The following is a 48,445-nucleotide window of genomic DNA, read 5'->3' as shown; positions in this document are numbered from 1 at the left end:
GCCCCATACGGCCTTGGCACACCTTGACGGCTCGCTTCGCATCGCGTTGGGGTGATTCCCGCCCTTCGTGCGGGAATCACGGCTACACCGAATCGATGCTCTGACTCTCCTGCCGGTTTTCTCCCCTCTCCCACACTTGTGGGAGAGCAACCGTGTCAAGCGGGCAGTTTGTTTTCCCACGGCTGACCGGTCTTCGCCATGGTATTGAGGACCGTCAGCAGCTTGCGCATGCAGGCAGTCACGGCGAGCTTGAATGGCTTGCCGGTAAGACTCAGGCGTTCATAGAAACTACGGATGGCAGGGTTATGACGAATCGCTGTTACCGTCGCCATGTACAGCACATTGCGCACCTCGGCTCGACCGCCGCGGATGTAGCGTTGTCCCCGGCGCTTGCCGCTGTCGTCGTTAAACGGCGCCACGCCGACCAGCGCTGCAATCTGCTGGCGGTTGAGCTTACCCAACTCGGGCAGTCGCCCCAGCAGGGTGAACACGCTGACTTTGCCAATGCCCGGCACACTGCTAGGCAATTCCACTTTGTGCTTCCATACGTCGCTGGTGCGCAGCTTGTGGGTCATATCGATATCGAGCGACTTGATGCGGGTGTCCAACCATTCGATATGCTCTTTCAGACTCTTGATGGCAAGCGGCGGCGCAGTGGCGACTCGAGCCTTCTCTTGAGCCCGCATGACCACCAGCTGGCTGCGCCGGTCCAACAGGTCAGCAAATTCGCGCTGCGCCTCGTCGGGCAGCGGACGCACTGGCGGCCGGATCTGCTGGGCAAAACGCGCCAGCACGCGCGCGTCGAGCCGGTCGGTCTTGGCCAGAATCCCGCAAGCTTTGGCGAAGTCGCGCACCTGCTTGGGGTTGACAACCGCGACCGGCAATCCGGCACCGGCCAGCGCGATACTGACGCTGGTTTCATAACCGCCTGTCGCCTCGAGCACGATGCGCTCGATTTGACCTTCGTCGTTATGCTCGGCCAGGTAGGCCAGCAGCGAAGCGATACCCGCTTCGTCATTGGTGAACTGCAAGCTCGCGCTGTCAGGCAAAGAGTCCAGATCCAGCGTGTTCTTGCTAACGTCGATTCCTACAACCTTGATATCCATTTGGCTTATCCCATCCTTGTGACCATTCGGCGTGCTGCCATCCAACCGTTCGGGCTTAGGCTAAACGCTATCAAAAAATGGAAGCCTCGATCCTCGCTCTCCCTCGAACTTGGGCTTTCGCCCAGGGCATGGGGCCATCGATCTGAGGCTTCCAGGACATATTTTCCGACATACAAGGGGCGGGGGAGAGGGCGGGTGCTCGCAAGAGCGAGAGATCTCACATTGACCGTGCCTCAATCCCCTTCTCCGGACGTCAGCACGCGCTGGCTCTTGCGTTCGGCTTGCGCGCTGCGCGCGTGCTCACGTGCTTCGCGCCGTGCCTGCCGCCGTTCCTTGCGCTTCATATGCCAATAGTGCGCGCGATCCAGGTAGAGATACACCACGGGCGTAGTAAACAGCGTCAGCGCTTGCGACAGCACCAGTCCCCCCACCATCGCAAAGCCCAGTGGCCGCCGCAGCTCCGAGCCGGCGCCATGCCCGAGCATCAACGGCAGTCCGGACAACAGCGCGCACATGGTGGTCATCATGATCGGCCTGAAGCGCAGCAGGCACGCCTGGTAGATGGCTTCCTCCGGTTTCATGCCGTGGTCGCGCTCGGCGGTGAGCGCGAAGTCGACCATCATGATGCCGTTCTTCTTGACGATGCCGATCAGCAGGATGATGCCGATCAGCGCGATCACGCTGAGGTCATAGCCACCGGCCAGCAGGATCAGCAACGCGCCCACGCCGGCGGAGGGCAGGGTGGAGAGGATGGTGAGCGGATGGATATAGCTTTCGTAGAGCAGCCCCAGCACGATATACACGGCGACCAGCGCGGCGGCGATCAGGTAAGGCTGCGAGGCAAGCGAGGCGCCAAAAGCCTGTGCCGTGCCCTGGAACGAGCCGGAGAGTGTCTGCGGGCGGCCCATGCCGGACAGCGTGCTGTTGATGGCCTTGACGGCATCGCCCAGCGCCACGCCCTTGGCCAGGTTGAATGAGATCGTGACGGCGGGGAACTGCCCCTGGTGGCTGATCGACAGGTAGGCGGTGCTGTCGGTGTCGATCTTGACGAACGTGGACAGCGGCACTTGCTCGCCGGTCAGCGGCGAGGTCACGTACAGCTTGCTGAACAAGCGCGGATCGTCCTGCAGCGCGGGCGTGGCTTCCAGGATCACGTGGTAGCTGTTGATCTGGGTGAAGTACTGCGCGACCTGGCGCTGCCCGATCGCGTCGTAGAGCGTGGAGTCGATCAGCGCGGGCGTGATGCCAAAGCTCGAGGCGCGCGCGCGGTCGATGGTCAGGCGCGCTGCTGCCGCGGCGTTCTGCTGGTCGGACGCCACGTCGGCGAGCTGGGGCAGGGCGCGCAGGCGCTCCAGGATGCGCGGCGCCCACTGGTTGAGCTCGTCCAGGTTGGAGTCCATCAGCGTGTACTGGTATTGCGTGCGCGACAGCCGCCCGCCCACGTTGATGTCCTGCCCGGCCTGCAGGAACAGGTTGGCGCCCTGCACCTGCGCCAGCTTGGGCCGCAGCCGGGCGATCACTTCGTCGGCACTGACGGTGCGGCCCTGGTCCTTGGGTTTCAGGCTGATGAAGAAGTTGCCTGTGTTGAGCGTATTCTGCCCGCCGGTCATGCCAACCGCGGCGACATCGGGGTCGGCGCGCACGATATCCGCGAGCTGCACCATGCGCGCGTTCATCGACTTGAACGACGCGTCCTGCGCGGACTCCGCGATGCCGAACATGAAGCCGGTGTCCTGCTGCGGGAAGAAGCCCTTGGGTATGTAGATGAACAACGCCACCGTGGTGGCGACCGTGGCGATAAACACGCACAGGGTGAAGAACTGGTGGCGCATCACCACGTCCAGCCAGCGCCTGTAGCCCGACAGCATGGCATCGAAGCCATGCTCGAACCACCGGTAGATGCGGCCGTGATGATGGCCGCGCGGCGGGGTCAGGTAGCGCGAACACAGCATCGGCGTGAGCGTCAGCGAGACCAGCACCGATACGACGATGGTGAGCGTCACGGTCACGGCGAACTCGCGGAACAGCCGCCCCACGATGCCGCCCATCAGCAGCAGCGGGATGAACACCGCCACCAGCGAGACCGAGATCGACACGATGGTGAAGCTGATTTCGGCGGCGCCCTTGAGCGCGGCTTCCATGGGCTCCATGCCGTCTTCCACGTGGCGGTAGATGTTCTCCAGCATCACGATGGCATCGTCCACCACGAACCCCACCGCAATGGTGAGCGCCATCAGCGACAGGTTGTCGCGGCTGTAGCCCAGCAGGTACATGCCGCCGGCGGTGCCCATCAGCGCCAGCGGCACGGTCACACTGGGAATCACCGTGGCGGCCACGTTGCGCAGGAACACGAAGATGATCATCACCACCAGCGCGATGGTGAGCACCAGCGTGAACTCCACATCGGCCACCGAGGCGCGGATGGTCTGGGTGCGGTCGGCCAGCGTGTTGACGTTGACGGTGGGCGGGATCGCGGCCTGCAGGCGCGGCAGCGCGGCGCGGATGCGGTCCACGGTCTCGATCACGTTGGCGCCCGGCTGCTTGGTGATGGCCAGGATGATGGCGCGCCCGTTGTGGAAGGTGTTGTCCGCCGGCGCGGCGGCGCCGGCAAAGCCCCAGCCCGCCAGCTTGGCGTTCTCGGGCCCGTCCACCGCCACGCCGACATCGCGCACGCGCACCGGCGCGCCGCTGCGGTAGGCCAGCACCATGTCGTTCCACGCCGCCGCCTTGGTGACCTGGTCGTTGGTGTAGACGTTGAAGGCCTTGGTGGCGCCATCGGTGCTGCCGGTGGGCTGGTTGACCGTGGTGGCGGCAATCACGCCGCGCAGGTCTTCCAGGCTCATGCCCATGGCCGAGAGCTTCTGCGGATCCACCTGGATGCGTACCGACGGCTTTTGCTGGCCGCCGATGTTGACCAGCCCGACGCCGGAGATCTGCGAGATCTGCTGCGCCAGCACATTGTCGGCGAAGTCGTTGACCTCGGTCAGCGGCAGTGTGTCGGACTGCACCGCCAGCACCAGGATCGGCGAGTCGGCCGGGTTGATCTTGCGGAAGGTGGGGGGCGTGGGCAGGTTGCTGGGCAACTGACCGCTGGCGGCATTGACGGCGGCCTGCACGTCCACGGCGGCGGCATCGATGCTGCGGTTGAGGTCGAACTGCAGCGTGATCTGGGCGTTGCCCTGCGCGCTGGTCGACGTCATCTGCGTGAGCCCGGCGATCAGCGAGAACTGCCGCTCCAGCGGCTGCGCCACGTTCGACGCCATGGTCTCCGGGCTGGCGCCGGGCAAGTTCGCCGACACCTGGATGGTGGGGAAATCCACCTGCGGCAGCGGCGCGATAGGCAGCAGCGGCCACGCGGCGACGCCGACCAGCAGCACGGCCAGCGCCAGCAGCGAGGTGCCGATCGGGCGCTTGATGAAGGTCGCGGAAATGCTCATGGCCGTGCGTTCCCGGCGCGGTTTGCCGGGGCACCGGCGGCCGGCGCTGAGGCGGGCGCTGCGCCGGCATCCGCGATGGTGGTGGCCGCGGTCGTCTCGTTCACGCGGGTGCCGGGCTTGAGCTTGTATTGCCCGTCCACCACGACCCGCTCGTCGACCGCCAGCCCCTTGGCCACGACGGCCTTGGCGTCCTGGGTCTCCGCCACCTCGATCGCGCGGGATGCAACCGTATGGTCTGCCTGCACCACATAGACATAGGTGCCGGTCTGGCCGCGTTGCACGGCGGCGGCCGGGATGGTCAGCGCCTGGTCGCGCTCTCCTAGCACCAGCCGCGCATTGACGTACTGGCCGGGCCACAGCGTGTGCGAGGGATTGGGGAAGCGCCCTTTCAGCTGGATGGTGCCGGAGGTGGTGTCGATGGTGTTGTTGAGCAGGATCAGCTTGCCTTGTCCGAGCAACTGGCCGCTGGCGCGCTCGCTGGCCTCCACCGCGAGCGGTGTGCCGCTGGCCTGCATGGCGCGGTTGATGCGCTGGAATTCGCCATCGGGCAGCGTGAATACCACGTCGATCGGGTCGATCTGGCGGATCACCACCAGGCCGTTGGCGTCGGCCGCGTGGACGATATTGCCCGGGTCGACCAGGCGCGCACCAACGCGCCCGGATAGCGGCGCGGTGATGGTGGTGTAGTCGAGCTGCACGCGGGCGACGTTGACCAGCGCTTCGTCGGTCTTCACCGCGGCGGCCAGCTGCGCCACCAGCGCGCGCTGGGTATCCAGCGTCTGCTGCGTGGTGGCGTTTTCCTTGATGAGGCCCTCGTAGCGCTGCAGGTCGAGGCGCGCATTGGCTAGCTGCGCCTCGTCACGCGACCTCTGCGCCATGGCTTGCTGCAGCTGCGCCTGGAACGTGCGCGGGTCGATCTGCGCCAGCAACTGCCCGGCCTTGACGTCCTCGCCCTCGACAAAGCCGACGCGGTCGAGCTGGCCGTCCACGCGCGGCTTGACCGTCACCGTGGCCATCGCCTGCACGGTGCCGACGCCCGCCACGCCAATCGGCACGTTCTCGCGCTTGACCTGTGCGCTGGTCACGGTTACCGCCGGCACTGGCGGCGCTGCCCCGCGTGGCGCCGCCATGCGCTTGAGCGGGCCGGCGGCGAACCACGCCACGGCTGCCAGCATGAGCACGGCCAGGCCGATCAGGACGGGGTTGCGGCGGGAGAACTGGGTCGCCATGGATTGCCTTGGAAGTGGTCTGCCGATGTGGGTCGGGGGATCAGGGGATCAAGAGATCAGGGTTGCGCCAGCGCATCGCTTTGCCAGCCGCCGCCGATCGCCTTGACCAGCGCCACGCTGGCTGCAAGCTCACGGCCACGCAACTGGATTGCGGTCCGTTCGTTAGACAAGGAAAGGGCCTGTGCCGTTACCACCGAGAGGTAGGACGCCGTGCCAGCGCGGTATTGCGCCAGGCTCACGCGCTCCGCCACGCGGGCAGCATCCACCGCATGGTCCTGCACCACCACCTCCTGGTCGAGCACGCGCAGTGCCGAGAGGTTGTCTTCCACCTCCTGCATGCCGCTGAGCACGGTTTGCCGGTACGCCGCCACCGCCCCGTCGTAGGCCGCCGCCGCCTGGTCGTTTTGCGCGTTGCGCCGCCCGCCGTCAAAGATGGTGCCGGCCAGCGCCGCGCCCAGCGACCACACCCGGCCGGGCGGCCCGAACCAGTTGGCCAGGCTGCCGCTGCTGGCGCCGCCCACTGCGGAGAGCACCAGCGACGGGAAGTACGCAGAGCGCGCCACGCCGATATTGGCATTGGCCGCCGCCATGCGGCGCTCGGCCGCCGAGATGTCTGGGCGGCGCTCCAGCAGCGCCGAAGGCAGCCCCGGCGGCACCGCCAGCGGGCGCATCGAAAACGCCTCTGGCGCCAGCGTGAACTCGGCTGGGGCGCGCCCCAGCAGCACAGCGATCGCATGCTCAAGCTGGTTGCGCTGCACGTCGAGGTCGATCGCCTGCGCTTGCGCCGCGTTCAGCGTGACCTGCGCCAGCGCCACGTCGCCCGCGGTGGCCACCCCCGCGCGGAACTGGCTCTGGGTCAGCTTGAGGGAGTCCTCGTAGGCGGCCAGCGTGCGCGCATAGAGCGTCTTGAGCACATCGGTGACGCGCAACTGGATATAGTCCTGCACCAGCTCGCCCTGGATCGTCAGGCGCGCGGCGGCGAGGTCGGCGGCGCTGGCCTGCGCGTTGTCGCGGGCCGCTTCGATGCTGCGCCGCACCTTGCCCCACAGGTCGATTTCCCAGCTGGCATCGAGGTTGGCCGAATGCGTGTTGGACACCGTCTGGATGCCCAGCGTGTTGGTGCGCGCGCGCCCCACGCCCACGCCCGCACCGAGCGTGGGATACAGGCTGGCCCGCGCCGCCTGCGCCAGCGCGCGGGATTGCCGGTACTGGGCCTCGGCCTGGCGCAGGCTCTGGTTGGCTGCGTTGGCTTGCCCGACCAACTCATTCAGGCGGGCATCGCCGAAGCCCGCCCACCACGCCTGTGTCAGGTCCACCGGACGGGGCTCGGCAACCTTCCATTGGTGATCGTCCGGCACGGCTTCGCGATACGCGGCGGGGGTCTCGACCGGGGGGCGCCGATAGTCCGGCCCGACCGCGCAGCCGCCCACCCAGGCAGACGCCAGGGCGATGCAGAGCAGGCGCGGCGAGAGCAAACGCGCGGCGCTCATGAAGGCGAGAAGCAAGCGATATTCATGACGGGCTTTCGTGAGGCGATGCCGTTGTTTGTCGTTTCCTGCTCGGGCTGGCGGATTGGTTTCCGCGCGCACGCACGCCGCCTGCGCGGCGTCGCGCAGGCGGGTCTTATGGCAAGCATAGTGCGGCGCGGGAATGTGTGAAACGCGCTGCGCATTACTGAATATTTCACTCGCGTACGCCGATGTGCCGGGCTGCGCCACGGCTTGCGCCGCCAAGTGAAGCGCGAAATACACCCACGGATGCGGCACGCGGCGGGCGCGCGTGCCTGTTACGGGATCTTGCAGTGGGTGGATGCCGGGTGGACGCCGGCTGGTGCAGCGCGGCAAAAGGCGATCCGGCACCAGCGCCGCGCAGGACGCCCCGGCGCCGCGCGAGCGGCCACGGGCGGGCCGCCGCAGCCTGTTGTAATCTTGTGTAATTGTGCGCCAGCGAGCCCCCGCGGGTTGCATTTGCTGCGCCTGCCGCGTAGAAAGTAGGTGTCAGGCGGTCGCGGCGGAAGGGCTGCGGCAATCCACACGGCCGGCCGACGCATATAACTACATGACATCTGGACGACGAGCGGGAAGGCGTGGCCATGGAGACCGATCAAGAAAGCACACTGACGTACGCGCTGCTGACAGTGCCAGCGCGTGCCGCCATCTGCCGCGCGCTGCTGGAGGCGGGCGAAGCTGGCATGCCGGCGTTCGAGCTGGCCGGCGTCGCCGGGCTGAGCCTGCCGCGCGCCAGCCACCATTTCAATGAACTGATGCAGGCCGATGTGCTGGGCCTGGTCGTGCGCGACCGGCAGGTGATCTATGTGCTCAAGGCCCGCCGCGCGGTGAGCCTGGCGCTGGAGTATCTCGACAGCAGCGGGTTGTAGCAGGCCCGCGGCCGGCATGGCTGCAGCCCGGGGCTGTTAAACTGCGCGCCTGCGCGCCAAGGGCCTCCCGTTGTCCAGGTGGCCCTTTTTGTCTTGATTCTTGACGTTTCCCCAGCACGAAATCTCCCGCCCATGTCAGCACTGGAACGCTTGTTTGTTGCCCTGGAAGAGCACGGCTGGGCCGTGTCCGACGACCTCGTCGACACCACGCTGGCGGCGCGGCTGCATGCCGAGAGCCGCGCGGCGTGGGAGGCCGGCCTGTTCCATCCGGCCCGCATCGGGCGGGGCGAAGCCACCGCGCGCGACGCGGGCATTCGCGGCGATTCGATCCTGTGGCTCGACGACGCGCCCGCCGGCGCGGGCAGGGCGGATTTCCAGGCCTGGGCTGCGGGTTTGCGCGAGGCCTTGAACGAGCGCTACTTCCTGGGCTTGAAGCGCGAGGAATTTCACTTCTCGCACTATCCGGTCGGCACCGCCTACAAGAAGCACGTGGACCAGCATCGCGCGACCCTGCATCGCAAGATCTCGCTGGTGCTCTACCTCAATCCTGAATGGAGCGAGCGCGATGGCGGCGAACTCGCGCTCTACGGGCAGGACGACGGCGCCACCGAGTTGCACCGCGTGCTGCCACAGCGCGCGCGGCTGGTCGTGTTTCGCAGCGACCTGGTCCCGCATGAAGTATTGCCTTGCCACAAGACGCGCTGGGCACTTACCGGCTGGTTCCGTACCGATCACGCCTGAACCGCCTGAATCACCTGAGCGGCATCAGCAGCGTAACCAGCAACCCGGGGCAAAGGCATGAACACACGACCGCAGCCGCACGAAGATGACACCGCCGCCGGACACTTTTCGGCCGAGCTCGAAGCACTGCTCCGCTCGCATGCCATGCGACGGCAACTGGTCAAGGGCGAGGTGCTGTTTACCTACGGCTCCAACCCGGACGCGCTCTTCTGCGTCGAGCGGGGCGCCATCAAGGTCAGCAGCACGGCGCAGAACGGGCGCGAGGCCGTGGTCAGCCTGCTGGAGCCCGGGCAGTGGTTCGGGGAGGTCTCGCTCTTCATCGATGCGCACCGCGTGTACGACACGCGCGCTGCGGAGGCTAGCGAGTTGTTGGTGATTCCCGCCGCCACCTTCCATACGCTCATTGCGCGCGAGCCGCGTTGGCTGATGGAGTTCACGCAACTGATCTGCCGGCGCTACCGCAGCGCACTGGAGTGGATTGACGAGGTGATCCTGATGCCGTTTCCGGTACGGCTGGCGCGGCGCCTGCTTGCCGTCGAGCATGCGCACGCGCTGTCCACCCTCGGCACGCCGGGCGTGCGGACATCCGGCGCCCCCGCCGCGCTCAGGCTCTCCCAGGAAGACCTGGGCCATATGCTTGGCGTGTCCCGCCAGAGCGTCAACCGGCAGCTCAAGGACTGGGAGAAGCAGGGCGTGCTGCGCCTGGAATACGGACGCCTGACGTTATCCGACAAGGCGGCGCTGCAGGCCATCGCCAGCGAGTCCGCGCCGGGCACGTAGCTTGGGCGGTTGCGCTTCGTCGCAAGAATGAAATAACCGGCGGCTAAGATCGTGGCGGGGCCGGTGGATACTTTTCCCTTCGCGGGGATGGCAGGTTTTTTGACGAAATCCGTGTCTGCACGGCCCCGTCCCGATTGACGGCGATGGCTGTTGCCTCCCTTTCCTCCTTTCCTCCCCTCCGCGCCGCTTGYGAAAATAAACGATATATACTGTTTTGATACCACTGCGATCAAAACAGGAGGATGCATGGCAACGGTTTCGAATGGGCGCCCGCGTGCGCCCGCGCCCGCCGCGGCGCAGAAAATGGCAGCCACCGCAGTGAAGCGGCCGGTCAAGCGCGCCAGTAAGGCGGAGACGGCAGGCAAGGCTGCCAAGGTTGAAACGGGTACGTCCGTGGCTGCCGCACCGAAGGCCGCGAAAGCAGAGAAGGTTGAGAAGGTTGAGAAGGTTGAGAAGGTTGAGAAGACACAGAAGCCCGTCAAGGCCAAGGTCGTGCGCGACAGCTTCACCATGCCGGAGTGGGACTATGCCAAGCTGGCGGAGCTCAAGCGGCGCTGCCTGAACGGCGGCGCGCACGTGAAGAAGAGCGAGTTGCTGCGGGCTGGGCTCAAGATGCTGGAGTCGCTGCCGGAGCGGCAATTGCTGGCCGTCGTGGCCCAGGTCGAGACCGTCAAGACGGGCCGGCCCGCCAAGCGCAAGGCGCGCGACGCGGCTTCCGGGCAATGAAGTCGCGGCGCGCATTGCGTGGCACCTGGATGTATTCCGTCCAGGTGCGCGTCGTATCTTGCGGGTTTCATGAATAGTTGATGACAGCCTCAACCATCTGCCGATTCGGTCGTTAAGATGGGCAGGGCTTACCAATCCTGAAGCCGGACCGGCTGGGCGCTGCCTTGCCGGTCCTTCGCTTTTCAGAGCCTTCACCGTTTCTTGCCGGCGCCATCGTCATCCGCAGAATGAGTCTCTTCAGGCCGTCTTTCTGGTGCCCGTTTTCCGTGTTCGCCGTCGTCACGGTGCCGCTGGCCGAGTCACCGCGGGAGCGGCCTCCGGGCGATGTGTCGGCACAAGCCGGATCGAACCCGGACGCGCGGCGAGACCTCCTCACGGCGCCCACGCTCCCTGCCCGCTAGCCTGGCAGCAGCGCTCCTGCCGTGGCATCGTTTCGTTGCGGCGCAAGGCGACGCATCGCTCTCTATATATCTGGAAAGGGGTCACAAAGCGCCTATAATTATGGTGCATTGCACCAATTCGCCCGCTGCCATCCGACTGTACAAGATGGAACCATGCTCCCTATCAACCTGAGGTAAATCCATGTTGCCGTGTGAGCGATGCAAGCGCCAGGCCGGCAGGCCAGGACACCTGCCGCCGCACGAGGACCTCGAGGCCGCGCGCGCCGATGCGCAGGCCCAGGACGGCGCCGCCTATGCCTACCGCTGCCGCCGGTGCGGCTACGCGCTGGTGCTGCGCAGTCCCAGCCGGGAGGTGCCTGACTACTGGGCCCTGGAAGGCCGGGCGCCCTCCACCTGAAGCTGACGGGATGCCGGCCCGAGCCCGGCGTGCCCGCCATTGTTCCCGCCACGCCGCCGTGCTCGCCCACGCGGAGCGTATCGAGGCAGAGGCGATGGCTTTCGAGCGTCAGCTGTCCGGCCAGGCACAGGAGCTGGACGGCATGCTGCGGATCTCGTCGTCCGACTGGTTTGGCGTGCATATGCTGACCCCGGTGATCGCGGACTTTATCCGCGCCCATCCGCGCGTCGCGGTGGAACTGGTCACCGATGCGCGCTTGCTCAGCCTGGCACGGCGCGAGGCGGACCTGGTCTTTCGCATCCGCGCCTTCGACGAGGCCGATATCGTGCAGCGCAAGCTGATGCACATGGACTACGCGCTTTACTCGGCGCCCGGCGTGGCACCGCCGTGCGCGGGCGATGGCGAGGGGCATGCCCTGCTGACGCTGGATGCGGGCTTCGCGGGCCTGCCCGACATGGCCTGGATGCGCAAGCAACTGCCGAACGCCCGGGTAGCATTCGGCAGCAACAGCCGCGAGGCGCAGGCCAAGCTGTGCGCGGCTGGCGCGGGGCTGGCTGTCCTGCCCTGCGCGCTGGCCGAGCGCATCGGCGGCCTGCAGGCCATCGAATTGGGCGAGGCGCCGCCGGGGCGCGACGTCTGGGTGGGCTATCACCGCGACCTGCGCCGCCTGGGGCGGCTGCGCGCCTTCCTGGATGCGACCATCGAGCGCCTGGGCAATAGCGCAGGCGCTTAGTCCCCGGCAATCTCCACCACCAGCTTGCCCTTGGCCGTGCCGGTCTCGATGGCGCGATGCGCATCGATGGCGCTGTCGAGCGTGAAGTGCCGCGCATCGAGCCGCACGGAAAGCTTGCCCGCATCGGCCAGCCGCGCCGCTTCGCGCAGGATCTCGCCGTGGTGCGCGCGGCCCTTGCCGGTGAGCATCGGCATCAGCGTGAACACGCCTGAATACGTGGCCGCGCGAAACGACAGCGGCGCCAGCGCGTGCGTGCCCCAGCCCAGGCAGCTCACCACATGACCGCCAAAGGTGCGCGCCGCCAGAAAAGAATTGTCCAGCACCGCGCCGCCCACGGTGTCGTAGACCACGTCGAAGCCCTCGCCCGCGGTGTATTGCTCGACATACTGCGCGACTGATGTCGCGGCGTGGTCGATCGCGGTGGCGCCATAGCCCTCGATGATCGCCTTCTGCGCGGCCGAGCCCGTGGCGTAGACCTGCGCCCCGAGCGCGCGGGCGATCTGCACCGCGATATGCCCCACGCCGCCGGCGCCGCCATGCACCAGCACCTTCTGGCCGGGCTGCACACGAGCCCGGTCGACCAGGCCTTCCCACGCGGTGATGAACACCAGCGGCAATGCGGCGGCTTCGCGCATCGACAGCGCGGCGGGCTTGCGCGCGAGCAGGTCGGCATCGGCCGCCGCGTACTGCGCGAGCGAGCCTTGCAGGCCGCCCACGCCACCGGTCATGCCATAGACCTTGTCGCCGGGCGCGAAAGCCGTCACGCCCGCGCCCACGGCTTCGGCCACGCCGGCCAGGTCCAGGCCCAGCACGGCGGGCAAGGGCTGGCGGGCGTGCTCCGCCTGGCCGGCGCGGATCTTGGCGTCGAGCGGATTGACGCCGCTGGCCAGGATGCGCACCAGCACCTGGCCGGGGCCGGCCACTGGCTTGGGAAGCTGGACCGCCGTGAACGGCGCGCCGGCGGATTCGACGATGAGGGCCTGCATGGTGGGGTGGGACATGATGCGCTCCGGATAGGTTGGCGATGAACCAGCGATGGGTTTGAGCCGGGTTGGTGTGACCATTCTTGGCCAGGCCGGCGCGCTCGTAAATCAACGCTTCTGTACTCTTGCCATGCAGTTTTGAATGGGGCGGCTTCTTGTCACGTCGTGTCACGTCGTGTCACGTCGCCGTGGAGGTGGGTGACGTTGAGTATCGCGCAGCGGGCGAAAGTGCCGCAGGCAACACCACGGGTGGCATGCGATGATCCCGCCCGGAAACATTGGGCTGGTGATCCATGGGTAACTTTTATTTCGGCGAAATCCGTCCGGATTCCATCAGGACGCGAATAAAGATTTCGCCGCGCGGCCAGGCTCCATAACGATTTTCACAATTCCAGGGTAAACACGTATCAAGTCGTTGACTTGAAAACGCTACCCCCCGTCCCTATAATTAGCACTCGTTGGGCATGAGTGCTAACAGACCTCTCCCGACGTACTAATTCTGCTGGCCGTCAGTGCTGGCGGTCATTTTTTGTGAACCAAAAATCACTTTTTGTACCAAGGAGTCCGTATGAATCTGCGTCCTTTGCACGACCGCGTGATCGTGAAGCGTCTGGACAATGAAACCAAGACCGCTTCCGGCATCGTGATTCCCGACAACGCTGCCGAAAAGCCTGATCAAGGTGAAGTGCTCGCCGTGGGCCCCGGCAAGAAGGACGACAAGGGCGCTTCGATCGTCCTCGACGTCAAGGTGGGTGACCGCGTGCTGTTCGGCAAGTATGCCGGCCAGGCCGTGAAGGTGGATGGCCAGGAACTGCTGGTCATGCGCGAAGAAGACATCATGGCTGTGGTGAACAAGTAATCCACGCACCCCATTCGTACAGATTTAGGAGATTCAGAACATGGCAGCTAAAGACGTAGTATTCGGCGACGCCGCCCGTGCCAAGATGGTCGAAGGCGTGAACATTCTCGCCAACGCAGTCAAGGTTACCCTGGGCCCGAAGGGTCGTAACGTGGTGCTGGAGCGCAGCTTCGGCGGCCCGACCGTGACCAAGGACGGCGTGTCCGTGGCCAAGGAAATCGAGCTGAAGGACAAGCTGCAGAACATGGGCGCGCAAATGGTCAAGGAAGTGGCTTCCAAGACCAGCGACAACGCCGGTGACGGTACCACCACCGCAACCGTGCTGGCCCAGTCGATCGTGCGCGAAGGCATGAAGTACGTTGCCGCCGGCATGAACCCGATGGACCTGAAGCGCGGCATCGACAAGGCTGTGGTGAACGCGGTTGAAGAGCTGAAGAAGCTGACCAAGACCACCACCACCAGCAAGGAAATCGCGCAAGTTGGCTCGATCTCCGCCAACAGCGACGAAGTGATCGGCAAGCTGATCGCTGAAGCGATGGACAAGGTCGGCAAGGAAGGCGTGATCACCGTGGAAGACGGCAAGTCGCTGGCCGACGAGCTGGAAGTCGTGGAAGGCATGCAGTTCGACCGCGGCTACCTGTCGCCGTACTTCATCAACAACCCGGAAAAGCAAGTTGTCGCCCTCGACAACCCGTTCGTCCTGCTGTTCGACAAGAAGATCTCGAACATCCGTGACCTGCTGCCGGTGCTGGAACAAGTGGCAAAGTCGGGCCGCCCGCTGCTGATCATCGCTGAAGACGTCGAAGGCGAAGCCCTGGCGACCCTGGTGGTGAACAACATCCGTGGCATCCTGAAGACCGCCGCTGTCAAGGCTCCGGGCTTCGGYGACCGCCGCAAGGCCATGCTGGAAGACATCGCCATCCTGACCGGCGGTGCAGTGATCGCTGAAGAAATCGGCCTGACGCTGGAAAAGGCAACCCTGCAAGAACTGGGTCAAGCCAAGCGCATCGAAATCGGCAAGGAAAACACCATCATCATCGACGGCGCCGGCGACGCAGGCTCGATCGAAGCACGCGTGAAGCAAATCCGTGCCCAGATCGAAGAAGCGACCTCGGACTACGACCGTGAAAAGCTGCAAGAACGCGTGGCCAAGCTGGCCGGCGGCGTTGCAGTGATCAAGGTAGGAGCCGCCACCGAAGTCGAAATGAAGGAAAAGAAGGCACGCGTGGAAGATGCACTGCACGCAACCCGTGCAGCCGTGGAAGAAGGCATTGTCCCCGGCGGCGGCGTGGCCCTGCTGCGCGCTCGCGCTGCCATCGCTAACCTGACCGGCGACAACGCTGACCAGAACGCTGGCATCAAGATCGTGCTGCGCGCCATGGAAGAGCCGCTGCGCCAGATCGTGCTGAACGCTGGCGAAGAAGCTTCGGTCGTCGTGGCCAAGGTCATCGAAGGCAAGGGCAACTACGGCTACAACGCCGCCACCGGCGAGTACGGTGACCTGGTGGAAATGGGCGTGCTGGACCCGACCAAGGTGACCCGCACCGCGCTGCAGAACGCTGCTTCGGTCGCATCGCTGATGCTGACCACCGACTGCGCAGTTGCCGAAACGCCGAAGGATGAATCGGCTCCGGCAATGCCGGGCGGCATGGGCGGCATGGGCGGCATGGACGGCATGATGTAAATCTGCCGGCCAGCCAAACGGCAGCCTGCTGTACCCGCATCACCCGTAGTAGCAAAAACCCCCGCTGGCGCGAGCCGGCGGGGGTTTTTGTTTTTGGGGCGACAGTACCGGCCGAAGGCGCGCCGTCGCGGGAAAGGCTCAGAGCTCCACCGTGTAGCACCAGTCGAAGGCCGGGTTCTCCGGCTCACCGGTTTTGCGGCGGATATAGCCGCGCGGGTTGCACACCACGCGCGCATCTTCCAGGCGGTAATCGAAGCCGGTATGCGTATGGCCGTGCACCCACAGGTCGGCCTGCGCAACCAGGTCTGGCCTGCGCGAAATAAAGCCGGCGGAGACCAGGTCATGGGAGAAGCGCGGGTCGAGGCTGCCGAGATCCGGCGCATGGTGGGTTACCACCACCGTCTTGCCGGCAAAGGGCGCGGCGAGCTGCGCCGCCAGCCAGGCGCTGGCCGCTTCGTGCCGCGCCAGGGCGTCGGCGGTGGTGAAGCGGCGCCGCTGGCCGTCGCCATCCGCCACTTCGATCAGGCGGTGGTCCACCATCACGCCAGCGCAGGCCAGCATCGACTCATCGCGCCGGCCAGCGCCAAACAGCGCGTAGTCGGTCCACCAGGTGGTGCCGATCACGCGCACCGGCTCGCCTGCCAGGTTGTCGAAACAAGCCACCGCGTCATTGAGCACGCGCACATGCGGCGCCGCCCCCGCGGCCTGCGCCATCTCCGCGTCCACTTGCTCGAAGGCGCTCTCGTAGTACTCGTGATTGCCGGGCACATAGACCACCGGCCCCGAAAAGGTGCGCGCGGCCCAGTCGACGCCGGCGCGGCCATTGGCGATATCGCCGGCCAGCACCACCAGGTCGGCGGGGCAGTCGGGCACCGCCGCTGGTGTGTCGTGTTCGAGGTGCAGATCGCTGAGGATGCGGATCTTCATAGGGTCTCCATGCGAAATGCCGACGCGCCGACGGTAGGGGGGGCTGGCTGTATTCTTCATGCGAGCGAAGACATGGTCAAGCGTCATGGGCGCGTCGCGCCCTTCACTTCCCGCCGGCGGGCATGCTGGCAATTTGTGCCACCAGCAAAAACGCCCGGACAAAGTCCGGGCAAGACTGGCTCCCTGGCATTGCACCGGGAGACAATCGAGGGAGCGACGTCCGGTCAGGTGAGGCTAGCCAGCTCACTGGCCGGACATGGTCGGCAACAAGACCCGGTAGATCTGGATGAATGCGGGTCCAAGCAACACTAGCAGCAGTGTCGGGAAGATCATGAAGATCAAGGGGAACAATAGTTTCAGCGCAATCTTCGCGGCCTGTTCCTCGGCACGCATGCGGCGCTTGGTGCGCAGCATGTCGGACAGCACCCGCAGCGACTCCCCCAGGCTCGTGCCGAAGCGGTCGGCCTGGTTCAGCATGGATGCGAATTTGTCCACGTCTTCCACACCGGTGCGCAGCGCCAGGTTGGTCAGCGCCTTGTCCTTGGCGAAGCCAGAGCGCAGTTCCAGCAGCATCAATTGCAGCTCGTCGGCCAGCACCGGACAGCGCAGCGCGAGTTCATCCGCCACGCGCATCAGCGCCGCGTCGAGCCCGAGCCCGGCCTCCACGCAAACCGTGAGCAGATCAATCACGTCCGGAAACTCCTCGAACACCGCGCGCTTGCGGTTATCCACCTTGCGCGATAGCACGGCATTGGGCAGGTAGTAACCAATCGCGCCTAGTACCGCCAGCAGTGCCAAGGTCTTGTACTGCCCCTGGAACGCCTGCATGCCGCTCACCGCTACCAAGGCCAGCATGGGCAGCCCGATGGCCAGCACCGTCTTGGCGGCGAAGTAGAGATGCGGCGCGGCACTGCTGCGCCAGCCGGCGTTCATGAAGCGCACGCGCATCTGCGAGCCTTCCCAACCCTCCTTGGGCAACGACAGGCGGGACACGGGCCTGGCCCACCGCACCAGGTTGTCGAGCCAGGCATTGTCCTGCCCCGTGCTGGCTCCGGTGGCCGTACCGATTATCTGCCCCATCCTCTCGCGTGCCCGGCTTGGCGTGAATGTCAGCAGCAGACCGAACACCGCGCCGAACGCTGCCACAAAAATGAGAACCAGCATCAGGACCTGCTCTGTATGGACATCTTGCATGATCGCCTCCGGAATCGAGAATTCTGCTTACTTCTGGGTCGCGCACATTCAGACCCGGATACGGATGATCCGGCGCATCCAGACGACGCCGAGCGTCATTCCTCCCAGCGCCATCCCGACCATCTTGAGGCCGATCGGGTCTTGCCATAGCACTGTCATGAAATCCGGATTCACCACGAGAATCAGTCCCGCGGTGGCGAACGGGAGCAGGCCCAGTATCCAGGCCGATAGCCGCCCCTCTGCCGAGAGCACCTTGATCTTGTCGAACAGCTTCAGGCGTTCACGCACCAGGTTGCCGATCGTGTCGAGAATTTCGGCAAGGTTGCCGCCGCTCTCGCGCTGTATCAGTACCGCGATCACGAAGTAGCGCAAGTCGTTGATCGGCACTCGCATCGCCATGTTGGTCATGGCTTCGTCCAGAGCGACTCCGTAATTGATCTCCTCAAAGGTAGTCCGGAATTCGCGGCCCATCGGGTCTTTTACCTCCTGCCCCACCATCCCCAGCGCACTCGAGAAGGAGTGCCCCGCGCGTAGCGCGCGGCTGATCATGTCGACAGCATCGGGCAATTGCATCTCCAGTTGCTTGAGGCGTTTATGCCGAAGTGCGATGACATGCCAGACAGGCAATGAGCCAACCAGTAATGCGCCCAGTACCACCAGTCCCGGCGGCACGGGCAGCAGCGGCACGAGCGCCAGCGTGCACAGCGCGACCAGCCCGCAATAGCCGAGTAGCTGCGCAACCGACCACGTGCTCCCGGATTGCTCGAGCCATCGGTCGAGCCCGCCGACGCGAGGCAGCATCAGCAGCCAGCGTTGCAACAACGGCGTGTTGCTTAGCATGCGCCCCTTCAGGATCGACAGGGTCTCTGCGCTAACCTGCCCGCCGGCCGACAGCGACCGCAGCCTGGCCTCGATCCGCTTCGCCGCCGGGCCGTGGTAATTGTTCCACCAAAGGTAGACGCCTTCGATGCAAAGCACCACTGCAGCGAACAACAAGATGATGAAGGCATAAAATATGAAGCTCATTTTCTTCTCCCCGCATTCTCTGTGCCGCTGGCCGGTTCAGACGTCGAAGCGCTTTGCCGGGTCATAGGTCTCGTCGGGCAAGCCCACGCCGAACACGCGCAGGCGTTCGGCAAACTTCGGGTACACGCCTGTGGCGCGGAAGTGCCCGTTGACCGTGCCATCCTGGGCCACACCGGTACGCTGGAAGGTAAAGATCTCCTGCATATTGATGATCTCGCCCTCCATGCCGGTGATCTCCTGGATGCTGACTATCTTCCTGCGCCCGTCAGTCAGCCGGGACGCCTGAACAATGACGGTGATTGCCGAGGATATCTGTTGCCGGATTGCCTTCGGTGGCAGGTTGAGGCCGGCCATGCTGACCATGTTTTCCAGGCGCGTAAGCGCATCGCGCGGTGTATTGGCGTGGATGGTGGTCAGCGAACCCTCATGGCCGGTATTCATCGCATTGAGCATGTCCAGCGCCTCGCCACCTCGCACCTCGCCCAGGATGATGCGGTCGGGACGCATGCGCAGCGCGTTGCGTACCAGGGCGCGCTGCGTGATCTCACCCTTGCCTTCGATATTCGGCGGCCGTGTTTCCAGTCGCAGCACGTGCGGCTGGCGCAACTGGAGTTCCGCGGCATCCTCGATGGTGACGACGCGCTCGCTCTCGGGAATGAAGCCGGACAGGATGTTCAGCAGCGTGGTCTTGCCACTGCCGGTTCCGCCTGACACCAGCACGTTCACCTTGGCGTGTGCTAGCGCCTGCAGGAGTTGCGCCATCGGCGGCGTGAGGCTCTTGAGTTCGACCAGGTTGGCTACCTGCAGGGGATTGACGGCGAACCGCCGGATCGATAGCAAGGGACCATCGATGGCGGAGGGGGGAATGATCGCATTGACGCGCGAACCGTCCGGCAGCCGCGCGTCCACCATCGGACTGGTTTCGTCAATGCGTCTGCCGACCCGCGACACAATCTTCTCGATGACTTTCATCAGGTGTGCGTCGTCGTAAAACGTGACATCGGTGAGTTCCAGCTTGCCGCGCCGCTCCACGAAGGTCTGTTTCGCCGTGTTGACCAGGATGTCGGAAACCGTAGGGTCTTGCAGCAGTGGCTCAAGCGGCCCGAAGCCGAACATCTCGTCGTAGACCTCCGATGTGAGCAGCCTGCGCTCGGCGTCATTGAGCAGGATCTTCTCTTCCTCGATGATGCTGCTCACCAGCAGGTTGATTTCCTGCCGGACCTGCTCCTGGGGGAAGCGCGCCAGCCGCTCCAGCTCCACACGGTCCAGCACCGTCTCATGGATGGTCCGCTTGAACGCGCGGTAGTTCGCCGGGGTCGGCGGGAACTGGATTGTCCCATGGCCATTGGCGATGAAGGCAGGCTGGCTGGGGCTCGACAGTTGATCGCGGATCGACATGATGATCTCCGGTAGGGGAATCAGGAACTCGGTGGCTCAGGTTGCACGCGTGCGCAGCATCAGCTTGCGCAACGGCGACACGCTGTCTTGTTGCGCACGGCGCTCGGCTCCGGCTCCGGCTCCGGTTGCGGCAACGAACTGCGTACCCAGTGCCAGGATCGCCTTGGCGATGGCGCTGCGTTTGTGGGATTTCGCGACCGGCTCTCCGTGGCTGATTGCCTCGTCGACAGCCGAGGAATCGTCGGGCAGCGCGTGGAAGATCTTCATGCCAAACACGTCGCCCAGGGCCGAGCGGGCCAGCGCATTGCGGCGGCCCTCGCGATTGAGCAAGATGTGGACCTTGTCGGCCGAGTAGTGCAGGGCGCGCAGGATATCAAGCAGGCGGCGTCCCGGACGGGCAAAGGCGATGGTTGGCTCGACGACGACGCAGATGCGATCGCTGCGATCCAGCAGGCCGATGGACAGAGGGTCGAGCGCCTGTCCGATGTCCACGATCACAAAGTCGTAGACCGGCTGGACCACCGAGAGTATCCACTCGAGTTTCTCTTTCTGAATCTGGCTCGCCTTGATCGGGTCGGTGGCGCCGGCCAGGATGTCGAAATTGCTCTCGACATGCGTCAGGCAGGCATCCAGGAACGCCGCATCCATGCGCTCGATCTGACTGCAGATTTCCGGGAGGGTGGAGGGCGGTGGCTTGTCGCTGACAAGATAGGTCAGGTCTCCGAACTGCCGGTTCAGGTCGATTACCAGGACGCGCTTTCCCAACTGGGTGCCAAGCGCATACCCGAGATTGCTGGCGAGGAAGCTGGTGCCCGCACCGCCCTTGCATGAAATGAACGAGATCACTTGCGCCATCTCGCGATTCCTGGGCACATGGCTGGTCTCCACCCGCCGCAGCGCTTCCGCCAGTTGCATCCTGTCCAGCGGCCACGCGAGGACGTCGCGCACACCTGCGCGCAGGGCCTTGATCAGGCAGTCGGAGCACGGGTTGGGCGTGACAAGAATGCAAGGCAGTTCGGGGTGCTGCTGACGCAAGGCTTCGATGCTATGCATCTGCGATGCCCCGACGACGGGTTGCTCGATGATGAGGAGATCCGCCAGCTGCATCTGGCTGCCATGGAACGGAAAGCGGGCCGGCCCTTCCAGCAGCGACATGGTCTGGAAGTTCCCGATCCCTGCGCTCAGGCGGGAAATCTCGTCAAGTTTTTGGGCATCTTCCGATGCGATCAGGATCTTCAACATGGTGCGTTCTCCAATCTCGGGAAATCTAGCTGCAAACCGATCCACCGCTTGACGAGTTCATGCTCTCTCGGGACAGCGTGGAGGTGAAGGGCGGCATGGTCAGCGTAATCGGAATCAAGGGGATGAACGTGCGTACCGAGACGTTGGTTATGCTGACGGTTGCGCTCTGGCAGGTGCCCCGCGCGGTGACCGCATCGGAGTCGCATCCCGTTGGCAGATAGCTGAGCTGGATGTTGGAGGCGCTGAGCAGTGGCAACAGTGAGCGCATCTTGGTCTTGATGATCGCGTCATCGGCGTCGCAGACGATGGCCATGCGCGCGCCAAGCCGTGTCGCCTCGGCTGCGGTGTTCCAGTAGAACAGCACGCGGGAGAACTCCAYGATGCCAAGCAGCAGGGGGAAGAAAATGCCGGCAATCAAGGCGAACTCGACAGCAGTCGCGCCGCGCTGCCGCGCAGGCCGGAGGAAGGGGGCTCGCGTTTTCATAGTACCTGCCTCATGACGGTAGCGATGTCGGTGAAGGTCAATCCGCTTGCATTGATGAAGGTCTGGATGGGCGAGTACGTATATCCGGTGATCTTGACCGTGACGAGGTTGATCGTGCCGGCCGGCGTGCCAGTGCCCGTGCTGTTGTCGTAGGTGCTCACGTTGGCGAATGACATGCCGGGGCAGCCTGATGCATCGACCCGATCGCAGATCACCACCATCGATGTCGTGAGGCCGGTCGAGAGCGCGGAGCCCGAGCAGCTGGTATTGCCGTAGACGGCCAGGCATTTCGCCGGCCCCGTCGGATAGCTGACATCCAGCGGGGAGAACTGCGACAGGTAGCGGGCCGCGGAGCGCGTGCCTTTGGTCAGGGTGTCGAACTGGTAGATGGCGCGCCCGAATTCCGCCACGCCACAGACCATCAGCAGCATGGGGACCAGGAGAATGCCGAACTCGACGGCCGCCACGCCGCGATGGCGCGCCAGGAGCATTTTTCTTGTCTTCATGATCTCCTCCTATTGCACGAGAACCGGCACTAGCGGTCCTACGCCAGTACCTGCGCCAGGGATGCCTTGCGTCGCGCAGGGGCTGCCGGGCGTGCTTGAGTCGCCCCGGTACTCGAGCCGCACGGAGTCGATGTTTCCGCCGGTTTGCATGGGCTCGATCATCAGCAGGCAGGCCCAGCTTATTACCGGCGCGCTATGGTTGCCGGGGTTGGCGAAACCGGAGCAGTCCACAATCGGTGCGAGCACGAGGCGGCGATCCGCGCCGCTCTGGTACGAAGCGGCGGAGGCGGCATTGCCCTGTGTGCTCAGCCCGGTGACGGAGTCGCCCTGATAGGCACGATAGGCCTTGCGCGCGGCAAGGAAGTTCGGCTGGGTCTTGCCCGATGTATCCACGGAGCTGCCGTCGTAAGCGCTGCTCTTTGCCGTCCAGGTGGTGTCGTTGTACGTGAATCCCGTAAAGTCGGTCACGCCTAGCACTTTCGAGCCTTTGATGATGCCAAAGCGGCTGTTCCAGTCATCCGCCAGTGACGCCTTGTTGCCGGCAGAGCCAATCAATGTCCCTTGGGCCGGCAAGTTGCACTGTCCCGCGCCGTCAAGTTGCTTTGCAATCTGGCTGGCACTGTTGCCTCCGCCCAGGTCCGCCCAGCCAAAGTTGCCGCCCCCGTAGGTGCCCTTGTTGCTRGCGTCGAGCTTGGTCACCAGCCACTGCCCGGTGGTATAGGGGGACTGTGGCGGGCTGATGGTGCTGGGTTTGCAGACAAAGACGGGGATGGCGCAGGTCGTCTGTGCCGAGCCGGTGGTCGCCACCGCGAACGACGCGACGGTTTGGGCCCCGATACTCACGCCCGGCAGGAAGTTGAGCACCTGGGCGAACCAGTTGGCAATGCCGGCGCGGCTGACAGAGCATTTGACGTACTTGATGCTGGCGAGCGGGTAGGTGGCGCTGTTCTTGTCCAGGAAGGGGTCGGCCAATGCGTCGCTGTATGTCACGCTCTGGTTGGCGGCAAGCTGTACCGACTCGCTCTGGAACAATGCCATGTTACGCAGGCCGGCGGTAATGCCCGCTGCTTCCGAGACGGTGAGTGGTGTGGCTCCCGTCAGGTCGCGAGCGGCAGCCAGCGCGCAGGCATCCGCGCCGTTCTGCAGTTCGCTCTTGGCGACGTAGAGTTTGCCCAGGTCGAGCGCCAGGCCGAGGAAACCGACCAGCATGACCAGCGCGATCGCAACGATGATCGCTACCGCTCCGCGCTGCCGGGCGCGATGGCTCGACAGTGCGGTCCTGCGAAGCGTTGATTTGGACATGATGAGTCTCCCCGAGCAAACCGATTTCAGCGCGTTCCCGCACCCCCCGCCATGCCCATGCCGCCGTAGCCCCCCGCACCGAAATCCATGCCACCCGCAGCGCCTGTGTTGGCGGGGCGCAGGCGTATCAGCGACCGCTCGTAGTTGGTCATTGCGGCCACGGCGGTCTTGCCATCGGTGCCCGTCAGCGATGGCAGTCCGGCGGGCGCGTCGGGGTTGATGATCTGGGATCGCGTCACGGTGGTAACGGCCTGGCCAAAATGCTTGTCCCAGTTTGGCGTCGATGTCATGCAGGCGGACAGGGTCAGAGTGCCAAGCACTGCCAGCGTGACGGCGGCGCAGCGCGCGCACTTCAGGTTCTTGTTCATGGTGGTTCTCCTCGTGGACGGACGCTTCGGCAGCTCAGTTGGCGCTCGGTGTTTCGGCCGGGCGGGCTTTGTCCGGCGCCAGGCCGCCGGGGCTGGCGGTGGCAGCGGCGCGCGCCTGCGCCAGTCGTGCCGCGGTGGCTTCGATGCGCGCGATGCGCGCGGCGGCAGCGTCTGCCGGCGGAACGCCCGCAGCGCTCGCCCGGGGCGCGGGCGGGGAGATGACGGGCACGTCATCCAGCGGCTTGGCTGCCGGAACCATGCTCAGCGGAGCCTTTGGTGACTGCGGAGCGGGCGCTGCCGGGACCGCTGCCGGCGCGGGAGCTGCCGGGGCCGGCTGCGAGGGCGTCGGGCTCGGTGCGTCAGTCTTCTTGCCGGAGCCTTCCATATTGCCCATCAGATAGAGCGCGAGCGGGTTCGGTGTCGAGAAGCTGTCGGTTGGCAGCGGATAGGATGCGCTCTGCATGGGTTGGACCAGGTGCGGGGTGATGATGAACACCAGTTCGGTCAGGTCCTGCTGGAAAGACGTGCTGCGAAACAGCGTGCCCAGCACGGGAACCTCGCCGGCGCCCGGCAATGCCTTTAGCGAGCCGCGTGCGCTGTTTTGCAGCAGGCCGCCAATGGCAAAGCTCTCTCCGTCCCGCATCTGCACGGTGGTGGAAGCGCGCCGGGTGGTGATCAAAGGCAGGATGGTCTGGCCCGTCAGGCTGCTGCCGCTGACCGTGGCGCCGGTGGGCGAGAGCTCGGAGACCTCGGGTGCCACCCGGAGATTGATGCGCCCATTTGCCAGCACGGTCGGCGTGAACTTCAGGCCAACGCCAAACTCCTCCTGCTGCAGGGTGATGGTGGATGCACCACCGAGGGCATTGCTTTGCGCCACCGGGATATAGATCTTGCCGCCAGCGAGGAAGCTCGCCTCCTGGCCGCTGATGGTGACCAGGTTCGGCTCGGCCAGGATCTTCACCAGGCTGTCATTCTTCTGCGCATCGACGGCCACGTTGAAGGGCCGGTTGTTCGCCTTGTTGGCGAAGATGGCCCCCGACGCGCCGCTCAGCAGCGAGGTCACCAGGCCACCGCTCCAGGAGCCGAAGCCGCCCTGGAGGTTGACTGCCGAACCGAGCTGATTCAGCAACGTCTTCGACACTTCGGCCACCTTGACCTCGAGCATGACCTGCTGTGGCGTGTCGACAGACAGCATGTTGAGGACGCCGCCTTTCTTGTTGCCCTCGCCCTGCGCCGCTGCGGCGTACGCATAGGCGATTTCCATGGCCTGTTGCGCGGCCTGCGCGTTCGAAACGCTGCCGGAGAGCACCAGGTTGTCAGCGGCCGTCAGCACGCGGATCTGTGATTCGCCGGGCATCAGTTGCGCCAGCGAGGTCTGGAGCCCGCCGGCGTCTGCGTTGACCACCACGTTGATGATGCTGCAGCCGCCACTGCGTCCTTGCACGATCATGTTCGTGGTGCCGACGCTGCGGCCAAGCACGTAAAGGGTTTGCGGCGACACCATGGTGGCCTGGACCACGTTGGGGTTGCCGAGCGTGCGGTTGCGTACCGGCTCTGGCAGGGGGATCAGCGAAGACTTGCCGACCGGCACGATGATATTGCTCTCGTTGCGGATCGCGCCGGTGCAGTTCGGCCCGCGGCTGTCCGCGGGCACCGCGGCAGCCGGCGCGGGCGCCATGCTGATGGTCATCTGCACCGGGCCGCCGGCGGGCGCGCCCATGGCTGCCTTGGCAGGTGCCGCGGTGGTGGATTTGGCGATGGCGCCGGCTTCGACCGCCACCTGGGCAGCGGCAGCCAACGGTACGCACAAGATTGCACCTGCGACGCTCGCGAGCGCAATGGCTCGGGCACCACTCAGGACTTCCGTATTGACGTTGTTCATTTCGTATCTCCCCCCGGAGAGGCTGTACTTCGCGCCTAGAGTTGCCAAATAGAATCTGGCTGGGCGGCCGCCCTGGCCATCAGAAACATTCAACACTGCCCTGGATGCCGGCCAGCACTCCGATGCAATGGCCCGGCCTGGCCGGCGTCACTGCGAGCGGACGCGGTCTGGCCGGCGCGTGCGGCGCATTGACCGTGACCACCTTGACGGGTTGTTCCGTCGGCGGCGTGCCGAGCAATGTGATCTTGGTAGCGCCACCGGTGCTGACCGCGGCGACGTCGACCTGATTGCGCAGGACGAGCGACAGAGTGCCCACACTGCGGGCGACGTCGAGCTTTTCTGCCTGTTCGGGCGTGACTTCGAGCGTGACGGCATTGACGACTTTCGGCTGGGTGTCGTCGCGGCTGACTTGCTGGGCTACCGCCAGCACCAGGATCTTCTCCAGCACGATCTTGGAGATGCTGCCGTTGCCCGCGCCCTTGGCCTCGGTCTCGTTGGTGTTGACAATCACGTCGACGTGATTGCCTGGCAGGGCAAAGCCCGCCACCCCGACCACATCATTGACACGCACGGTGATGGCGCGCCTGCCCTGGCCAATCACGGCGGAGAGTCCACCTTTGGTGCCCAGCGGAGCGAGCTTGGCGTCGAGAATCGGCTCTCCGCGTTGGACACTGGTGCGAACCACGCGCCCCTCGAGGGATTTGAGGTCCTCGAACGCGCCGGGCGGCACGCTTCCCGCTGGCCAGCTCACCAGGCTCAGTTGCGCATTGGTGAGCGGTTGTCCGAGATTCAGGTCGCTGGTTGCTACCACGACCTGTTTGAGCGAGCTGGAAGATTGTTGCACCAGCCATCGCGAGGCGGAGACGACCGCCGCGACCCCCGCGACCAGGGCGATGAACAGCATCAGAATTGCTCGAGCGTTTTTCATGATGAATCCCCTTACCGTTGTTCGTTAGACAGCATGCCGGCACTCAGCTGGCGGCGTGAGGCGCGGCCTGCCATGCGATCCCTATGCCGGAGGGACGCGTGGATTCGGGTACTGCCTGCGCACCGAAATAGCACTTCCAGGCGCCGCGCAGCGCGTCCTGCGTCACCTGCGGCGGACCGCGGTGATAGAGCACGCTGGACGCCACCAGCACAAGCAGGTCACGTGGAATGCAGGCCAGCAGCGGCGTCCTGCTAGGGAAGTGCAGCTCCTCCAGCAGGAAGTCGAATGCCGCTTCGGTGCTTTCCAGTCCGACGTCGCTGGCGGCGCGCAGGTATACCTCGCGGTAGTCATCGCTCGACAAGGGGCCGATGAAGAGCTTGCTGCCGAGCCGCCGCAGGAATGCCTCGTCGCCCAGCTGCTGGGGATCCAGGTTCGTCGAGAACACCGGCCACACATCGAACGGCACCGAGAATCGCACGCCGGTTTGCAGCGAGAACATGTCGACGCCGCGGTCCAGGGGCACAATCCAGCGGTTGAGCAACTCGCTCACGCCTACCAGCTGGCGCCCAAGGTCGTCGACGATGTAGATGCCATTGTTGGCCTTCATATGCGGTGGCGCCTGGTAGAAGCCCGACATGGCGTCGTAGCGCAGGTCCAGCATGGACAGCGTCAACTCGCCGCCCGACAAGACGGCGGGGCGGTGGCAGATGGTCCAGCGGCGATCCGTCGAGCGCTGCTGCAGCGGTGCGTCGGCGGTATCGAACGGGACATGCACGAGCGGGTCAAAGACCTGGATGATCTCGCCGGCGACGGTAATCGCATGCGGTACCGGCACAGCACCTGGCAGGAGCTTGCCAAGGCGCTGTGCCAGGTAAGTCTTGCCGCTACCGGCAGGGCCATACAGCATCAGCGCCCGGCCGGTATTGACTGCCATGCCCACCTCGTCGAGCAGGTGAGAAGGGACGACCAGGTCGCCGAAGGCGGCAGCCATATCTTCCCTGGATACCGATGCCTGGCGCACGGAGTGACGCTGGACGGCAGCGAGATACGCGTCGAGGGTGACCGGCGCTGCGCCGACATAGCTGCTGCGCGTGACCAGTTCGGCGGCCCTGGCATACCCCGCATCGGTCAGGCGGAAGCGTACGTCAAGGTCGCTTGCGCCGCGGTGCGCCACCTCCAGCATGCGCTCTTGCACCGCGATGCTGGCGACCTCGTGGGTCACCGTGGCGGGCAGCTTCAGGGTATCGGCCAACTGGGCGAGCATGGCGCTGCGATGCACGTAGGCCGCCTTCATCAATAGTCCCACCAGCAGTGTGACGTCGACGCCGGTGTCGGCGACCGTCCTGGGCGCGGGATGCCACGGACGCACTTGTTCGCGCATGGCGCCGTCCGGGTTGTCGGCGTCGAAGCCTGGCATGGGTGCCCGCTGCGCAGTTCCCGATGTGTTGTGTTCGATCATTGCTCCCCCCGTCGATTGGCTGGTGCGGCCTTGCAAGCTCGATTTCAGTTTCTGGTTCAGTTTCAGGTTCAGTTTCTGGTGAATCGTGGCGAATGGTTGTCGTCACACGGAGGCGAACAACACGCCGATCGTGCCGGCGGCAATGGCCACACCGTAGGGCAGCGATCCAACCGACCATGACGATTCGTTGCTGGCACCGCTGTCCCGGGTGAGCGCAGGCCCGACCCGACCGAACGACGTCAGCATCAAGGCAAGGTTTCGGCGCAACTGACCAAGGCGGCCACGCCACAACGTCAGTGCCAGCGCCCACGCCCCACCGGCCACGAAGGTAGCCAGCGCAATCTCGAACGCCATCGGCGGGCCCAGCCAGGCACCCACCGCGGCCATTAATTTGACGTCGCCGGCTGCCATGCCGCGCAGAAGGTAGAGCGGCAGGAACAGGGCGAACCCGGTGAGCCAGCCACTTGCCCAGGCCAGGGCTCCGGCGCCCCAGCCGTGCATGACGATCTGCACAGGCAGCGCGAGCAGCCACGCCCCGAAGGTCAGCCAGTTGGGAATGCGACGTTGCTGGGCGTCGATGGCTGCTGCGGTCAGGACCAGCACGATCACCAATGGACCGACGCATTGCGGTAAGGCGGACTGGGCTAGCATGATGTTCCCTCTACTTTTTTTGTTCTATCTGTGCCGGCCCGTTATTCGGACCTGGCATTCCTGCTCAAGCGGTGACTGCGGAAGCGATCTTCTGGTAAAGGTCAAACACGCTGGCGCCTACTGCCTGGACCGAGATGAGAATGGCAACGGCGATCAGAATCCCCAGCAACGCGTACTCGATGGAAGTCACCCCGGATTGATCACGGTGCAGTTCCCTGAACATTCGTCCTAGCTTTGGCATGGTGTCCGCCGTGTCGTCGTGGATCGTTGGATTGGGCAGGATGGCTCGTGTCGTGAAGCCCCCCTTTCCACCGTGAGCCATCGTGAATCCGCCTTGGCCGAGGCGGGGTGCGGACGGGCTGGAGAGCCCGTCCGCGTCGCCTTAGCCGTTAGCGGATGTGAGCGCAGTGCCAATCGTTGTGAAGGTGGACTTGAGCTGTGTGCCGACGGTCGCGACCGCGCCGATGATGACGACGGCGATCAGTGCAGCGATCAGGCCATACTCAATGGCGGTGACACCATCTTCATCGTTGGCGAAGCGCTTGATGTTGTTGATCAGGGCATTCATGACAATCTCCTTCGGTGTTGGGAAAAGACTTGATGCAATGAAAATCAACTGCGGGGGAGGGTTGTTCGTTGCGGAGGGCCGCAGATTGCGAAGGCGTGGAACGGCCACTTGCCACCCTTGTGTTCGCGACAAAGCCGAGAGATCGCGGCGCTATGCGTGGCGGCAATCCGGATCCCGTCCAGCATGCCCTTCACCAGCGCCTGCGAGGGGAGTCCTGGCAGGCGATTTGATGTACCGTCCCTCCAGATAGTCCTTGCGGCCTCCAGATGGACAGCGGGCATGGCGTGTTGTCGGTCAGCAGTCATGGCGTAAGTTCATTTCGCTGATTCGTTGTCGGGCTTCGGCGCCTTTGCTGCGTGCCTCCGCTTCTTCGGCATCCAGCTGGAACTGTCCTGGGGCCGTATGCCAGACCATAGGCAAAAGCTGGGCCACCCCACCGGGATTCGTTGAATTCAAAGGGACTCCGGGAGGGCGGGCGCGCAGAGAGCGTGCCAGCCAGGGTCTGCGCCGGCATCGTCGTTGCTGCGTGGAAACGTGCGGCGCAGCAACGCACGCGTTACGGCGGCCTATGGATGAGGCGTGACGGATCCGCCTAGTCCTAAGTCGCTAGGAAGGAAGGATGACTTTCCGCAAAAGGGCATTGCAAAGGGCGTGCACAGCCTCTGCACGCGGACGCAAGGCCCGGCAGATCCGCCGAATGGTTGAGGTGATGGCGGCGAGGCTGGCGCCAAGTGGCATGTTTCTGGCGAGAAACGTCAAATGGCGGTCCGTCTTACGCAGGTCTGGCACGTCCTCGGCGCCAGGCCTGGCTCTGGGAGCTATTCGCTCGCGATTCAAGGCTGAAACGTTGGGCCTTTATTGCCCTGGAAAGCCGCAAAACGCAGTGTTTTCGGGCAAGGGGCGCGCTTGTTTAATCTTGGGATTCAGACAAGACTAAAACCACGGTAGCCGAAGAGAAACTGAGAGCGCGTGCCAGGGACCAGCTAAGGATGCTCGGCAAATAGCGCGTCGAAAGCCAGAGGCAAACCGGCATCGCGTAGCGCCTTTTCAACGCACGAGAAAAGCGCCATTGCGAGGACACGGACAGGAGCGAATCGTGAGGGCCAGAATGCGCGAAGGCAAGGAATCCCCGCAGTCGGGCGCGCTCGGCCTCGACCGGGTTCGTTTCTACAGCATTGTCGTGCTGGTGTTCTTCGGTCTATTTGTCGTCGCTTGGGGATGGGCCAGCAACGGCTTCATGAGCGGCCATGCGGCGCGTCCCGGGGTGGATTTTTCCGTATTCTGGAGCGCTTCCTATCTAGCGCTGCAAGGGGCTGCGCAGGATGCCTATGTGTTTAAGTTGCTGGCCCCGGTAATGGCGGCGTTCGGCTCGCAGGCCTCAGGCGGCGATTTCTTTATGCCCTGGCTCTATCCGCCGACATTCCTGCTGGCTGTGCTGCCATTGGCGCTGCTGCCGTTCCCGGTCAGCTATTTCCTCTTCTCAGCCGGCACGGCGTATCTCTATGTCACGTCCTTGCTAAGGTTGCTTGGTTCCGCAACGAGCTGGAGGTCTGGGAATTGGCTGCCGATCGTCGCGTTTCCTGGGGTGTTGCTGACCCTCTTGCTGGGGCAGAATTCCATGCTGACAGCCGGCTTAGCGGCACTCTCGATGCGCTGGCTGCAGCGGCGCCCGGTGCTCGCCGGCATTTGTATTGGCCTGCTCTGTATCAAGCCGCAGCTCGGCCTGTTGTTTCCCATTGCCTTGATCGCGGCAAAGGCATGGAGGGCCCTCGCCGCCGCGGCCCTGACCGCGCTCGCGTTGCTTGGCGCCAGCCTGGTGGCGTTTGGCTGGGAGACCATCCCGGCCTTCCTTGGCGCTGCCGAACTGGCGCGAGTGCAGCTGATTGAGCATAGCCCGCAGGGGTGGCTTATTTCGCCGACAGCGTTTGCGGCGGTGCGCCTGGCCGGCGGCAGCATCGCCCAGGCTTATCTGGCCCAGGGCCTGGTTGCCTTGTCTTCCATCTGTGGCCTGCTCTATGTCTGGTTGCGGCAGACTCCCACGGGGCTTCGCATCGCCATGCTCGCCACGGCCACCATGCTGACGACCCCATATCTTCATGGCTATGAGCTGACCTGGATGGGGCTTGCCATTGTCGGCATGGTGAGCGACTGCCTCAGGCGAGGATGGCTGCGCGGCGAGCGGCAATTGCTGGTAGTCGTGTGGCTTCTGCCCTTGTATGAACTTCTCAATCCCTTCATGACGCTCCCGCAGATCGGCCCCGTGATCCTGATCCTGGTGGCCGGCGCGATCCTGCGGCGGGCGGGCACCCAGGTGGCAGGGAGTGTGACATGCGCATGATGAGAACCGCTGCCGCTGCCGCTGCCGCTGCCGCAGTCGATGGCGACCAGGCGCCGGGCGAGCACTGGCTGAACCCCGAGCGGGTACGCCTGTACTCGGCCGTGGCGCTCGTCGCCTACGTTCTCTTCTTCTCGATCTGGATCTGGCGTGCCTATCTGTCGAGGCAAGCTGATGCGAGCCTGTTCGGTGGCGACTTTATCGCCTTCTGGAGCGCCGCCCAGCTTGCCCTGAGCGGCAACCCCATGGGTGCCTACGATGACGCCACCTTGCGGCTGGTCGAGATCGCCGCAATGCCGGCCCTTGCCTCCGCCGGGGGCACGCTTCCTTGGCTATACCCGCCTAGCTTCCTGCTGCTGGTCTGTCCGTTGGCGCTGCTTTCATTCGGCGCCGCGTACGGGGCTTTTATCGGGACGACCGGTGCACTCTACCTGTGGGCGGGGAGCCGCATTGTTACTTGGCGCGGCGCATGGCTGCCAGGCATGGCCTTCCCCGGTATCGCCGTGGTGTGTGCGACGGGCCAGAATGCCCTGCTCACCGCCGGTCTGGCCGCGCTCTCGCTGACGATGGTGCGGCGTCACCCGGTTGCTGCCGGGCTGGTGATGGGAATCCTGACCATCAAGCCGCACCTGGCGTTGCTGTTCCCGCTTGCACTGGTTTGTGCCCGGGCCTGGAAGGCGCTGGCAGCCATGGTGGCTTCTTCAGCCGCGCTGCTGGCTTTGAGCGCTTCGGTGTTCGGCACGCAGACCTTTTTCTCATTCCTCGCCAATGCGGACATGGCACGCCTCGCGGTGGAGGGTGGCGAAGCAAAGCTCGCCCGGATGCCGACCGTGTTTGCCTTGGTGAGATTGCTGGGCGGTAATCTCGCGCTCTCCTATGGCATTCATGCCATGGTGGCGGCCCTTGCCGCCGGCGTCGTGATCTATGCGTGGTGCAGGCCGGCCAGTTTCCCGCTGCGGGCGAGCGCTTTGATGGCGGCCACGCTGATGCTGAGTCCTTATCTCTACGACTACGACCTCGCATTTCTCGGTTTCGTGATTCTCTGGCTTGCCGGTTATGCCATTGAGCGCGGATGGGTGCGCTGGGAGAAGGAGTTGCTACTCGTCCTTTGGCTCACGCCACTGCTCGGGTTGCTTGTTGTCCAGGCGATCGGATTCCAGTTCATGCCGCTTGCGATCCTGGCAACGTTGTTTCACGTAGTCCGTCGAATCCGCACGGAGCGAGTTCAGAACCCGGAGCCGTGCCACAACAATGAAACGCGGGTGGAGGGGGTGGGTCATGATTGATCAATACGATAACAAGCAGATCTCTCTGGTGGTGCCATTTTTCAATGAGCGCGATGCTATTCCAGGGTTCTTCAAATCCGTTGTGCCAGTACTCGAATCGATCGAGGCGGCCACGTTCGAGATCGTCTGCGTCAATGATGGCAGCAACGATGGCACGCTGGAGAAGCTGCTGGAGATCTCGCGGCGGGACGCTCGCGTGCGGGTGATCGACCTGACGCGGAATTTTGGCAAGGAAGCCGCGCTTACCGCGGGGATCGATGAGGCGCTTGGCGATGCGGTCATCCCGATCGATGCCGACCTGCAGGATCCGCCAAGCCTGATTCCCGTCCTGGTTGCGCGCTGGCGGGAGGGGGCCGAGGTCGTCCTCGCACAACGCGCAAGCCGCTCGTGCGATTCGTTTCTCAAGCGCACGGCGGCGCTGGCCTACTACCGGGTGCATAACTATCTGTCGGAATTGAAGCTGCCGGAGAACGTCGGCGATTTCCGGTTGATGGACCGCGTGGTCGTCAATGCGCTCAAGCAGTTGCCGGAGCGCAGGAGATTCATGAAGGGCTTGTTCGCCTGGGTGGGCTATCGGACCGTGATCGTGCCCTACGAGCGTGAGGCGCGTAATGCCGGGCATTCCAAGTTCTCCGGCTGGCGTTTGTGGAATCTCGCCCTGGAGGGCATTACCAGCTTCAGCACGCTGCCGTTGCGCGTATGGACGTATCTGGGGTTCCTGATCGCCTCGATCGCCTTCTGGTACGGCATCTTCATTATTGCGCGCACGATTGTGCTTGGTGTGGAGGTGCCCGGCTATGCCTCCTTGCTTTCGGTGCTGTTGTTCTTTGGCGGGGTTCAGCTGATCGGCATCGGCGTGGTAGGGGAGTATGTCGGCCGCATCTACTACGAAGCCAAGGGACGGCCCATCTACCTGGTGCGCCGCCGCTATCAGGAACGGCGCCAGCCGGGGCAGCTTGCCGCCGGCAAGCGGGTGGTCAACCTGGCCAGCGTGCGGCGAGTATCCCAGGAGCGGTGATGCATGTTGCTGCGGGCAGCTTATCGGTAGGTCCAGATCTTATGCATCAGGAAGCTGAAAGGCGTCACCACCATGACGATCACCAGCAAGCCGATCCAGTAGCTGCCCCCCGTTGCCTGGACGGCCCAGGAGATGAGCACCGTGAGGACCAGCGCGAGCGCGGATACAACAAGAAAGCGCGCGAGGTTCTTGCGGTGCAGCCGGCTCGAGAAGCTCCACAGTGTATTGAGCAGGTAGGAGCAGCCCGTTGCCATGATGAAGGCAATACCGTTGGCCAGCATGGGTGACGCCGAGCCCCAGGCGATGAGTGTCGAGGCCGTTGTCACATGCAGCAGGGTCGCTGCGGCACCTGACAAGGCGAATCGTATAAGCCGGGTTGTACCGGCGCGATCGATCCGTGCGTTCACGGTAGCCGGGCAACAGCCAGCAGGGAGATGCCAAAGGGCAGAGGTGACATCGAGAGCCAGTGCCGTTCCGCGGAGAATATCCGGTGCAGCAGGGCATTGAGCGGCGCTGCGGGCACCGCGCTGCCGGTCGAGGCAGGGCTGCCGCTGAGCCGGTCCTTGAGCCGTGCGGCAATGGCAAACGGGCACAGCAGCGCGTTGAAGTGCGATATCCGCTCGAGCTCCAGGCCCGCTGCGCTGACGGTTGCGCGCAACGCCCGCTGGCTGTAGCGCCGCTGGTGGTGCAGGAATTCGTCGTGTTGGCTCCAGAGCCACTGATAAGCCGGCACGGTGATCAGCACCGCGCCGCCTGGTTTCAGAATGCGTCGTGCACTCACAAGCGAGGCCGTATCCTCGGCGATATGCTCAAGGCAATCCAGAAAGCAGATGAGGTCGAAGCCTGGCGCGGAAAATGGGATATCGTCGGGCCACCTGCCGCCGCGGATATCGAATTGGCCTGCCGTCTTCTGTTCGGCGATTTGCCGCGCGGTGGCATCCATTTCGACGGCGCTCACCTTGCCAAAGCGGGAAAGCATGGCGAGATTGCCGCCCGTGCCGGCCCCCACTTCGAGGATGGCCGCGTCGGCCGGCAAGCTCAGGCGCTTGATCATGGCTGCGACGATATCCCGGCGGCCGCGGAACCACCAGTGGGCGGCTTCGGTCTGTGCCATTTCAAGATAGGCATTGGGCGACATGGTTTTTCTCCTCTTCTAACGCGCTTTCCGGCGTCGGACTAGCCCTGCAGGCAAACCATGCCCAACCCGCCCTTTCTCACCTGAAGCCTGTGCTCGCGCATCATCCGGAACAGTGTGACTCGCGAGATCCCTAGCTCCGCGGCCACGTCGATAAGCCGCTCGTGGTGCCGCTGCAAGGCCTCCTTGACGGCATTCAGCTCCGCCGCCTCGCGCACTTCCGCCAGCGTCAGGGGGCGGGTCTCGGGAGGTGGTTGCAGGTCCAGGTCGCACGGTGTGATGACGCCGTTCTCGCACATGGCTGCCGCATGCCGGGTACGGTTGATCAGCTCGCGGACGTTTCCGGGCCAGTCATGCGCACTGAGGGCGCGCAGCGCTGCTGGCGAGAAGCCCTTGATATGATCCGGGGAATGCGAGCGGATATTGTTCAGGATATGCTCGGCCAGCAGCGTGATATCGCCTTCCCGTTCGCGCAACGGCGGCTGCTTGACGCGCAGCACGCACAGGCGGTGATAGAGGTCGCCGCGGAAGCGTTCTGCCGCAACTGCCGCGTCGAGATCGACGTGCGTGGCAGACACGATGCGCGCATCGACCGTGATCGACTCGGTGCTGCCCAGCCTTTCTATGCGGCCGGTTTCCAGAAAGCGCAGCAGGCTGGCCTGGCTTTCGAGCGGCATATCTCCGATCTCGTCGAGGAAGAGGGTGCCTCCGTGTGCCATCTCGATGCGCCCGGGCTTGCGCTTGAGGGCGCCAGTGAAGGCGCCGCGCTCGTAGCCGAACAGTTCCGACATGAGCAGGGTGGGGGGGATTGCCGCGCAGTTGACTGCCACGAAGGGCTGCCCGGCGCGCCGTGAGGCGCGGTGGATCGCCTGGGCGGCTAGCTCCTTGCCCGTGCCCGATTCGCCGGCGATGAGTACCGGCGTATCCCATCTGGAGACTTTCTCTATGCCGCGAAACAGGCTTTGCATGGCAGCGCAATTGCCGATCATGCCGTCGAGGCCACTCGCCTGGGGCGGTGGATGCGAGGCCTCCAGGCGCAGCTGCACCATGCCGACCGCGTGGCCCAGGGAATGGGCCAGCGCCGACATATCGCAAGGATCTCTGTAGTAGTCGACGAAGTGCAGCCCGAGCAAACGGCGCGCTGAATCCGAGAGCGCTTCCTTGCTCGTGACAGTGGCGACCCAGCTCATGTTCGGCTGAGCGAGCCAAGGCTCGAACGACTCGAGCTCGGCGTCACTGAATCCACTGTGTATATCGAGAAGCCCGCTGATGGGCTGCGTGTCCTGGGCGAGTGCGTCGAGCTCTCGCTGGCTTGATGCGAAGATCAGCTTCCAGCCTTGTTGCGCCAGGAACCTGCAACGCATGGCGTCGTGATGCTGCGACAGATACAGCAGCGGACGATTGACGTACGCGGTCATATAACCCTCCCCCGATCTCTTCTTCTTGTTGCGAGCTAGTGTCCGTTCCGGACTTGTTCTAGTTCGCGGTCTTCTTGAAGGGCGATGCCTGATCCAGAGCACCGCGGCTTCGGGAATGGAGGGTCTTCAGTTCGCCAGCTGCATGGCGCTCGGGGTCCGGGCCACATCGGGCTCGGCTCGATCACCGCACCTGGCTAAGCACGAATGCCAGCTTGTCACGAACGAGGGTGAAAATTGAACGTCGGCACAATGCCGACAAGCTCCCTGGACCCGACTCGCGTGGTGGACCTCCCGTCCCCACCTGACTTCAGGAACCCTGCCAACGGGCAAAGCCCGCCGGAGCACCCGCACCCGGCGCGTCACTGACTGTGTGTCGCGCCTTGCGCAGGTGCCGCGGGCCGATCCTGACCATTGACGGATCGACCCGCGCCTGAAGTGACTGCAACTGCCTATCATCGGGCAGGCACGTTTGTGCATGCCTGTCCTGCCTGGGCCGTGTAGTTATCTGGCGCGGCCCTGCGCCTGAGCCCCTCCCCTGGTCCCGCCTGGGCTTGCGGGTTCGTTATAACCTTGTCGTCGGACTTGGTGGTTGCAAGGCGGTGCCAGTTGTTGTGGTCTGGCTTGYGCCTTTAGTCCGATCAGATGTTCTGCGAAGCATAAATGCGACGAACGTGCCAGCGCTGCTAAGTCATTGATTTCACTAACAGGGACGGTGATGAGCTCGTCGCTTGCCAACGCAAGTGTGTAACAGAATGTTTCTTCCATGTTACTGCGCATCGTCCTGCGAATTTTGTGATTCAGTATGCCCTCGACCGGGAAATGCGAAGTTCTAGCATCTTGTGCTTCTTAAATGGAACGGCTGCTTCGCATTTCCAAGCCCGCGCTTCCGTCCCGGATGCGTGCTTTCCCTATGCCGGCATGTGGCCTGCGGTAGCGCTAGCCTGGCGCCAGCGGATCAAATGGTTGCATTTCTGAAAATGCGTATCTCCGGCGGTACTCGATGCGAGGGTTGGAAAGAACTAGCAGTGGCCCGTGCCGATGAGAACGAAAATACGAGAGATTCTTACTAACGGCAAAGGTCGTAGTCCTAAGGGCGGACGATATAGCGCGCGGCGTACTTTTCACAAGCCAGAACGCGGGCCGGACTCATCTGTATGGATGAGTTGCGCATGCCTTACATAGTTCGCTGGCATCGCGTGGATCGGTTGCATTTGTGAAAACGGGCCCAGAGCTGCGAAAGCAGGGCGCCTCGGCGGGTTGCCCCAGGCAACCGGCAGTCAGGGAGCGATGCTTGGGCGCCTAGTACTTTGGTAGTCCCACGTAGAGTCGATGCCGGACGCAGCCCGACTACGCTATCTTGCATCCAGTACCTCGCCGCAGACGAGCGAGCGGGGCGCGCAGCTGGATGAGTCCGGGGAGGGGCTGCAAAATGAAAATGGGCGACAGGGTCTTCACGCGCGGTGACGCGATCAGATGGATGTTCGTGCTCGGGTTTCTGGTTCTGGATTCGATCTGGCTCGCGGCAAGCGGGCGTTCCGTGGCCCATGCCAGCCTCGTCGCCATCTGCAGGGCCGTGGCGATGCTTGCCGCCATTGCCCTGATTCTCAGCTGGATCGCAGGCATGCCGCGCGTGACAGCAACATCGCGCGGACTGCACTATCGGCGGCTGGCGCTAGTGGCGCAATGTGGCGCGCTGCTGGTGGCCTTCACCAATGTCATGAGCGTGATGTCCTATTTGCTGATCACGCTGGCCCCGCCTCTGGTGGATGCCAGGCTGGCCGAGCTGGATAAGCTGTTGGGATTTGACTGGCCGCAGGTCTACAACTGGGTCAGGGCGCGGCCCGCGGTGACGCTTTTCCTGCAGTTGGCTTACGCCAGCGGCCTGGCTCAGCTGCTCCTGGTTCCCATGGTGACCGGTTTGGCGGGGCGGGCCGAACATTTGCGTGAGTTCATGTCCAACATGTTCCTCTCGTGCACGCTGCTGTTGCTGATTTCCGCCCCTTGGCCCGCCGCCGGGGCCTACGTCTCGTTCGGCGTAGCAAGCGCCGCCGAGATGGCCAGCGTTTCACACTTCAGCGAATTACGTGCCGGAGCGATGCAGGTATTCGATCTCGCGCACGTACAGGGGCTGGTGTCCATTCCGTCCTATCACACCGCCATGGCGCTGATCTTTGTGCAAACGATGCGCTGGACCCGCACCGGGTTCGTGGTCGCATGCCTGTTGAACCTGGCGATGATCCTGTCGACGCCGACGGAAGGGGGGCATTACCTGGTGGATGTCGTGGCTGGCGTGGGATTGTGGGCCCTGACGGCGGGCTTGCTGCGCGTATGCAGAGCGGCCGAACCACGAATGCTCGACCAACACGTCGCCCAGCCGCAGCCTCTCTGACCCTCCGACGCCGCGAGAGAGTGCGGCGGGCCGGTTCCGCCGTCCCTCCGGAACCGAGCCCGCGCCTGAAAGTACTGCAAAGCAGATAGAAATCGCCGCACCGGCAGCGTTGCTGCTGCCGTGTGCGGCGTGGGCCATGGATTCTGAAAACTGCGCTGGCCCGGCGCTTAACCTCCCCGCGAAGCAGGCCCTGTCACGGCCACTGCTCCACTCCCCGTTCAAGTCTGATTATCGTGATGCCGCGCCCGGTGGTTTTGTACCGCCTTGTCGCAGGCATCCCTGGCGTACCGTATTTGCTGACATCGACTATCTTCTCGGTCGCTCTGCTCTTTGTAACGAAGACAAGAGCGACGAACGTGCCATGGCTTATAAGTTGCTGATTTTGTTAGAAATGCATTTTGCGAACTTGTTACATTCTGAGTTTCTTGTAACAAAGTGTTTCCTTGCCGTTACTGCTTTCGGGGCTGTTGTGTGCGCCGCAACATGGCAGGCATGGCAAAAAGCGATGCTCTGTCTTCTCTTAGATCAACATATGTGGCGAATGGGAGGTGCGAGGTGTCCTTTGCTGCCTCGCCCGGGAGCCATCCAAAGGGTATTCGCGAGAACGTATTCGGGTGGTGGAGCAGTCGCCGCACGACCGTGCGAACGGTTGCAGCGGTGATACTTCATACGGCAAGCGGCTTGTGCGCCTTGATGCACATGGTCTTGGCGATGGGCGGTGCGGCAAGGTTACGCACGCGCCAAAAGCATGCGCCGGCGACAAAAGATGTAGCCGGATCGGTGGGTAAATGTTGGCTGACTCACATTGGCCCGGGCTATTCCTCGCCCTGTTGGATGAGTAGGGAACTTCCTGCCAAGGCGGGCGAATACGATCGACTTGGTTACATTCCTGATACATTGCTGGCCGCTATGCCGGGATAAGAGATATCGTCGCGCGGCGTGCGGGTACTGCGGTTAGCCGGCGTATCGCCAAATTGCACAATTCACGGGAGAAAGCAGAATGCAGCTAGATAACAACGCGTTCCAAGCGGCGGCATATGACCAGCCGGCCACCACTGTGCGTCCTCTGCGGTTCGAGTTCATTGGCTCGGGCTCTGAGTTTTTCCGCATCTGGATTGTCAATACCTTGCTGACCATCGTCACGCTGGGCATCTATTCGGCCTGGGCCAAGGTCCGCACGATGCAGTACTTCTATCGCAACACGCGTCTGGACGGCGCGAGCTTCGACTACCACGGCCGTGCCTCCGCCATCCTCAAGGGCCGCGCCATCGTGTTTGGCCTGGCGATGGTGTTTCAGCTTGCCAGCCATATTTCCCTGTTCCTGGCATTGGCGCTGGGCCTGGCTGTGGCGGTGGTGTTTCCGCTGCTGCTGGTACGGTCCCTGCGTTTTCGCATGGCGAACTCCAGCTACCGCGGCCTGCGCTTTGCCTTCACCGGGAGCGATGCCCAGGCTTACAAGGTGTTCCTGCTCTGGCCCGTGCTCACGGTGCTCAGCCTCTATGCGCTGGCGCCGCTGGCGCACCAGCGCTTCAAGCAATACCAGCATGACAACACCCGCTTTGGCACCGCGCCCTTCGGCATCAGCGCGAGCGCGGGCGGCTTCTATGGCGTCTACCTGCGCGCATTCGGCATGATGGTGGCGGTCGTGGTGGGGATGAGCGTGGTCGGCGGCATGCTGGGCAAAGGCATCGGCACCGGGATTGGCGCTGGCATGGGGGCGGGCATCGGCGCGCCGGTGGTGGCGGGGATCATGGCTGTCATCGGCTTTTTCGTGGCGATGATGGCGGTCGGCCCCTTCTTCATGGCGCGGCTGCAGAACCTGGTGTGGAATCACACCACGCTGGCGCCGCACGCGTTTCGCAGCGAGGTCAAGGCGGGCCGCCTGCTATTTATCTTCGCCACCAACATGATCGCCAATGCACTGACGCTGGGCCTGTTCCTGCCGTTCGCGCGCGTGCGTTCGATGCGCTACCGTATCGAGAGCATGACCATGCTCGCGGCGGGTCCGCTGGACGCCTTCGTGGCCGGCGAGACGCAGCAGGTTGGCGCGCTGGGCGATGCCGCGGTGGACTGGTACGACATCGACATTGCGCTGTGACTGCGCTGTGACCCACCCCATCGCCCAGCCAAGTTCGTTCACTTCGATGCCAAGGCCCTGATGCAGGATATCCCCGACGCCACGGCCACCGCCCCGGTAGCCGCCACTTACTTCGACGGCCGCTCGTCGCGTGCCCATCGGGTGATGCTGTCCATCGAAGGGCGCGATGCGGTGCTGCGCGAAGCCGATGGCACGGTGCTGCGCCGCGCGCCGCTGGCCGCGCTGCGCGTCTCCGAACGGGTCAAGCGCGCGCCGCGCCTGGTCACGTTTGCCGACGGCGCCTTCTGCGAGGTCACCGACCACGCCGGCTTTGCCGCATTGCTGGGCGCCAGCGGCCACCGCGAAGGCTGGGTGGTGCGTGCGCAGAACAGCTGGCGGCTGGCGCTGCTGTCCGTGCCGGGTCTGGCCGCGGCGCTGCTGCTGGGATATTTCTACGTACTGCCCTGGGGCGCCGGCATGGTGGCGCGCAGCGTGCCGCCGGCGCTGGAAGCCCGCCTCGGCGAGGCCACGCTCGCCAGCATCGATCATGGCTTGCTCATGCCATCGGCCCTGCCGCAGGCGCAGCAGCAGCGGATTCGCGCCGACTTCGCCGCGCTGGTGCGCCCGGCCGATCCGGGCCACGAGTACGAGATCCTGTTCCGCCACGGCGGCAGGCTCGGGCCCAACGCGCTGGCCCTGCCGGGCGGCACCATCGTGGTGACGGATGAACTCGTCAAGCTGACCGGCGTGGGCCCGGGCCTCATGGGCGTGCTTGCCCACGAGGCCGGGCACGTGGCCGAGCGCCATGGCCTGCAGCAGATCCTCCAGGCCTCGGCGGTGGGCGCGCTGGCGGCTTATTTCTTTGGTGACTATTCCACCGTGCTGGCAGGCGTGCCCGCCGCGATCCTGACCCTGCGCTACTCGCGCGACCATGAGCGCGCGGCGGATGCGTATGCGGTGGAGGTCATGCAGCGCAACCACTTGCCGGTGTCGGCGTTTGCCGACGTGTTGCAGGCGCTGGAGGACGCCCACGCCCGGCAGGCGGAAGTCCAGGCGGCCAAGGCCGACAGCGAGGGCGAGGCCAGCGCGCCAGCCGCCTCCGGCGAGCGCGAAACCAAGCGCGAGCGCCGCAGCCGGCGTGCCGCGGAGGATGGCGGCAACAACGGGGATGGCGACGATGGCGACAGTTTCTTCTCCACCCATCCGCTCACGCGAGAGCGCATCGAGGCGCTGCGGGCGGCCGGGCGCTAGGTCTCAGGCGCCCGGCTGCGGCGCACCCGGCCGAGGTGCATCAAGCGGCGCGCGCAGGGCGGCGCCCGCCACCTGGCTTTGCAGCCAGCTATGGAACCGCAGGATGGCCTTCTCGCGCGGGTTGCCTTCGCGCCAGGTCACCCAGTAATGCAGGCTGGACGGGATGCGGGTGGTACCGATCTGCACCAGTTCGCCGCTGGCAAGGTAGTCGCTGGCGAGTTGCAGGCGCGCGGTGGCCACGCCAAGTCCTGCCACTGCCGATTGCAGCATCATGCCGGCGTCCTGGAAGATCGGCCCGCGCTCGGGCTCCGTGCCAGGCAGGCCCGCGCTTTCCAGCCAGTCGCGCCACGGCCGCAGGGCGAAGCGCAGCATTGGCAGGCGCGGCAGGTCGGCCAGCGTGAAGCCGGGGTAGCGCGCGAGCAGTGCCGGGCTGGCTACCGCGATGACATGGTCTTCGATCAGGTTGTGGCAGGCAAAGCCGGGCAGGTCCACGCGCTGGTGCCAGATCCCCACGTCCACCGAGTATGGATCGGGCGGCGTGATCTCGGCGTGCAGCCGCAGGTGCAAGTCCAGCCCCGGCAGGGCCGCGTGCAGGCTCGGCAAGCGGCGGATCAGCCACGCGTTGGCCAGGTCGGCCATGACGCTGACTTCCAGCCGCACCACCTGCGGGGCGCCACCGTTGCTGGCCTCGCGCAGGCCGTCTTCCAGTTCCGCCAGCCCGTCGCGAATCCGCTCGGCCAGCCGCGCGCCCACATTGGTGGGGATCATCAGGTGGCCGGTGCGCTGGAACAGCTTGGTGCCCAGCTTGTCCTCCAGCGCGCGCAGATGGTGGCTGATGGCGCTGTGGGTTAGCGCCAGCTCCTCCGCTGCGCGCGAGAAGCTGCGGTGGCGGGCAGCGGCCTCGAGCGCCCGCAGTGCCTGCAGCGCGGGCAGGTGAGGCGCGCGCTGCGTGCGCAGCGGCTCGGGTGGCGGGGCGGGTTCAGCCGGGCGGGCGGGCAAGCCGGGCTGGCCGGACAGGCCAGGCTTGATGGGTTTCGGGTGTCGGGAGGTCATTGCCGTCAAATTCTACTCACAATTGCGGCGGGTATCTTTCGTTGGTGTTGCGCGCGGCGACTGACGACAATGCAGACATGAATTCTGCCAATGTATCCACCCCCGCCGCTGCGGCGCCGTCTCCTGCTTCCCGGGCTGGCGATCCTGCGCTGGCCGCCGCGCGCTGGCGCGTGCTTTGCATTTTTTCGCTGGGTTTCCTGGTTTCCTATATCTTCCGGGGCGTCAACCTCGGCTTCGCGCCGCATTTGATCCGCGAAATGGGGCTGGGCGCCGCCGACCTGGGGTTGCTGACCAGCTTTTACTTCCTGGGGTTTGCCTGCGCCCAGTTGCCGGCCGGGCTGATGCTCGACCGCTTTGGCCCGCGCCGCACCGAGGCGGCATTGCTGCTGGTGGCGGTGGCTGGCGCGCTGGTGTTCGCCTCGGCGACCAGCATGGCCGCGCTGGCGGCAGGGCGCCTGATGATCGGCGTGGGCGTGTCGGTTTGCCTGGGGGCTGCCATCCAGGCCCTGTCGATCTGGTTCCCCCTGTCGCGCATGCCCTTGCTCAATGGGGTGGTGATGGCGATCGGCGGGCTGGGCGCCGTCGTGGTGGGCGCGCCGCTGGGCTGGCTGCTGTCATGGACCGACTGGCGCACCGTCAGCTACGGGCTGGCCGGGTTGACGCTGGCCATGGCGGCGCTGCTGTGGCTCGGCGCCCCCGAGACCAGCCGCGCTGGCAAGCAGCGCCTTGCCGAGCAGCTGCGCGGCACCTGGCAAGTCTTTCGCAATGCGCGCTTTTTGCGCGTGGTGCCGCTGGCCCTGCTGAATCAAGGTGTGTTCCTGGCGGTGCAGACGCTGTGGGTCGGTGCCTTCCTGCGGGATGTGGCCGGCTATTCGCCGGAGCAGGGCGCTCGCCTGGTGTCGGTGATCGGCTTTGCCATGATGGGCGGCTGCGTGTGCGCGGGCTGGGCCGCGCGCCATCTCGAGCGTGCCGGCGTGAGCCTTTACACCTTCGCCGGCGTTGGCATGAGCGGGTTCATCGTGATCCAGTGCCTGATCATGGCGGGTGTGCCCCTGCCGCCGGTGCTGCTGTGGGCGGCCTATGGCGTGTTCGGCTCCAGCGGCATCCTGGCCTATGCCGTGCTGGCGCGCAGCTTCCCCGACGCGCTGATCGGGCGCGCCACCACGGCGCTGACCTTGACGGTGTTCCTCTCCACCTTTGCCTGCCAGGTCGGCATCGGGCTGGTGCTGGACCTCTGGCCCGCCGATGCGGGTCGCTACCCGAAGGCGGCGCACCTGACCGTGTGGGGCGGGCTGGTGGCGCTGCAGGTACTGGCCGCGCTGTGGTACATGCTGGGGGCGCGTCACGCAAGCAGCGCTACAGCATGACCGGGCGGTCGTCGAGCTCGTTCGGATTGGGCCGGTCGCCAGAAGGGAAATGCTGCGCCAGCTGATCGTGGATCTTTTCCACTGCCGCCAGCACGGGCCTGACCGATAGCTCCCGGGCCAGCCCGTTAGCGAGTTCGTCACAGATGGCGCGCCAGGTTTCCGGGGCCACGCGGGCATCGATGCCACGGTCGGCCAGCAGCTCCACCGCGTGATCCGCCAGGTTGATATAGAGCAGCACCCCGGTGTGGCCTTCGGTGTTCCATACCTCCAGCGCGCCGAACAGGGCGCGGGCACGGGCGCGCGGGCTGGTGCCGGAAAAGGCCAGCGCCAAGGGCAGGCTGGATTCGATCACGACCCGGACTTCGCCGTGATGCCGCTGCTCGCCGGCGCGCACCGCCTGCTGCAGTTGCTGCTGGGCGTCGGCGGGGAAGAGTTTGCTGGCGGCGCCGGGGCGCGTGCCGAGATGGCGCAGGGCGCGTTTGAAGTGTGGCATGTGTCGTTACCAGTTGCCGGAGGCGCCGCCTCCGTCGAAGCCGCCGCCGCCTCCACCACCAAAGCCGCCGCCGCCACCGCCGCCTCCTCCGAAGCCACCGCCGCCGCCACGTCCCCAGCCGCCGCCCCCGAGACCGCCAAGGGTGCCGCCCAGTCCGCCCGCAGCCGCGTCCCAGCCGCGCCCGCGCGTCACGATCCGCGAGCCACCCGAGCGGCGGGCTGCGGAGATGAAGAAGAACAGGATGATGGCGAGCGGGAACAGCACCGGCAGCCAGTCGGTCCACGAGCCGCTCTGGGCGGCCTTGGCGCCTGCCTGCGGGCCGGGCAGGGCTTCCTTGTCGATGGTGGCCTGGATCGCCGAGACGCCGGCCGCAATGCCGCCATAGAAATCATTCTGCCGGAAGTGCGGCGCCATCACGTCTTGCAGGATGCGCTTGGACATGGCGTCGGTCAGCGAGCCTTGCACGCCGCGCCCCACTTCCAGGCGCATCTTGCGCAGGCCGGGCGGGTTGTCCTTGGCGATCAGCAGGATCACGCCGTCGTCGATGCCCTTGCGCCCGGCGCGCCAGGCGTCGGCCACGCGGATGCTGTAGGCGTCGATGGGCTCGGGATCGGTGGTGGGCACCATCAGCACGAAGATCTGGCTGCCGCGCTGCTGCTCGTACTCTGCGAGCACGTTTTCCAGCGCGCTGCGCTGGCTGGCGCTGAGCGTGCCGGTGAGGTCGGTGACCCGCTGCGTGAGCGGCGGCACCGCGACAAAGCCGTCGCCGGCGGCCATGGCCGGGGACGCCAGCAGCGCGCCCAGCCACAGCAGCAGCGCCAGCATGGCGGCTGTCCAGCCACTGCGCTCAGAGGGATTGCGCATAGGTATGGTCCGGGATCAGAACTTCACCGTGGGCGGTGCCGAGATGGCCTTCTCGTTCTCCACCGTGAAAGACGGCTTGACCGGGTACTTGAAGATCATGGCGGTCAGGTTGGTGGGGAAGCTGCGCGCCAGGATGTTGTAGTCGCGCACCGCGGTGATATAGCGCTGGCGTGCCACCGTGATGCGGTTCTCGGTGCCCTCGAGCTGCGATTGCAGGTCGCGGAACGACGCATCGGCCTTGAGTTGCGGATAGTTCTCCGACACCGCCAGCAGGCGCGACAGCGCGCCGCTCAGCTCGCCCTGGGCTTGCTGGAAGCGCTTGAAGGCTTCGGGGTCGTTAAGGGTCTCGGGCGAGACCTGGATGCTGGTGGCCGCGGCGCGCGCCTTGGTCACGGCTTCCAGTGTCTCGCGCTCATGCGTGGCATAGCCCTTGACGGTATTGACCAGGTTGGGGATCAGGTCGGCGCGGCGCTGGTACTGGTTGATCACCTCGCCCCAGGCCGCCTTGACGGCCTCGTCCTTGGACTGGAAGTCGTTGTACCCGCAGGCGGACAGCAGGCTTGCACACAAGGCCAGCATGAGCCAGCGCAGCACAGAGCGCCCGGAGGACAGTGACAGGGAAGGGGATGCGCGCATCGAAGACTCCGGAATTCGTGGAGTCCCCAGTGTAGCGCAGGGACCGGCCGGCGCAAGCGGATCGGCCCGGGTGCAGTTGACGGCAGGCCGGCCGTCCCGGTAGATTGTCGTTTCTGCCGTGGTCGCCACGGCGTGCTCCCATTCAGCCCCAACCTGCCATGCGCGCTGTTCCGTCGATTTCCGCACTTGTTTGCCCTGCCTCGCAGCGGCAGGTGCCGGCGCGCGCCAAAGCCAAAAAACAGCCGCTCATCTGACCGGGGCGCTGCTTCCGTCAGATGAGCGACGGAGCGGCACCTGCGTACCAGCGTACAGGGGCGAGGCCAGGTTTCAAGGTTCAGGCTTTCCCACTGCCCCACGCGGGCTCATCTGCCACCCGGCGCGCTTCTGCACGGTTTTTATTGACCGGTCGTACAGGAGTGATTCGATGCAAGCAGCAGATCAAGCTCAAGCCCAGCAAGCCCAGCAAGCCCAACAAGCCCAACAAGCCCAACAAGCCCAACAAGCCCAGCAGGATTCGCAGGCACCACAAGTTTTTTCAGGAATCTGGCTGCCATTGGTGACGCCATTTGCCGACGGCTCGGTCGATTTTCCCGAGCTGGCCCGCCTGGTGTTGCACTACGCCGGCAGCGGCATCGCCGGGATCGTGGTGTGCGGCAGCACCGGTGAGGCGGCCGCGCTCGATGAGGCCGAGCAATTGGCCGTGCTGGATACCGTGCTGGCCAGTGCCGGCAGCTTGCCGGTGATGATGGGCGTGGCGGGCAGCCAGGTGAAGCAGGTGCAGGCGCGCGTGCGCCGGCTGGCCGAGCGGCCGCTGGCCGGGCTGCTGGCGCCTGCGCCCCATTACGTCCGTCCGTCGCAGGCCGGCCTGCTGGATTATTTCCGCGCGCTGGCCGACAGCGCTCCCGCGCCGCTGGTGCTGTACGACATTCCCTACCGGACCGGCGTGAAGCTGGAGACGGAAACCATCCTGGCGCTGGCCGCTCATCCGAATATCCGCGCCATCAAGGATTGCGGCGGCGATTACCTCGGCACGCAGGCCGTCATTGCCGACGCTCGCTTGAGCGTGCTGGCGGGGGAGGATCACCAGTTGCTGGGCACGCTGTGCCTGGGCGGCACGGGCGCGATCATCGCTTCGGCTCATTTGTATCCGGCGCTGTTCGTGGCGCTCGCGCAGGCGGTGGCGGGGCAGCGGCTCGAGCATGCGCGCCGGCTTTTCCATGCCTTGATGCCGATGATCAAGCTGCTGTTCGCCGAGCCCAATCCGGGCCCGCTCAAGGCCATGCTGGCGCGCGAAGGATGGCTGCGCAATGAGTTGCGTGCGCCGATGACGCTTGCCAGCGGGGCCCTGGAGGCGGCTCTGGCACGGGCCTGCGAGCAGCTTGGGGTGGTGGCTCCCGAATTGCTCGGCTGACCTGGCGGGCTTTCGAGCGTTCGAGCCTTCAGGCCTTCAGCGTTAAGGGGGACTGCTTAACGTCAACTGCAGTCAACTGCCACTGCAACTGCCACTGCAACTGCAACTGCAACTGCAACTGCAACTGCAACTGCAACTGCAACTGCAACTGCAACTGCAACTGCAACTTCAACTTCAACTGCAGTTTCACCACCCCTGCGGGGCGGCGACCTACTTTTTTGTCTTGCCAAAAAAGTAGGCAAAAAAGGCGCGCCGGATGGGGCGACACCCCCTCGGGATTTCACGAAAAGAGCGGCCGGGACCCAAACTCGCATCGCCTTAAAA

At 64.8% G+C, this 48,445-nt stretch carries 44 protein-coding genes; 16 read left to right on the top strand and 28 right to left on the bottom strand.

What is annotated here, in order from left to right:
- Nucleotides 1-155: 155 nt before the first annotated feature.
- The 4 genes from AB4061_RS34195 to AB4061_RS34180 all read right to left on the bottom strand — a co-directional run bounded on the left by AB4061_RS34195 (nt 156) and on the right by AB4061_RS34180 (nt 7,262).
- Nucleotides 156-1,106, bottom strand: coding sequence for an IS110 family transposase (locus AB4061_RS34195; protein WP_441640602.1), 951 nt, complete (start codon nt 1,104-1,106; stop codon nt 156-158).
- A gap of 233 nt (nt 1,107-1,339) precedes the next feature.
- A complete protein-coding gene (locus AB4061_RS34190) occupies nt 1,340-4,543 on the bottom strand; it encodes an efflux RND transporter permease subunit (RefSeq protein ID WP_441640601.1) in 3,204 nt (1,067 codons plus the stop codon).
- Nucleotides 4,540-5,772, bottom strand: coding sequence for an efflux RND transporter periplasmic adaptor subunit (locus AB4061_RS34185; protein WP_441640600.1), 1,233 nt, complete (start codon nt 5,770-5,772; stop codon nt 4,540-4,542). Before AB4061_RS34185 ends, AB4061_RS34190 begins: the two co-directional genes overlap by 4 nt.
- A 56-nt stretch (nt 5,773-5,828) precedes the next feature.
- Nucleotides 5,829-7,262, bottom strand: coding sequence for an efflux transporter outer membrane subunit (locus AB4061_RS34180; RefSeq protein WP_441640603.1), 1,434 nt, complete (start codon nt 7,260-7,262; stop codon nt 5,829-5,831).
- Between the two features lie 602 nt (nt 7,263-7,864).
- Between AB4061_RS34180 and AB4061_RS34175 the strand changes: the two genes are divergently transcribed.
- The 6 genes from AB4061_RS34175 (at nt 7,865) to AB4061_RS34150 (ending at nt 11,927) form a co-directional block, all read left to right on the top strand.
- Entirely contained in the window at nt 7,865-8,149 is a 285-nt protein-coding gene (locus tag AB4061_RS34175) for a helix-turn-helix domain-containing protein (RefSeq protein WP_441640599.1), read from the top strand.
- A gap of 132 nt (nt 8,150-8,281) precedes the next feature.
- A complete protein-coding gene (locus tag AB4061_RS34170) occupies nt 8,282-8,890 on the top strand; it encodes a 2OG-Fe(II) oxygenase (RefSeq protein ID WP_441640598.1) in 609 nt (202 codons plus the stop codon).
- A gap of 57 nt (nt 8,891-8,947) precedes the next feature.
- Complete coding sequence (locus AB4061_RS34165; protein WP_441640597.1) at nt 8,948-9,670, top strand: Crp/Fnr family transcriptional regulator; 723 nt, start codon at nt 8,948-8,950, stop codon at nt 9,668-9,670.
- 303 nt (nt 9,671-9,973) lie between these two features.
- Nucleotides 9,974-10,396 carry a hypothetical protein gene (locus tag AB4061_RS34160; protein WP_441640596.1) on the top strand — a complete coding sequence of 141 codons (423 nt, stop codon included), beginning with the start codon at nt 9,974-9,976 and terminating at the stop codon, nt 10,394-10,396.
- A 582-nt stretch (nt 10,397-10,978) separates the two neighbouring features.
- Nucleotides 10,979-11,194: a hypothetical protein gene (locus AB4061_RS34155; protein ID WP_441640595.1), complete on the top strand. Its 216-nt coding sequence runs from the start codon at nt 10,979-10,981 to the stop codon at nt 11,192-11,194.
- Between the two features lie 10 nt (nt 11,195-11,204).
- Nucleotides 11,205-11,927 (top strand): LysR family transcriptional regulator, encoded by a 723-nt coding sequence (locus tag AB4061_RS34150; RefSeq protein WP_441640594.1) that lies wholly within the window; start codon nt 11,205-11,207, stop codon nt 11,925-11,927.
- Here the strand turns inward: AB4061_RS34150 and AB4061_RS34145 are convergent.
- The gene (locus AB4061_RS34145; RefSeq protein ID WP_441640593.1) at nt 11,924-12,928 is read right to left on the bottom strand and encodes a zinc-dependent alcohol dehydrogenase family protein; all 1,005 of its coding nucleotides are present in this window, start codon (nt 12,926-12,928) and stop codon (nt 11,924-11,926) included. The two genes, AB4061_RS34150 and AB4061_RS34145, sit on opposite strands and share 4 nt — an antisense overlap.
- A gap of 550 nt (nt 12,929-13,478) precedes the next feature.
- Between AB4061_RS34145 and groES the strand changes: the two genes are divergently transcribed.
- Nucleotides 13,479-13,769, top strand: a complete 291-nt coding sequence (gene groES, locus AB4061_RS34140; protein WP_006160236.1) for a co-chaperone GroES — start codon at nt 13,479-13,481, stop codon at nt 13,767-13,769.
- Between the two features lie 40 nt (nt 13,770-13,809).
- Nucleotides 13,810-15,453: a chaperonin GroEL gene (groL, locus tag AB4061_RS34135; RefSeq protein WP_441640592.1), complete on the top strand. Its 1,644-nt coding sequence runs from the start codon at nt 13,810-13,812 to the stop codon at nt 15,451-15,453.
- A 138-nt stretch (nt 15,454-15,591) separates the two neighbouring features.
- Here groL and AB4061_RS34130 read toward each other — a convergent pair whose 3' ends face one another.
- The 15 genes from AB4061_RS34130 to AB4061_RS34060 form a co-directional block, all read right to left on the bottom strand.
- The gene (locus tag AB4061_RS34130) at nt 15,592-16,380 is read right to left on the bottom strand and encodes a metallophosphoesterase (RefSeq protein ID WP_441640591.1); all 789 of its coding nucleotides are present in this window, start codon (nt 16,378-16,380) and stop codon (nt 15,592-15,594) included.
- A 243-nt stretch (nt 16,381-16,623) separates the two neighbouring features.
- The gene (locus AB4061_RS34125; protein ID WP_441640590.1) at nt 16,624-17,574 is read right to left on the bottom strand and encodes a type II secretion system F family protein; all 951 of its coding nucleotides are present in this window, start codon (nt 17,572-17,574) and stop codon (nt 16,624-16,626) included.
- A 48-nt stretch (nt 17,575-17,622) separates the two neighbouring features.
- The gene (locus AB4061_RS34120) at nt 17,623-18,600 is read right to left on the bottom strand and encodes a type II secretion system F family protein (protein ID WP_441640589.1); all 978 of its coding nucleotides are present in this window, start codon (nt 18,598-18,600) and stop codon (nt 17,623-17,625) included.
- A gap of 36 nt (nt 18,601-18,636) precedes the next feature.
- On the bottom strand, nt 18,637-19,998 hold the full coding sequence (locus AB4061_RS34115; RefSeq protein WP_441640588.1) for a CpaF family protein: 1,362 nt from the start codon (nt 19,996-19,998) through the stop codon (nt 18,637-18,639).
- Between the two features lie 36 nt (nt 19,999-20,034).
- The gene (locus AB4061_RS34110; RefSeq protein WP_441640587.1) at nt 20,035-21,240 is read right to left on the bottom strand and encodes an AAA family ATPase; all 1,206 of its coding nucleotides are present in this window, start codon (nt 21,238-21,240) and stop codon (nt 20,035-20,037) included.
- Between the two features lie 25 nt (nt 21,241-21,265).
- Entirely contained in the window at nt 21,266-21,724 is a 459-nt protein-coding gene (locus AB4061_RS34105) for a TadE family protein (RefSeq protein WP_441640586.1), read from the bottom strand.
- Nucleotides 21,721-22,230 carry a TadE/TadG family type IV pilus assembly protein gene (locus AB4061_RS34100; protein ID WP_441640585.1) on the bottom strand — a complete coding sequence of 170 codons (510 nt, stop codon included), beginning with the start codon at nt 22,228-22,230 and terminating at the stop codon, nt 21,721-21,723. Before AB4061_RS34100 ends, AB4061_RS34105 begins: the two co-directional genes overlap by 4 nt.
- 9 nt (nt 22,231-22,239) lie before the next feature.
- On the bottom strand, nt 22,240-23,532 hold the full coding sequence (locus tag AB4061_RS34095) for a pilus assembly protein TadG-related protein (protein WP_441640584.1): 1,293 nt from the start codon (nt 23,530-23,532) through the stop codon (nt 22,240-22,242).
- A 26-nt stretch (nt 23,533-23,558) separates the two neighbouring features.
- Complete coding sequence (locus AB4061_RS34090) at nt 23,559-23,900, bottom strand: hypothetical protein (protein WP_441640583.1); 342 nt, start codon at nt 23,898-23,900, stop codon at nt 23,559-23,561.
- Nucleotides 23,901-23,934: 34 nt separating this feature from the next.
- On the bottom strand, nt 23,935-25,782 hold the full coding sequence (locus AB4061_RS34085; protein ID WP_441640582.1) for a type II and III secretion system protein family protein: 1,848 nt from the start codon (nt 25,780-25,782) through the stop codon (nt 23,935-23,937).
- Nucleotides 25,783-25,861: 79 nt separating this feature from the next.
- Nucleotides 25,862-26,710, bottom strand: coding sequence for a Flp pilus assembly protein CpaB (cpaB, locus tag AB4061_RS34080; protein WP_441640581.1), 849 nt, complete (start codon nt 26,708-26,710; stop codon nt 25,862-25,864).
- Nucleotides 26,711-26,753: 43 nt separating this feature from the next.
- Nucleotides 26,754-28,127 carry an ATP-binding protein gene (locus tag AB4061_RS34075; protein ID WP_441640580.1) on the bottom strand — a complete coding sequence of 458 codons (1,374 nt, stop codon included), beginning with the start codon at nt 28,125-28,127 and terminating at the stop codon, nt 26,754-26,756.
- Between the two features lie 144 nt (nt 28,128-28,271).
- Nucleotides 28,272-28,820 carry an A24 family peptidase gene (locus AB4061_RS34070; protein ID WP_441640579.1) on the bottom strand — a complete coding sequence of 183 codons (549 nt, stop codon included), beginning with the start codon at nt 28,818-28,820 and terminating at the stop codon, nt 28,272-28,274.
- A 64-nt stretch (nt 28,821-28,884) separates the two neighbouring features.
- Nucleotides 28,885-29,142 carry a Flp family type IVb pilin gene (locus tag AB4061_RS34065; protein ID WP_441640578.1) on the bottom strand — a complete coding sequence of 86 codons (258 nt, stop codon included), beginning with the start codon at nt 29,140-29,142 and terminating at the stop codon, nt 28,885-28,887.
- A 60-nt stretch (nt 29,143-29,202) separates the two neighbouring features.
- Complete coding sequence (locus AB4061_RS34060; protein ID WP_441640577.1) at nt 29,203-29,388, bottom strand: Flp family type IVb pilin; 186 nt, start codon at nt 29,386-29,388, stop codon at nt 29,203-29,205.
- A gap of 1,108 nt (nt 29,389-30,496) precedes the next feature.
- Between AB4061_RS34060 and AB4061_RS34055 the strand changes: the two genes are divergently transcribed.
- The 3 genes from AB4061_RS34055 to AB4061_RS34045 are packed head-to-tail and all read left to right on the top strand — an operon-like array spanning nt 30,497 to nt 34,027.
- Nucleotides 30,497-31,726, top strand: coding sequence for a glycosyltransferase family 87 protein (locus AB4061_RS34055; protein WP_441640576.1), 1,230 nt, complete (start codon nt 30,497-30,499; stop codon nt 31,724-31,726).
- Nucleotides 31,717-33,009: a glycosyltransferase family 87 protein gene (locus AB4061_RS34050; RefSeq protein WP_441640575.1), complete on the top strand. Its 1,293-nt coding sequence runs from the start codon at nt 31,717-31,719 to the stop codon at nt 33,007-33,009. The genes AB4061_RS34055 and AB4061_RS34050 overlap by 10 nt, the downstream gene beginning before the upstream one ends.
- Nucleotides 33,002-34,027 carry a glycosyltransferase family 2 protein gene (locus tag AB4061_RS34045; RefSeq protein WP_441640574.1) on the top strand — a complete coding sequence of 342 codons (1,026 nt, stop codon included), beginning with the start codon at nt 33,002-33,004 and terminating at the stop codon, nt 34,025-34,027. The genes AB4061_RS34050 and AB4061_RS34045 overlap by 8 nt, the downstream gene beginning before the upstream one ends.
- A 20-nt stretch (nt 34,028-34,047) precedes the next feature.
- Here the strand turns inward: AB4061_RS34045 and AB4061_RS34040 are convergent, their stop codons facing one another.
- The 3 genes from AB4061_RS34040 to AB4061_RS34030 are packed head-to-tail and all read right to left on the bottom strand — an operon-like array spanning nt 34,048 to nt 36,580.
- A complete protein-coding gene (locus AB4061_RS34040) occupies nt 34,048-34,383 on the bottom strand; it encodes a GtrA family protein (RefSeq protein ID WP_441640573.1) in 336 nt (111 codons plus the stop codon).
- Between the two features lie 47 nt (nt 34,384-34,430).
- Complete coding sequence (locus AB4061_RS34035) at nt 34,431-35,165, bottom strand: class I SAM-dependent methyltransferase (RefSeq protein ID WP_441640572.1); 735 nt, start codon at nt 35,163-35,165, stop codon at nt 34,431-34,433.
- A 38-nt stretch (nt 35,166-35,203) separates the two neighbouring features.
- The gene (locus tag AB4061_RS34030; protein WP_441640571.1) at nt 35,204-36,580 is read right to left on the bottom strand and encodes a sigma 54-interacting transcriptional regulator; all 1,377 of its coding nucleotides are present in this window, start codon (nt 36,578-36,580) and stop codon (nt 35,204-35,206) included.
- A gap of 1,429 nt (nt 36,581-38,009) precedes the next feature.
- Between AB4061_RS34030 and AB4061_RS34025 the strand changes: the two genes are divergently transcribed.
- From AB4061_RS34025 to AB4061_RS34015, 3 genes are all read left to right on the top strand, one after another.
- Complete coding sequence (locus AB4061_RS34025; protein WP_441640570.1) at nt 38,010-38,969, top strand: phosphatase PAP2 family protein; 960 nt, start codon at nt 38,010-38,012, stop codon at nt 38,967-38,969.
- 1,000 nt (nt 38,970-39,969) lie between these two features.
- A complete protein-coding gene (locus AB4061_RS34020; protein ID WP_441640569.1) occupies nt 39,970-41,067 on the top strand; it encodes a YjgN family protein in 1,098 nt (365 codons plus the stop codon).
- 60 nt (nt 41,068-41,127) lie between these two features.
- Nucleotides 41,128-42,297 (top strand): M48 family metallopeptidase, encoded by a 1,170-nt coding sequence (locus AB4061_RS34015; RefSeq protein WP_441640568.1) that lies wholly within the window; start codon nt 41,128-41,130, stop codon nt 42,295-42,297.
- 3 nt (nt 42,298-42,300) lie between these two features.
- Here the strand turns inward: AB4061_RS34015 and AB4061_RS34010 are convergent, their stop codons facing one another.
- A complete protein-coding gene (locus AB4061_RS34010) occupies nt 42,301-43,350 on the bottom strand; it encodes a LysR substrate-binding domain-containing protein (protein WP_441640567.1) in 1,050 nt (349 codons plus the stop codon).
- Between the two features lie 77 nt (nt 43,351-43,427).
- Between AB4061_RS34010 and AB4061_RS34005 the strand changes: the two genes are divergently transcribed.
- The gene (locus tag AB4061_RS34005; protein ID WP_441640566.1) at nt 43,428-44,717 is read left to right on the top strand and encodes an MFS transporter; all 1,290 of its coding nucleotides are present in this window, start codon (nt 43,428-43,430) and stop codon (nt 44,715-44,717) included.
- Here the strand turns inward: AB4061_RS34005 and AB4061_RS34000 are convergent.
- The 3 genes from AB4061_RS34000 to AB4061_RS33990 are packed head-to-tail and all read right to left on the bottom strand — an operon-like array spanning nt 44,707 to nt 46,710.
- Entirely contained in the window at nt 44,707-45,210 is a 504-nt protein-coding gene (locus tag AB4061_RS34000; protein WP_441640565.1) for a TPM domain-containing protein, read from the bottom strand. The genes AB4061_RS34005 and AB4061_RS34000 overlap by 11 nt on opposite strands.
- 6 nt (nt 45,211-45,216) lie before the next feature.
- A complete protein-coding gene (locus AB4061_RS33995) occupies nt 45,217-46,074 on the bottom strand; it encodes a TPM domain-containing protein (RefSeq protein WP_441640564.1) in 858 nt (285 codons plus the stop codon).
- Between the two features lie 15 nt (nt 46,075-46,089).
- On the bottom strand, nt 46,090-46,710 hold the full coding sequence (locus tag AB4061_RS33990) for a LemA family protein (protein ID WP_174426188.1): 621 nt from the start codon (nt 46,708-46,710) through the stop codon (nt 46,090-46,092).
- 424 nt (nt 46,711-47,134) lie between these two features.
- Here AB4061_RS33990 and dapA point away from each other — a divergent pair, with 424 nt between their 5' ends.
- Complete coding sequence (gene dapA, locus AB4061_RS33985) at nt 47,135-48,121, top strand: 4-hydroxy-tetrahydrodipicolinate synthase (protein ID WP_441640563.1); 987 nt, start codon at nt 47,135-47,137, stop codon at nt 48,119-48,121.
- Nucleotides 48,122-48,149: 28 nt separating this feature from the next.
- Here the strand turns inward: dapA and AB4061_RS33980 are convergent, their stop codons facing one another.
- Nucleotides 48,150-48,311, bottom strand: a complete 162-nt coding sequence (locus tag AB4061_RS33980; RefSeq protein WP_441640562.1) for a hypothetical protein — start codon at nt 48,309-48,311, stop codon at nt 48,150-48,152.
- Nucleotides 48,312-48,445 lie beyond the last annotated feature (134 nt).

The sequence above is a fragment of the Cupriavidus sp. YAF13 genome (assembly GCF_052113425.1).
In the GTDB taxonomy this organism is placed as follows: Bacteria; Pseudomonadota; Gammaproteobacteria; order Burkholderiales; family Burkholderiaceae; genus Cupriavidus.
The sequence above is the reverse complement of the archived record's forward strand: the minus strand, read 5'-3'. Positions and strand labels throughout refer to the sequence as shown.

Excerpts from the sequence above, each read along its gene's own strand:
- AB4061_RS34195 (WP_441640602.1), bottom strand. The coding sequence starts at position 1,106 with ATGGATATCAAGGTTGTAGGAATCGACGTTAGCAAGAACACGCTGGAT.
- AB4061_RS34190 (WP_441640601.1), bottom strand. The coding sequence starts at position 4,543 with ATGAGCATTTCCGCGACCTTCATCAAGCGCCCGATCGGCACCTCGCTG.
- AB4061_RS34185 (WP_441640600.1), bottom strand. The coding sequence starts at position 5,772 with ATGGCGACCCAGTTCTCCCGCCGCAACCCCGTCCTGATCGGCCTGGCC.
- AB4061_RS34180 (WP_441640603.1), bottom strand. The coding sequence starts at position 7,262 with ATGAGCGCCGCGCGTTTGCTCTCGCCGCGCCTGCTCTGCATCGCCCTG.
- AB4061_RS34175 (WP_441640599.1), top strand. The coding sequence starts at position 7,865 with ATGGAGACCGATCAAGAAAGCACACTGACGTACGCGCTGCTGACAGTG.
- AB4061_RS34170 (WP_441640598.1), top strand. The coding sequence starts at position 8,282 with ATGTCAGCACTGGAACGCTTGTTTGTTGCCCTGGAAGAGCACGGCTGG.
- AB4061_RS34165 (WP_441640597.1), top strand. The coding sequence starts at position 8,948 with ATGAACACACGACCGCAGCCGCACGAAGATGACACCGCCGCCGGACAC.
- AB4061_RS34160 (WP_441640596.1), top strand. The coding sequence starts at position 9,974 with ATGGCAGCCACCGCAGTGAAGCGGCCGGTCAAGCGCGCCAGTAAGGCG.
- AB4061_RS34155 (WP_441640595.1), top strand. The coding sequence starts at position 10,979 with ATGTTGCCGTGTGAGCGATGCAAGCGCCAGGCCGGCAGGCCAGGACAC.
- AB4061_RS34150 (WP_441640594.1), top strand. The coding sequence starts at position 11,205 with ATGCCGGCCCGAGCCCGGCGTGCCCGCCATTGTTCCCGCCACGCCGCC.
- AB4061_RS34145 (WP_441640593.1), bottom strand. The coding sequence starts at position 12,928 with ATGTCCCACCCCACCATGCAGGCCCTCATCGTCGAATCCGCCGGCGCG.
- groES (WP_006160236.1), top strand. The coding sequence starts at position 13,479 with ATGAATCTGCGTCCTTTGCACGACCGCGTGATCGTGAAGCGTCTGGAC.
- AB4061_RS34130 (WP_441640591.1), bottom strand. The coding sequence starts at position 16,380 with ATGAAGATCCGCATCCTCAGCGATCTGCACCTCGAACACGACACACCA.
- AB4061_RS34125 (WP_441640590.1), bottom strand. The coding sequence starts at position 17,574 with ATGCAAGATGTCCATACAGAGCAGGTCCTGATGCTGGTTCTCATTTTT.
- AB4061_RS34120 (WP_441640589.1), bottom strand. The coding sequence starts at position 18,600 with ATGAGCTTCATATTTTATGCCTTCATCATCTTGTTGTTCGCTGCAGTG.
- AB4061_RS34115 (WP_441640588.1), bottom strand. The coding sequence starts at position 19,998 with ATGTCGATCCGCGATCAACTGTCGAGCCCCAGCCAGCCTGCCTTCATC.
- AB4061_RS34110 (WP_441640587.1), bottom strand. The coding sequence starts at position 21,240 with ATGTTGAAGATCCTGATCGCATCGGAAGATGCCCAAAAACTTGACGAG.
- AB4061_RS34100 (WP_441640585.1), bottom strand. The coding sequence starts at position 22,230 with ATGAAGACAAGAAAAATGCTCCTGGCGCGCCATCGCGGCGTGGCGGCC.
- AB4061_RS34090 (WP_441640583.1), bottom strand. The coding sequence starts at position 23,900 with ATGAACAAGAACCTGAAGTGCGCGCGCTGCGCCGCCGTCACGCTGGCA.
- AB4061_RS34085 (WP_441640582.1), bottom strand. The coding sequence starts at position 25,782 with ATGAACAACGTCAATACGGAAGTCCTGAGTGGTGCCCGAGCCATTGCG.
- cpaB (WP_441640581.1), bottom strand. The coding sequence starts at position 26,710 with ATGAAAAACGCTCGAGCAATTCTGATGCTGTTCATCGCCCTGGTCGCG.
- AB4061_RS34075 (WP_441640580.1), bottom strand. The coding sequence starts at position 28,127 with ATGCCAGGCTTCGACGCCGACAACCCGGACGGCGCCATGCGCGAACAA.
- AB4061_RS34070 (WP_441640579.1), bottom strand. The coding sequence starts at position 28,820 with ATGCTAGCCCAGTCCGCCTTACCGCAATGCGTCGGTCCATTGGTGATC.
- AB4061_RS34065 (WP_441640578.1), bottom strand. The coding sequence starts at position 29,142 with ATGGCTCACGGTGGAAAGGGGGGCTTCACGACACGAGCCATCCTGCCC.
- AB4061_RS34060 (WP_441640577.1), bottom strand. The coding sequence starts at position 29,388 with ATGAATGCCCTGATCAACAACATCAAGCGCTTCGCCAACGATGAAGAT.
- AB4061_RS34055 (WP_441640576.1), top strand. The coding sequence starts at position 30,497 with ATGCGCGAAGGCAAGGAATCCCCGCAGTCGGGCGCGCTCGGCCTCGAC.
- AB4061_RS34050 (WP_441640575.1), top strand. The coding sequence starts at position 31,717 with ATGCGCATGATGAGAACCGCTGCCGCTGCCGCTGCCGCTGCCGCAGTC.
- AB4061_RS34045 (WP_441640574.1), top strand. The coding sequence starts at position 33,002 with ATGATTGATCAATACGATAACAAGCAGATCTCTCTGGTGGTGCCATTT.
- AB4061_RS34035 (WP_441640572.1), bottom strand. The coding sequence starts at position 35,165 with ATGTCGCCCAATGCCTATCTTGAAATGGCACAGACCGAAGCCGCCCAC.
- AB4061_RS34030 (WP_441640571.1), bottom strand. The coding sequence starts at position 36,580 with ATGACCGCGTACGTCAATCGTCCGCTGCTGTATCTGTCGCAGCATCAC.
- AB4061_RS34025 (WP_441640570.1), top strand. The coding sequence starts at position 38,010 with ATGAAAATGGGCGACAGGGTCTTCACGCGCGGTGACGCGATCAGATGG.
- AB4061_RS34020 (WP_441640569.1), top strand. The coding sequence starts at position 39,970 with ATGCAGCTAGATAACAACGCGTTCCAAGCGGCGGCATATGACCAGCCG.
- AB4061_RS34015 (WP_441640568.1), top strand. The coding sequence starts at position 41,128 with ATGCAGGATATCCCCGACGCCACGGCCACCGCCCCGGTAGCCGCCACT.
- AB4061_RS34010 (WP_441640567.1), bottom strand. The coding sequence starts at position 43,350 with ATGACCTCCCGACACCCGAAACCCATCAAGCCTGGCCTGTCCGGCCAG.
- AB4061_RS34005 (WP_441640566.1), top strand. The coding sequence starts at position 43,428 with ATGAATTCTGCCAATGTATCCACCCCCGCCGCTGCGGCGCCGTCTCCT.
- AB4061_RS34000 (WP_441640565.1), bottom strand. The coding sequence starts at position 45,210 with ATGCCACACTTCAAACGCGCCCTGCGCCATCTCGGCACGCGCCCCGGC.
- AB4061_RS33995 (WP_441640564.1), bottom strand. The coding sequence starts at position 46,074 with ATGCGCAATCCCTCTGAGCGCAGTGGCTGGACAGCCGCCATGCTGGCG.
- AB4061_RS33990 (WP_174426188.1), bottom strand. The coding sequence starts at position 46,710 with ATGCGCGCATCCCCTTCCCTGTCACTGTCCTCCGGGCGCTCTGTGCTG.
- dapA (WP_441640563.1), top strand. The coding sequence starts at position 47,135 with ATGCAAGCAGCAGATCAAGCTCAAGCCCAGCAAGCCCAGCAAGCCCAA.